Annotated in this window: 52 protein-coding genes (1 of these 52 cut by a window edge); 22 read left to right on the top strand and 30 right to left on the bottom strand. The window is 62.6% G+C overall.

Features of this window, described 5'->3' with window-relative positions; genetic code table 11:
• The first annotated feature begins 262 nt into the window (after nucleotides 1-262).
• The 8 genes from rsmI (at nucleotide 263) to JNB71_RS08530 (ending at nucleotide 8186) form a co-directional block, all read left to right on the top strand.
• Entirely contained in the window at nucleotides 263-1192 is a 930-nt protein-coding gene (gene rsmI / locus JNB71_RS08565) for a 16S rRNA (cytidine(1402)-2'-O)-methyltransferase (RefSeq protein WP_220371414.1), read from the top strand.
• A complete protein-coding gene (locus tag JNB71_RS08560; RefSeq protein ID WP_220371413.1) occupies nucleotides 1182-1550 on the top strand; it encodes a YraN family protein in 369 nt (122 codons plus the stop codon). The genes rsmI and JNB71_RS08560 overlap by 11 nt, the downstream gene beginning before the upstream one ends.
• Before the next feature lie 104 nt (nucleotides 1551-1654).
• The gene (locus tag JNB71_RS08555) at nucleotides 1655-2953 is read left to right on the top strand and encodes an extracellular solute-binding protein (protein WP_220371412.1); all 1299 of its coding nucleotides are present in this window, start codon (nucleotides 1655-1657) and stop codon (nucleotides 2951-2953) included.
• Nucleotides 2954-3681: 728 nt separating this feature from the next.
• A complete protein-coding gene (locus JNB71_RS08550; protein WP_220372219.1) occupies nucleotides 3682-4506 on the top strand; it encodes an ABC transporter permease subunit in 825 nt (274 codons plus the stop codon).
• Between the two features lie 14 nt (nucleotides 4507-4520).
• Nucleotides 4521-5363: a sn-glycerol-3-phosphate ABC transporter permease UgpE gene (gene ugpE / locus JNB71_RS08545; RefSeq protein WP_220371411.1), complete on the top strand. Its 843-nt coding sequence runs from the start codon at nucleotides 4521-4523 to the stop codon at nucleotides 5361-5363.
• 13 nt (nucleotides 5364-5376) lie between these two features.
• Nucleotides 5377-6492, top strand: coding sequence for a sn-glycerol-3-phosphate import ATP-binding protein UgpC (locus tag JNB71_RS08540; protein WP_220371410.1), 1116 nt, complete (start codon nucleotides 5377-5379; stop codon nucleotides 6490-6492).
• 326 nt (nucleotides 6493-6818) lie between these two features.
• Nucleotides 6819-7796 (top strand): sensor histidine kinase, encoded by a 978-nt coding sequence (locus JNB71_RS08535; protein WP_220371409.1) that lies wholly within the window; start codon nucleotides 6819-6821, stop codon nucleotides 7794-7796.
• 6 nt (nucleotides 7797-7802) lie between these two features.
• Entirely contained in the window at nucleotides 7803-8186 is a 384-nt protein-coding gene (locus JNB71_RS08530) for a response regulator (protein ID WP_220371408.1), read from the top strand.
• A gap of 160 nt (nucleotides 8187-8346) precedes the next feature.
• On the opposite strand, the gene JNB71_RS08525 is transcribed toward JNB71_RS08530, so the two are convergent.
• Together JNB71_RS08525 and JNB71_RS08520 are read right to left on the bottom strand one after the other, a co-directional pair.
• Nucleotides 8347-8736, bottom strand: coding sequence for a response regulator (locus tag JNB71_RS08525; protein WP_431028447.1), 390 nt, complete (start codon nucleotides 8734-8736; stop codon nucleotides 8347-8349).
• Between the two features lie 79 nt (nucleotides 8737-8815).
• Nucleotides 8816-10573 (bottom strand): adenylate/guanylate cyclase domain-containing protein, encoded by a 1758-nt coding sequence (locus JNB71_RS08520; protein WP_220372217.1) that lies wholly within the window; start codon nucleotides 10571-10573, stop codon nucleotides 8816-8818.
• Nucleotides 10574-10770: 197 nt separating this feature from the next.
• Here JNB71_RS08520 and JNB71_RS08515 point away from each other — a divergent pair, with 197 nt between their 5' ends.
• The 3 genes from JNB71_RS08515 (at nucleotide 10771) to JNB71_RS08505 (ending at nucleotide 14582) form a co-directional block, all read left to right on the top strand.
• Nucleotides 10771-11037, top strand: a complete 267-nt coding sequence (locus JNB71_RS08515) for a DUF2277 domain-containing protein (protein ID WP_220371407.1) — start codon at nucleotides 10771-10773, stop codon at nucleotides 11035-11037.
• Nucleotides 11038-11856: 819 nt separating this feature from the next.
• Nucleotides 11857-12804, top strand: a complete 948-nt coding sequence (gene gshB / locus JNB71_RS08510; RefSeq protein ID WP_220371406.1) for a glutathione synthase — start codon at nucleotides 11857-11859, stop codon at nucleotides 12802-12804.
• Nucleotides 12805-13049: 245 nt separating this feature from the next.
• Complete coding sequence (locus tag JNB71_RS08505; protein ID WP_220371405.1) at nucleotides 13050-14582, top strand: YifB family Mg chelatase-like AAA ATPase; 1533 nt, start codon at nucleotides 13050-13052, stop codon at nucleotides 14580-14582.
• A gap of 72 nt (nucleotides 14583-14654) precedes the next feature.
• On the opposite strand, the gene cysK is transcribed toward JNB71_RS08505, so the two are convergent.
• Together cysK and JNB71_RS08495 are read right to left on the bottom strand one after the other, a co-directional pair.
• A complete protein-coding gene (gene cysK / locus JNB71_RS08500; protein ID WP_220371404.1) occupies nucleotides 14655-15623 on the bottom strand; it encodes a cysteine synthase A in 969 nt (322 codons plus the stop codon).
• Nucleotides 15624-15756: 133 nt separating this feature from the next.
• Nucleotides 15757-16374, bottom strand: coding sequence for a LysE family translocator (locus JNB71_RS08495; protein ID WP_220371403.1), 618 nt, complete (start codon nucleotides 16372-16374; stop codon nucleotides 15757-15759).
• Nucleotides 16375-16527: 153 nt separating this feature from the next.
• Here JNB71_RS08495 and JNB71_RS08490 point away from each other — a divergent pair, with 153 nt between their 5' ends.
• A complete protein-coding gene (locus tag JNB71_RS08490; RefSeq protein WP_220371402.1) occupies nucleotides 16528-17160 on the top strand; it encodes a LysE family translocator in 633 nt (210 codons plus the stop codon).
• A 38-nt stretch (nucleotides 17161-17198) separates the two neighbouring features.
• Entirely contained in the window at nucleotides 17199-17756 is a 558-nt protein-coding gene (locus JNB71_RS08485; RefSeq protein ID WP_220371401.1) for a cysteine hydrolase family protein, read from the top strand.
• 9 nt (nucleotides 17757-17765) lie between these two features.
• Here JNB71_RS08485 and JNB71_RS08480 read toward each other — a convergent pair whose 3' ends face one another.
• Complete coding sequence (locus JNB71_RS08480; protein ID WP_220371400.1) at nucleotides 17766-18071, bottom strand: NIPSNAP family protein; 306 nt, start codon at nucleotides 18069-18071, stop codon at nucleotides 17766-17768.
• Complete coding sequence (locus tag JNB71_RS08475) at nucleotides 18068-18988, bottom strand: DMT family transporter (protein ID WP_220371399.1); 921 nt, start codon at nucleotides 18986-18988, stop codon at nucleotides 18068-18070. The genes JNB71_RS08480 and JNB71_RS08475 overlap by 4 nt, the downstream gene beginning before the upstream one ends.
• 132 nt (nucleotides 18989-19120) lie before the next feature.
• Between JNB71_RS08475 and JNB71_RS08470 the strand changes: the two genes are divergently transcribed.
• Nucleotides 19121-19567, top strand: a complete 447-nt coding sequence (locus tag JNB71_RS08470; RefSeq protein WP_220371398.1) for an Lrp/AsnC family transcriptional regulator — start codon at nucleotides 19121-19123, stop codon at nucleotides 19565-19567.
• 2 nt (nucleotides 19568-19569) lie between these two features.
• On the opposite strand, the gene JNB71_RS08465 is transcribed toward JNB71_RS08470, so the two are convergent.
• Both JNB71_RS08465 and dut read right to left on the bottom strand, forming a co-directional pair.
• Nucleotides 19570-20469 (bottom strand): GNAT family N-acetyltransferase, encoded by a 900-nt coding sequence (locus JNB71_RS08465; RefSeq protein ID WP_346657249.1) that lies wholly within the window; start codon nucleotides 20467-20469, stop codon nucleotides 19570-19572.
• A 4-nt stretch (nucleotides 20470-20473) separates the two neighbouring features.
• Complete coding sequence (dut, locus tag JNB71_RS08460) at nucleotides 20474-20944, bottom strand: dUTP diphosphatase (RefSeq protein ID WP_220372216.1); 471 nt, start codon at nucleotides 20942-20944, stop codon at nucleotides 20474-20476.
• 93 nt (nucleotides 20945-21037) lie between these two features.
• Between dut and JNB71_RS08455 the strand changes: the two genes are divergently transcribed.
• Nucleotides 21038-22621, top strand: a complete 1584-nt coding sequence (locus JNB71_RS08455) for a peptide chain release factor 3 (RefSeq protein WP_220371396.1) — start codon at nucleotides 21038-21040, stop codon at nucleotides 22619-22621.
• Between the two features lie 25 nt (nucleotides 22622-22646).
• Here JNB71_RS08455 and JNB71_RS08450 read toward each other — a convergent pair whose 3' ends face one another.
• From JNB71_RS08450 to JNB71_RS08405, 10 genes are all read right to left on the bottom strand, one after another.
• Entirely contained in the window at nucleotides 22647-23471 is an 825-nt protein-coding gene (locus JNB71_RS08450) for a DUF2182 domain-containing protein (protein WP_220371395.1), read from the bottom strand.
• A 64-nt stretch (nucleotides 23472-23535) separates the two neighbouring features.
• On the bottom strand, nucleotides 23536-24171 hold the full coding sequence (locus tag JNB71_RS08445) for a DUF1326 domain-containing protein (protein ID WP_220371394.1): 636 nt from the start codon (nucleotides 24169-24171) through the stop codon (nucleotides 23536-23538).
• A 166-nt stretch (nucleotides 24172-24337) separates the two neighbouring features.
• Complete coding sequence (locus JNB71_RS08440; RefSeq protein ID WP_220371393.1) at nucleotides 24338-25009, bottom strand: HAD family hydrolase; 672 nt, start codon at nucleotides 25007-25009, stop codon at nucleotides 24338-24340.
• A gap of 202 nt (nucleotides 25010-25211) precedes the next feature.
• Nucleotides 25212-25616 carry a GFA family protein gene (locus JNB71_RS08435; protein ID WP_220371392.1) on the bottom strand — a complete coding sequence of 135 codons (405 nt, stop codon included), beginning with the start codon at nucleotides 25614-25616 and terminating at the stop codon, nucleotides 25212-25214.
• 35 nt (nucleotides 25617-25651) lie between these two features.
• A complete protein-coding gene (gene iolB / locus JNB71_RS08430) occupies nucleotides 25652-26452 on the bottom strand; it encodes a 5-deoxy-glucuronate isomerase (RefSeq protein WP_220371391.1) in 801 nt (266 codons plus the stop codon).
• A gap of 63 nt (nucleotides 26453-26515) precedes the next feature.
• Nucleotides 26516-27433 carry a myo-inosose-2 dehydratase gene (iolE, locus tag JNB71_RS08425; protein WP_220371390.1) on the bottom strand — a complete coding sequence of 306 codons (918 nt, stop codon included), beginning with the start codon at nucleotides 27431-27433 and terminating at the stop codon, nucleotides 26516-26518.
• Between the two features lie 154 nt (nucleotides 27434-27587).
• Nucleotides 27588-29438, bottom strand: coding sequence for a 3D-(3,5/4)-trihydroxycyclohexane-1,2-dione acylhydrolase (decyclizing) (iolD, locus tag JNB71_RS08420; protein WP_220371389.1), 1851 nt, complete (start codon nucleotides 29436-29438; stop codon nucleotides 27588-27590).
• A gap of 70 nt (nucleotides 29439-29508) precedes the next feature.
• Nucleotides 29509-31446: a bifunctional 5-dehydro-2-deoxygluconokinase/5-dehydro-2-deoxyphosphogluconate aldolase gene (locus JNB71_RS08415; RefSeq protein WP_220371388.1), complete on the bottom strand. Its 1938-nt coding sequence runs from the start codon at nucleotides 31444-31446 to the stop codon at nucleotides 29509-29511.
• Between the two features lie 109 nt (nucleotides 31447-31555).
• Complete coding sequence (locus tag JNB71_RS08410) at nucleotides 31556-32413, bottom strand: MurR/RpiR family transcriptional regulator (RefSeq protein ID WP_220371387.1); 858 nt, start codon at nucleotides 32411-32413, stop codon at nucleotides 31556-31558.
• A gap of 107 nt (nucleotides 32414-32520) precedes the next feature.
• Nucleotides 32521-33657, bottom strand: coding sequence for a Gfo/Idh/MocA family protein (locus JNB71_RS08405; RefSeq protein ID WP_220371386.1), 1137 nt, complete (start codon nucleotides 33655-33657; stop codon nucleotides 32521-32523).
• A gap of 270 nt (nucleotides 33658-33927) precedes the next feature.
• On the opposite strand from JNB71_RS08405, the gene JNB71_RS08400 reads away from it, so the two are divergent.
• Nucleotides 33928-34755 carry a class II glutamine amidotransferase gene (locus tag JNB71_RS08400; RefSeq protein ID WP_220371385.1) on the top strand — a complete coding sequence of 276 codons (828 nt, stop codon included), beginning with the start codon at nucleotides 33928-33930 and terminating at the stop codon, nucleotides 34753-34755.
• On the opposite strand, the gene coaBC is transcribed toward JNB71_RS08400, so the two are convergent.
• Nucleotides 34741-35946 (bottom strand): bifunctional phosphopantothenoylcysteine decarboxylase/phosphopantothenate--cysteine ligase CoaBC, encoded by a 1206-nt coding sequence (gene coaBC / locus JNB71_RS08395; protein ID WP_220371384.1) that lies wholly within the window; start codon nucleotides 35944-35946, stop codon nucleotides 34741-34743. The genes JNB71_RS08400 and coaBC overlap by 15 nt on opposite strands.
• Before the next feature lie 85 nt (nucleotides 35947-36031).
• Complete coding sequence (locus JNB71_RS08390) at nucleotides 36032-36454, bottom strand: MerR family transcriptional regulator (RefSeq protein ID WP_018323762.1); 423 nt, start codon at nucleotides 36452-36454, stop codon at nucleotides 36032-36034.
• 82 nt (nucleotides 36455-36536) lie between these two features.
• Between JNB71_RS08390 and JNB71_RS08385 the strand changes: the two genes are divergently transcribed.
• Nucleotides 36537-38828 (top strand): heavy metal translocating P-type ATPase, encoded by a 2292-nt coding sequence (locus tag JNB71_RS08385; RefSeq protein ID WP_220371383.1) that lies wholly within the window; start codon nucleotides 36537-36539, stop codon nucleotides 38826-38828.
• A 111-nt stretch (nucleotides 38829-38939) separates the two neighbouring features.
• Here JNB71_RS08385 and JNB71_RS08380 read toward each other — a convergent pair whose 3' ends face one another.
• The 5 genes from JNB71_RS08380 to ubiE form a co-directional block, all read right to left on the bottom strand.
• On the bottom strand, nucleotides 38940-40886 hold the full coding sequence (locus JNB71_RS08380; RefSeq protein WP_220371382.1) for a MacB family efflux pump subunit: 1947 nt from the start codon (nucleotides 40884-40886) through the stop codon (nucleotides 38940-38942).
• A 9-nt stretch (nucleotides 40887-40895) separates the two neighbouring features.
• Nucleotides 40896-42155 carry a macrolide transporter subunit MacA gene (gene macA, locus JNB71_RS08375; protein WP_220371381.1) on the bottom strand — a complete coding sequence of 420 codons (1260 nt, stop codon included), beginning with the start codon at nucleotides 42153-42155 and terminating at the stop codon, nucleotides 40896-40898.
• 231 nt (nucleotides 42156-42386) lie between these two features.
• Nucleotides 42387-42629, bottom strand: coding sequence for a hypothetical protein (locus tag JNB71_RS08370; protein ID WP_018323758.1), 243 nt, complete (start codon nucleotides 42627-42629; stop codon nucleotides 42387-42389).
• Nucleotides 42630-42744: 115 nt separating this feature from the next.
• Nucleotides 42745-44319 carry a 2-polyprenylphenol 6-hydroxylase gene (gene ubiB, locus JNB71_RS08365; protein ID WP_220371380.1) on the bottom strand — a complete coding sequence of 525 codons (1575 nt, stop codon included), beginning with the start codon at nucleotides 44317-44319 and terminating at the stop codon, nucleotides 42745-42747.
• 62 nt (nucleotides 44320-44381) lie between these two features.
• Nucleotides 44382-45158, bottom strand: coding sequence for a bifunctional demethylmenaquinone methyltransferase/2-methoxy-6-polyprenyl-1,4-benzoquinol methylase UbiE (gene ubiE, locus JNB71_RS08360; protein ID WP_220371379.1), 777 nt, complete (start codon nucleotides 45156-45158; stop codon nucleotides 44382-44384).
• 178 nt (nucleotides 45159-45336) lie between these two features.
• Between ubiE and mutM the strand changes: the two genes are divergently transcribed.
• The 3 genes from mutM to dnaA all read left to right on the top strand — a co-directional run bounded on the left by mutM (nucleotide 45337) and on the right by dnaA (nucleotide 49225).
• Entirely contained in the window at nucleotides 45337-46227 is an 891-nt protein-coding gene (gene mutM, locus JNB71_RS08355; RefSeq protein ID WP_220371378.1) for a bifunctional DNA-formamidopyrimidine glycosylase/DNA-(apurinic or apyrimidinic site) lyase, read from the top strand.
• A 205-nt stretch (nucleotides 46228-46432) separates the two neighbouring features.
• Nucleotides 46433-46699, top strand: a complete 267-nt coding sequence (gene rpsT, locus JNB71_RS08350; protein ID WP_018323753.1) for a 30S ribosomal protein S20 — start codon at nucleotides 46433-46435, stop codon at nucleotides 46697-46699.
• A gap of 1074 nt (nucleotides 46700-47773) precedes the next feature.
• The gene (gene dnaA / locus JNB71_RS08345) at nucleotides 47774-49225 is read left to right on the top strand and encodes a chromosomal replication initiator protein DnaA (RefSeq protein WP_220372215.1); all 1452 of its coding nucleotides are present in this window, start codon (nucleotides 47774-47776) and stop codon (nucleotides 49223-49225) included.
• Nucleotides 49226-49321: 96 nt separating this feature from the next.
• On the opposite strand, the gene JNB71_RS08340 is transcribed toward dnaA, so the two are convergent.
• Complete coding sequence (locus tag JNB71_RS08340) at nucleotides 49322-50713, bottom strand: leucyl aminopeptidase family protein (RefSeq protein ID WP_220371377.1); 1392 nt, start codon at nucleotides 50711-50713, stop codon at nucleotides 49322-49324.
• A 143-nt stretch (nucleotides 50714-50856) separates the two neighbouring features.
• Between JNB71_RS08340 and JNB71_RS08335 the strand changes: the two genes are divergently transcribed.
• Nucleotides 50857-51681, top strand: coding sequence for a tetratricopeptide repeat protein (locus JNB71_RS08335; RefSeq protein WP_223215805.1), 825 nt, complete (start codon nucleotides 50857-50859; stop codon nucleotides 51679-51681).
• Nucleotides 51682-51690: 9 nt separating this feature from the next.
• Here JNB71_RS08335 and JNB71_RS08330 read toward each other — a convergent pair whose 3' ends face one another.
• Nucleotides 51691-52581: a LysR family transcriptional regulator gene (locus JNB71_RS08330; protein WP_220371376.1), complete on the bottom strand. Its 891-nt coding sequence runs from the start codon at nucleotides 52579-52581 to the stop codon at nucleotides 51691-51693.
• 108 nt (nucleotides 52582-52689) lie between these two features.
• Here JNB71_RS08330 and JNB71_RS08325 point away from each other — a divergent pair, with 108 nt between their 5' ends.
• A complete protein-coding gene (locus tag JNB71_RS08325) occupies nucleotides 52690-53541 on the top strand; it encodes an oxidoreductase (protein WP_220371375.1) in 852 nt (283 codons plus the stop codon).
• A gap of 72 nt (nucleotides 53542-53613) precedes the next feature.
• Here JNB71_RS08325 and JNB71_RS08320 read toward each other — a convergent pair whose 3' ends face one another.
• The 3 genes in view from JNB71_RS08320 to JNB71_RS08310 are tightly spaced (at most 10 nt apart) and all read right to left on the bottom strand, a layout consistent with a single transcriptional unit that may run on beyond the window.
• Nucleotides 53614-54600 carry a type II secretion system F family protein gene (locus JNB71_RS08320; protein WP_220371374.1) on the bottom strand — a complete coding sequence of 329 codons (987 nt, stop codon included), beginning with the start codon at nucleotides 54598-54600 and terminating at the stop codon, nucleotides 53614-53616.
• Between the two features lie 10 nt (nucleotides 54601-54610).
• The gene (locus JNB71_RS08315) at nucleotides 54611-55621 is read right to left on the bottom strand and encodes a type II secretion system F family protein (protein ID WP_220371373.1); all 1011 of its coding nucleotides are present in this window, start codon (nucleotides 55619-55621) and stop codon (nucleotides 54611-54613) included.
• 8 nt (nucleotides 55622-55629) lie between these two features.
• Nucleotides 55630-56961 carry the 3' portion of a CpaF family protein gene (locus tag JNB71_RS08310; RefSeq protein ID WP_220371372.1) on the bottom strand. It continues 147 nt past the right edge of the window, so only the last 1332 of its 1479 coding nucleotides appear in the window; its start codon lies off the right edge, out of view — the gene reads right to left on this strand; its stop codon occupies nucleotides 55630-55632.

Genomic DNA, 56961 nt, shown 5'->3' with positions numbered 1-56961 from the left:
GCCGTGGAGCGCAAGGGTTATTGCCAACCAGAAGAGGATTGTCGGCAGGATTGTCCGCTCGTCCCCAGCATCCCGTTCGTATCCCACTCTTGCTGCCAGCCCAAGCGTCGCCCATAAAGGGGCGCTATAGCCTATGGGCCGAGGCGTCTCGCTGCTTTTCTCTTCTCCCCTGCGGGGAGAAGTGCCGAGCGTAGCCGTCCCCATCTGCTGTGGTCCTGTCCCAAAGGCGGGCGGGAAACGAGAGCGAACGAAAGAAGACATCGTGGAATATCAGGCAGAAGGCAGCAACGGAGCCGGCGAGCGGCAGAAGACCTACCGGCTGCATAATGTCACCGTGCCCGCCCGCCCGCTGGAACCGGCGCTGTATCTCGTTGCCACCCCGATCGGCAATCTCTCGGACATTACCCTGCGCGCGCTTGAAACACTGGCCGGCGCCGACGTGCTTGCCTGCGAGGACACCCGCGTCACCCGCGTGCTGCTCGACCGCTACGGCATCGTCAACCGGCCCTATGCCTATCATGAGCACAATGCCAACGAGGTCGGGCCGAAGCTGCTCGCAGCACTCGACGAGGGCAAATCCGTCGCCCTCGTCTCCGATGCCGGCACGCCGCTGGTCTCCGACCCCGGCTACCGCCTCGGCCAGATCGCCATCGAGGCCGGCCACCGCGTCGTTCCGATCCCGGGCGCGTCAGCCCCGCTCGCCGCCCTGGTCGGCTCCGGACTTCCCAACGATGCCTTCCTCTTCGCCGGCTTCCTGCCCTCCAGGGACAAGGCGCGCCGTGACCGGCTTGCGGAATTCGCAACCGTTCCCGCCACGCTGATCTTCTTCGAATCCCCGCACCGGATCGCCGCCACGATCGTTGCCGCCCATGACGTGCTCGGCGGCGAGCGCCGGGCATCCGTCTGCCGCGAACTGACCAAGACCTTCGAGGAATTCCGCCGCGGCACGCTGGCCGAGCTCAAGGCGTTCTACGGCGAGGGCGCCACCGTCAAGGGCGAGATCGTGCTCGTCATCGGCCCCCCGGATGCACCCGCGGCACCGGAAGCAGACGATGTCGATGCCATTCTCCTGAAACTGGTCAAGGACATGTCGACCGGCAAGGCGGCAACCGAGGCAGCCAGGCAGACCGGCCTCAACCGCAAGGATCTCTACGACCGTCTGCTGGAGCTGAAAGACCGGGATGAACCATGAGCCGCCCGACAGGAACCGCCTGAAGGCGCTCCGGCGCGGCTCGCTCGCCGAGTACCGCGCCGCCCTGTCACTGCTCATCAAGGGCTACCGCATCGTCGCCTTCCGCTACCGCACCAAGCTGGGCGAGATCGACATCATTGCACGCAAGGGCGATCTGATCGCCTGCGTCGAAGTCAAGGCCCGCCGGTCGCTGGACGAGTCCGTCTTTGCGGTGTCCAGTTTTTCGCAACAGCGCATCCGCGCAGCCAGCGATCTGTGGCTGGCCAGACAGCCGGATTTTGCGCGACTTTCGATCCGTTACGACATCGTTTCCGTCATGCCCTGGCGTTGGCCCGTTCATCTTCCCGATGCCTTCTGAGCGGCTGTGGCGCGGTTGTAATCGAATCGACACGAAAGCGTTATCCGCGCGTCATGAAAGGTCGATAGCCGGTTCCTCACCTTAACCCTGGTGAAAGGAACCGCATGATCAGGAAATTCACGATGACCGGCCTCGCGCTGGCCTTCTCCGCCACCTCCTCGCTCGCCGCGACCAACATCACCTGGTGGCACGGCATGGCCGGCCGCAACGGCGAAGTCATCAACGAAGTCGCCCAGAAGTTCAACGCGTCGCAGACGGCCTGCGCGCTCACCCCGGTTTCCAAGGGCACCTACGAGGAAGCGCTCGCTTCCGGCATCGCCGCCTTCCGTTCGGGCGAACAGCCGAACATCCTGCAGGTGTTCGACGCCGGTGCGGCGACGATCATCAACGCCAAGGGCGCCGTCATCCCGGCCGAAGATCTGATCACCAGGGCGGGCTACACGTTCGACCGCGACGCCTTCATCGACGGCGTGCGCTATTTCTACGCCGACAGCGACGGCAAGTTCGTCGGCATGCCGTTCAATTCCTCGGCCCCGATCATGTACATCAACGACGAGGCCCTGAAGAAGGCCGGCGTCGAGGCGCCGAAGACCTGGGAAGAATTCGAAGCCATTGCCCCGAAGCTGAAGGAAGCCGGCTTCATCCCGCTCGTCCAGTCGCAGCTCACCTGGCAGTTCACCGAGAATTTCTTCTCGCGCAACAACATCCAGTTCGCCACCAACAACAATGGCTATGACAGCGTCGTCGACACTCAGCTGAAGGTCACCGACCCGAGCCTCGTCATGATGTTCGAGAAGCTGAAGGCCTGGAAGGACGAAGGCTATTTCGGCTTCTACGGCGCCGGCTGGAACGATAACCAGAAGATGTTCGAGGAAAACAAGGCAGCGCTGTGGATCGGCTCGTCGGGCTCGTTCGGCGGCCTGCAGAAGACGGCGCAGATGCCGTTCTCGGCAGCCTTCCTGCCCTATTGGGGCTCGATCAAGGGCGCCGGCACCTCGTCCTTCATCGGGGGCGCTGCCCTGTTTGCCATGTCCGGCAAGTCGGATGAGGAAAACAAGTGCGTGGCCGACTTCTTCCAGTTCCTGACCTCGCCGGACGTGCAGAAGTTCTACCACCAGGCAACCGGCTACGTCGCCATCACCAAGGCAGCCTACGAGCTTGCCAAGGCTGAAGGCTACTACAACGAGAAGCCGGCCGCCGAAATCGGCATCAAGCAGTTGCTGCTGCCGGCCGGCGAATGGTCGAAGGGCTACCGTCTCGGCTTCTACCCGCAGATCCGCGAAATCATGGAACGCGAATACGGCCGCATCTTCTCGGGCGAAGTCTCCGTCAAGGACGCCTTCGATACGATCGAGAAGGAAGGCAACGAACTTCTCGCCCGCTTCGCCAAGACGGCTGGCTGAGTTAGAGGTTTTCCCCTCCCCCTTGTGGGGAGGGTGGCCTGAAGGGTCGGGAGGGGTTTGAGCTGAACGGCAAACTCCCCTCCCCAACCCTCCCCACAAGGGGGAGGGAGTACCCGCGAGCTTACGGCTAACTCCCTCTTCTCCCCAGCGGGGAGAAGAGGGAGGTCGGATGAGGGGGTTATCGCCGCACATTCCGAATGTGCCGCACGATACCCCCCTCTGCCCTGTCGGGCAGCCCCCTCAAGGGGGGAGATCACAAGCAGCAGCCTCTCGCCTCAACCGCAAAAGCGGTGAGGGAACGAATGATCTCCCCCCTTGAGGGGGAGATGTCACGAAGTGACAGAGGGGGGTGATGCGGCAAACGCCGAGCCGCTTCGGCCCCTCATCCGGCCTGTCGGCCACTTTCTCCCCGTGAACGGGGAGAAGGGATACGCCGCACCTTCACCCGCCTGACGAGGACGGAAGAAGGACCGCGTAACACTCGATCATCCCCTCTCCCCGCCTGCGGGGAGAGGGTTAGGGTGAGGGGCAAAACCCTCCGCACCCAAGACACTCCCCACAGGGCCAGACCCATGACGCACGCACCATCGCTCTCCCCGACGAGCCCCGCGCCCGCAAGCGCCACCGGCTTCTTCCGTCGTTTCCGCTCCACCCCCGCCGAGCCCGCCTCCGCAAAGCGCGTCCAATTCTCCTCGCCCTTTCTGCCTTATCTCTTCCTCGCGCCGCAGATGGCGATCATCTTCATCTTCTTCTATTGCCCCTCGGTGCAGGCAATCCGGTCGTCCTTCTACCTCGAGGATCCCTTCGGCTTCGGCTCCTCCTTCGTCGGGCTCGCCAACTATACCGACGTCTTAAAATCGACCGAGTATCTCGGCATCGCCCGCTTCACCGCCGTCTTCACCGCGCTCGTCACCTTCTTCTCGCTTTCGATCGGCCTGCTGCTTGCCGTCAAGGCCGATGGCGTGATCCGCGGCAATGCCGCCTACAAGACGCTGTTGATCTGGGTCTATGCGATCGCCCCGCCGGTCGCCGGCCTGATGGGCATGATGATGTTCGACCAGCATATCGGCCCGCTGGTGAAATTTGCGGGCCTGTTCGGCTGGGAGATGAAGGTCGGGCTGAACTACAACGATACCGCCTTCGCCATGATCGTCGTTTCCGTCTGGAAACAGATCCCCTACAACTTCATCTTCTTCCTCTCCGGCCTGCAGGGCATCCCCGTCTCCGTGCGCGAGGCCGCACTGATGGACTGCCGATCCGGCTTTCGCCGTTTCCGGACCGTCATCCTGCCGCTGCTTGCCCCGACCGCCTTCTTCCTTTTGATCATCAACACGACCTATGCCCTGTTCGACACCTTCGGCGTCATCGACGTGATGGTGAAGGACAAGGCCGCCAACAACCCGATCACGCTGGTCTACAAGGTCTATATGGACGGCTTCCGCGGCAACGACCTCGGCGGTTCCTCGGCCCAGTCCGTCATCCTGATGATCATCGTCTTCGTGCTCACCATCTTCCAGTTCCGCTTCATCGAGCGGCGCGTCCACTACAATTGAGCGGAGGCGGACCGATGTATCGCACCAAATTCTTCGACCACCTCATCCTGCTCTCCGGCGTCTTCATCATGGTCGGGCCGCTGCTCGTCGCCCTGATGACCTCCAGCCACGAGGCCGCCGACATCCACCGCAACGGCCTGTCGATCCTGCCGGGCGGCCATTTCATCGAGACCTACGAGACGGTGCTGACCAGGGAGGGCGGCTTTACCGGTAAGATCACCGGCTTGAGGATGATGATGAACTCGCTGATCCTCGGGCTCGGCTTTGCCGCCGGCAAGATCCTGCTGTCGATGCTGGCGGCCTATGCGCTGGTCTATTTCCGCTTCCGCTTTGCGACCGTCACCTTCTGGATGATCTTCACCACGCTGCTCCTGCCGCTCGAAGTGCGCATCCTGCCTTCTTACGAGGTGATGAACTCGCTGCACCTCACCAACACCTATACCGGCCTGATCGTGCCGCTTCTGGCGTCCGCCACCGGCACCTTCTATTTCCGCCAGTTCTTCAAGTCGATCCCTGACGAACTCCTTGAGGCCGCGCGCATCGACGGCGCCGGGCCTTTCAAGTTCTTCGTCGACGTGATCGTGCCGCTCTCGAAGACCATGATGGCGGCGATCTTCATCATCATGTTCGTCTATGGCTGGAACCAGTATCTGTGGCCGACGCTGATGACGACGGATGAAGGCTTCTTCACCCTGGTGCGCGGCATCAAGCAGATCCTGCTCGTCTGGGTCGGCTCCAACATTCCCGATTACAACGAGGCCTTTGCCTTGGCGATCCTCGCCATGCTGCCGCCGGTGATGATCGTCATGATCTTCCAGCGCTGGTTCATCAAGGGCCTGACCGAAAGCGACAAGTAGAGGATTGGCCACCATGGCAGCGATCAACATCACCAATGTTTCGAAGATCTACGCCGGCGGCGTCGAGGCGGTGAAGTCCGTCTCCATCGATATAGCCGACGGCGAGTTCATCGTGCTCGGCGGCCCGTCGGGCTGCGGCAAGTCGACGCTTTTGCGCATGGTCGCCGGGCTCGAGGCGATCTCGCAGGGGACGGTCGAAATCGGCGATCGGGTGATCAACGATGTCGAGCCGGCCGAACGCGACATCGCCATGGTGTTCCAGAACTATGCGCTCTATCCGCACATGACCGTCTACAACAATCTCGCCTATGGCCTGAAGAACCGCGGCACGCCGAAGGCGGAGATCGATGCCCGCGTGGCCGAAGCTGCCCGCATGCTGGAAATCGAGCAATATCTCACCCGCAAGCCGCGCGCGCTTTCCGGCGGCCAGCGCCAGCGCGTCGCCATGGGCCGCGCCATCGTCCGCAAGCCCGCCGCCTTCCTGTTCGACGAGCCCCTGTCCAATCTCGACGCCAAGCTGCGCGTCACGATGCGCGGCGAGATCAAGCAGCTGCAGAAGCGCCTCGGCACGACCTCGCTCTACGTCACCCACGACCAGCTCGAAGCGATGACGCTGGCCGACCGGCTGGTGGTTCTCAATGGCGGCCGGATCGAGCAGATCGGCCGTCCGCTCGACGTCTACCACACGCCCGCCTCCACCTTCGTCGCAAGCTTCATCGGCTCGCCGGCGATGAACCTTCTGCGCGCCACGCGTGAGGGCGGCCGCCTGCATTTCGGCAGTCAGGTGCTGGAAAGCGACCGCCTGTCCGCGCTGCCGACCGAGCTTACCATCGGCATCCGCGCCGAAGACCTGCGCGTCGCCCGGGCGGGCGAACAGTCGCTCGCCATGAAGGTCGATTACATCGAGGAACTGGGCGCCCAGCGGCTGGTCCACGGCAGGCTGGACGGCAAGAAACTGACGGCGGCGCTATCGCCGGAAATCGAACTTTCCGACACGATCGCCCTGACCATCGCCCCGTCACGCCTGCATTTCTTCGACGTGACGACCGGCAAGCGGCTGGCAAAAGCCCTCGATGGTCTCGGCGGCAGGCGCGAGGTTGCGAGCACGCTGGAAGCGGCGATAGGGTGAGCATATGCCGAGAGCCGGTGTTCGGCGATCGCGGCATCTATCACTTGAAGCCGTCGTGGCGCGCAGCTGAAAGCAGACGCTTGCGGCCACCTCGCGTCGCCTGTGCACCTTCGTTTCGGTCACCCGGAGTATCAGATTGAGCTTTTGCGAGCCGATGGTCTGCTCGGCAGCGATCACATCCGAAAGCCCCTTCCCCAGCGGATGTTGCCCACCACTCGCTAAAGACCGCGTCGGACCCCAAAGGCTTGCCGGCTGAACGGAAGCTCCTATTTAAGTGGTCTATATTGTCGCCTCAATGAACGCGATGAGAGGACGGGATGTCATCCATGTTGCTGGAAGATTTGTATCGTTTGATGAAGACGGGGCACGTCCAGGCCCAAGGTATTGTCGACACCATGACACAGGCCGTCGTCGTGCTGGATCAGCGCTTCTGTGTAACGACTGCGAACAACGCGTTCATCAAGGCTTTCAAGGTCGAGCGGGACGACATCCTCTCTGAAGACTTCTTCGGGCTGGGGAACGGTCAGTGGGACATTCCCGAGCTGCGGCAGCTCATATCCTCCGTCATCCCACGGTCGGCGGCCGTCATCGGCTTCGAGGTGCAACATGAGTTCCCGTCAATAGGCCAGCGTACATTTCTGGTCGACGCCCGACGCCTCGTTCACCCCGACGACAACAGCCCCAACATCCTCATCATCTTCGAAGACGTTACCGAGCGCCAGCGACACGATGCCGAAATGGATTTCATCGTCGCGGAGACGCGGCATCGGCTGAAAAACCTTTCGGCCGTCGTTCGCTCGGTCGTGAGCAACGCGAGGGCTGACAATCCGGCGGTGGCGGGCTTCAAGGAAGCGCTGCTCGGGAGGCTGGATATCACCTTCCAGGCGCAAGAGGTTGCCGCCCGTGGCGGGACCGCGTCGTTCGAAGCGCTATTGACAGAGGCGGTCAGTTCGACCGTATCGGAGCGGCTTGATTGCTCTGGACCGCCCATAGAACTCGAAAGTTCAAAGATACTTTCGGTCAGCATGATCTTCCACGAACTTGGAACGAACGCGATAAAGCACGGCGCGGCCACGGTACCCGGAGGAAGGATACGCGTTACATGGGAATTGGTAGAGACGCCGGGGAAATGCGCCCTGCTGGCGTGCCAGTGGCGAGAGGAAGGCGGGCCGGTGGTCTCCCCGCCAGAGCGCAACGGCTATGGAACTGAGCTGATCGAAGGCCTCTGCGCTCATATGGGCGGGAGCGCGGAACTTACCTATCCTCCCAGTGGTTTGACTGCGACGATTAAAATCCCCGTGTGAGGTCCTGTGAGTGATGTCTTTTACAAAGGGGCTGAAGGCCAAACCAAGGTCCTTGTCGTAGAAGACGAGTTCTTCATTGCCGATGATCTCCGGCGCAGTCTTACCGCTGCAGGGTTGCGCGTGCTTGGCCCTGTCGCTTCGAACGAGGATGCATTCGGTGTGCTGGAGCAAGAGCTGCCCGATTGTGCCGTTCTCGATGTCCATCTTGGCAGAACAAGAGTGAGCCCCGTTGCCACGAAGCTTCGGCAATTGAATATTCCTTTCGTTCTTACGACAGCAAGTCCCGCTCATGAGCTTGCTTCTGACCCGGCCCTTGCAAGCGCCATCAACCTTGGAAAGCCGACGAATTTGAACCGGCTCATCGAAACCATCCGCCAGCTGGTTACGTGATGTTTCATCGCGTGGCGTGACGGCCGGCACTGCCTCATTTCGCTCGTCGCTGCCGCCGACCTTTGCCATCGACCTCGTCTTCATCCAGGAGGTCAGCTACGACGAAGCTGCCGCGAAATGCGGATGTAAGGCACTGGACCGAGCGCTCGATTCCCACTGTTCAGTGGAACCGATCCGATGGCGGATCAAACAGCGCCTGCGCGATCTTTCCAAGCTCTGCCGGCTTCTCACAAAGCATGAAGCCAGAAAATCTCTGGGGGACGATCGAGGGATCATAAGATGTTGCAAAAACGAATGGAATGTTAAGTTCGTCCAGTCTTTCGGCGACAGGAAAGACCAGTTCTTCTCCGAGATGAATATCCAGAATTGCGGCGTCGATGACTTCGGATTCAATCAAATCGAGCGCCTCCTCGACAGTGGCCACCGGGCCAACAACGAGCGCGTTTAACTGGATCAACTTTCGGCGTGTTTCGTCCGCGAGGAAATATTCGTCTTCGACAATCAGAACCCGTTTGCCCTCGAAGAGGGGCAGGAAATTCTTGGTATCCACGATCTCTTCACCTCTGTCCGGGGACTAGGCCTACACTGTTTTAGGTGCTGCAATCAACTCGATCCCGTCCCTGGACGGGTCACTCCGCCAGGCTTGCTTTGCGCAAGCCGGCGAGGAATTTCTCGGCATCCGCGGGGTCCCGGAATGGCAGGCGGCCAATATGCTCTACCGGGGAGTATCTCGGATTGATTCCTTTGAGCTCCCGCCAAACCTCGCGGGCCTCGTCCAGTTTGCCCAGATGGCCCAAGGCCGAGGCGAGGAATGCGCGCGACAGGTCTGTGGTCGGACTGACGGCGATCCGATCCCTGAACAGGGCTGCCGCTTTTTCGTACTCGCCCATGACGAAATGGGCCGTGCCGAGAAAGTGCACGTACTGGTGCCCCAGGGCCGGATCGAGGCGCATCGCCCGTTCGGTGTACGGAATCGCCTTCGCCGGCGCTCCCGTGTAGAGGTGTACGAGGCCCGCGAGGTTGAGCGCGGGCGCGTAATTGGGGTTGAGCGACAAGGACCGATGGGCCTCATCCGCCCATCGCTCGTAATTTTTCTGACAGAAGGCAACCACAGCAGCGACGTAGTGGCTGAAAGGGTCCTTGTCATCCCTGGCGATCGCCTCGCTGGCGAAGCGCTCGGCCTGGTCGAGCGACGTCTCTGGCGTGTCGGTCCAGCGATTCTGATGATCCAGGACATACACCATGCCCAGCCCCCCGTAGGGGGCGGCGTAGTTCGGATCGAGCTCGATCGCCCGGCGGAAGCACGTGTTCGCCTGATCGAACATCTCGCGATCTTTCTTGACGCCGCGGATGAGTTCACGCCCTCTCAAGAACAGGTCATGAGCGTCCATGTCCTTGGTGCCGCTATCGATGTTGCGCGATTTTTCCGCTTCGCTGAGCGTGACCTTCAAGGCAGCCACGATCTGCTCCGTGATATCGTCCTGGACCGCGAAGATATCGGTGAGTTCGCGGTCGTAGCGCTCTGCCCAGACGTGGCCGCCGCTCGAACCGTCAATCAGCTGGGCCGTGACCCGAACCCGGTTGCCGGCCTTGCGAATGCTGCCTTCGAGAGCGAACTTGACGCCGATCTCGCGGCAAACCTGAGGGACGCTAAACGTCCGGTTCTTGTAGACGAATGCCGAATTGCGCGCGATGACGAAGAGACGGGAGACCTTGCTGAGATCAGTGATGATGTCCTCCGTGATGCCGTCACTGAAATACTCTTGATCGGCGTCACGGCTCATGTTGTTGAAGGGGAGAACTATGATCGACGGTCCCTCCGGCAATGGCCTCCCCGCCTGAGCCGTCTTCGGCGTCGGCGTGATGCCGTCCCGCAGCCAGCGCCAGACGCGCACCGGCCGGTCGATGTTTTTGACCTGCTGATTTCCCAGGTCTTCGAAGCGCGTCTCGAGCCGATCGCGCACCTGGTCATACACCGCCCCCGAAACATAGACCCCGCCCGGTTCAGCCAGCGCCTCCAGGCGGGCGGCGACATTGACACCGTCGCCATGGATGTCCTCGCCATCAATGGCGACATCGCCCAGATTGATCCCGACGCGGAATTCGATGCGTTGCTCTTCCGGCACGGCGGCATTGCGCTCAGCCATCGCCTGCTGCATCTCGGTAGCGGCGCGCACCGCCTCCACGACGCTGGCGAATTCGGCCAGCAATCCGTCTCCCATGAGCTTGACGACGCGACCATGGTGATCCGCAATCCTCGGACCAATCAGGTCAGTCCGCAGCGCCTTGAGAGCCGCGAGTGTGCCGTCCTCATCAGCCCGGATCAGACGTGAGTAGCCAACTACGTCAGCGGTCATAATGGCGGCGAGGCGGCGTTCCAAACTGATTTCCTCCCGACTGACAGAGTAGTGGATCGCCAGCCGAGAATCCATGAAAGTGTTGGGTTGGGACGTTTCAGACCCGAAGCGGCGCTTCTCGGCGAAGCGCTGCTGGCTGGCCAGGCGCGTTGCAAGTGGCCCTCCCGCGACTATTCTATATGCTTCGCCACCCTCTGTGGCAGAGAAAAACGCCCGGGAGCAAGCCCATGTGCCGAAACATTAAGCCGCTGTTCAATTTTGATCCGCCGGCGACGGATGAGGAGATTCATGATGCCGCGCTTCAGTTCGTGCGCAAGGTGAGCGGAACAACCAGACCATCGAAACGCAATGAGGCTGCATTCGAGCGTGCGGTCGTTTCGATCGCCGCCTGCGCCCGAGAGCTGCTCGATTCGCTGGAGACGTCACACCCCCCTCGCGATCGCGAGGAAGTCGCCGCAAGGGCGCGGGCGAGAACAGCCGCCCGGTTCGCGTAAGTAAGTGGTCCCGTTCGTCGCAAGCGCTTTCACTCCATATGCGATAGCCCCCCGCAAGGGGGAGATGCCCGGCAGGGCAGAGGGGGTGAAACGGCCACTGTCCATGTTTGTGCTGTCTGGACCTTTAAGACCGCAGCACTTTGAAAACGCTTCATAATTTCCTCCTTAAATCGATTCCGATTGAAGCAATCATGCCACGGCCGTCACCTGAAAGTCATCCCCGTTCATCCCCGCCCTTGGCGCCTGTGCCATACTCCTCCCGTCCCGCCATCGGATACACCGGATAGCGTTGCCGGCGAGGCGGGGCCGGTGCCCGGGTGATTTGGCGAAACGCACGCGAAATCTCCGGGGCTGCGTGAAAGGCGGTTCTCCTCCGGTCCGCAAATGGGCTGGGCGTGCCGGGCATGTCACACCACGGGCGGTTCACCCCGCCGGGCGGCTTTGCCACCCAAGGGTCAAGGGCATGCCCCACCATATTGAAAGGCCTGGCGGATAAGAGGCCGGGCCGGGGCATTGGAGGCTTCTCGCTGGAGAAGCGCAGAAGAACCTGAGAAGCGCGGCAAAAGACACCGAAACGGGGCACATCGCGTGTCACCTACTACTACTTACCTGAGGCACCCGATGTGCCCCGGCCGATCCCGCTGGCTCCTTGAGGCCGGCGAACCGAAATGATCTGAAGCACGGGCGAAAATCCGCCGCGTGAACGCCTCGCCGTGCCAAGTGCGAAGTCGGATGAAATCTGTAGGTTTCCGCAGACGCGATTTGATATAGACAGACCTGGCTTTTGCAACGACGTCCACGATCAACAGGAAACGCCCCATGGCAAAGATCACCAATGTCGCAGTCCAGATGGACCACGTCTCCAGCATCAACATCGCGGGCGACAGCACCTTCGCCATGAGCCTCGAAGCGCAGGCGCGCGGCTACAAGCTGTTCCATTATACGCCCAACCAGCTGTCGCTGCGCGACGGCAAGGTCTTCGCCACAGTGCAGCCGATGCTGCTGCGCGACGTCAAGGGCGATCACTACACGCTGGGCGAGGCCGAGCGCGTCGACCTCTCCACCATGGACGTCGTGCTCTTGCGCCAGGACCCGCCCTTCGACATGGCCTATATCACCTCGACGCACCTGCTCGAGCGTATCCACCCGAAGACGCTCGTCGTCAATGATCCCGCCTGGGTTCGCAATTCGCCGGAAAAGATCTTCGTCACCGAATTTCCCGACCTGATGCCGAAGACGCTGATCACCCGCGATCCCGCTGAAATCGCCAGCTTCCGCGCCGAAATGGGCGACATCATCCTGAAGCCCCTTTACGGCAACGGCGGTGCGGGCGTCTTCCATTCGACCCGCGACGACCGCAACCTGTCGTCGCTGCTTGAAATGTTCGGCCAGATGTTTCGCGAACCGTTCATCGCCCAGGAATACCTGCCGGCCGTGCGCAAGGGCGACAAGCGCATCATCCTGGTCGACGGCGAGCCGGTCGGCGCGATCAACCGCGTTCCGGCCGAACACGACGCGCGTTCCAACATGCATGCCGGCGGCAAGCCGGAGGCGACCGAGCTGACCACGCGGGAAAAGGAAATCTGCGCCCGCATCGGGCCTGCGCTGCGCGAGCGCGGTTTCCTGCTCGTCGGCATCGATGTGATCGGCGACGTCATGACCGAGATCAACGTCACCTCGCCTACCGGCATCCGCGAAGTGAAGAAGTTCGGCGGCGCCGATATCGCAGCACTTCTCTGGGACGCCATCGAACGAAAGCGTGCCTGACGAGAGAGCCGGCCGGATCGCCCTCGTGACCGGCCGGCGCGACCCGATGCACCTATAGGATGTTCGCGGTTGTTCCGCGCTTCGTTCGCAAAATACAACCTGTTTCAACCTCTGCGATTATCGCTGCCGAACCGTTCGATAATTGTTCTTGTTTTATTCCGCTATTCGTGCAAGATTTCCCCACACAACCGATGGAGGTTGTGGTGGCAGGGATGTGAGCCTGCCTCGCGGCAAGAGGGGCAGTCATGGTCGCGCGTGTCGGTACGGTTGCATTCCAGGGCATAGAAGGCGTGCCGGTGGACGTCCAGGTGATGGTCGCGCCCGGGAAAGTCGGCATGCAGATCGTCGGCCTTCCGGACAAGGCGGTGGCCGAGAGCCGGGAGCGCGTCCAGGCAGCACTGCATGCCTCTGGCCTGTCGCTGCCTGCCAAGAAAGTCACCGTCAACCTCGCGCCGGCGGATCTGCCGAAGGAAGGCAGCCATTTCGACCTTCCCATTGCGCTCGGCCTGATGGCAGCGCTCGGCGCCATCCCGGCAGATGCGCTCGGCGGCTATGTGGTCATCGGCGAACTCAATCTCGACGGGACGATCGCTGCCGTCGCCGGCGCGCTGCCTGCGGCGATCGGCGCCAACGGGCTCGGCAAGGGGCTGATCTGCCCTTCGGAAAGCGGGCCCGAGGCCGCCTGGGCGGGCGCCGAGATCGATATTCTTGCGCCGCGCAGCCTGATCGCGCTTGCCAATCATTTTCGCGGAACCCAGGTCTTGTCGCGGCCGGAGCCGGCGGTCCGCGCCAGTGCCGCCAACATGCCCGATCTCGCCGATATCAAGGGCCAGGAAAGCGCCAAGCGGGCGCTGGAGGTGGCTGCGGCCGGAAACCACAATCTGCTGATGGTCGGCCCGCCCGGCTCCGGCAAGTCGATGCTTGCCGCCCGCCTGCCCTCCATCCTGCCGCCGCTCTCGCCCGCCGAGCTGCTTGAAGTCTCGATGATCCATTCGATCGCCGGACAACTGCCGGGCGGCAAGCTGTCGGACCGGCGGCCCTTCCGCACGCCGCATCATTCGGCAACGATGGCCGCGATGATCGGCGGCGGACTGCGCGCCAAGCCGGGCGAGGCCTCGCTTGCCCATAACGGCGTGTTGTTCCTCGACGAGTTTCCGGAGTTCACGCCGCAGGTGCTCGATGCGCTGCGCCAGCCGCTCGAGACATCCGAATGCATCATCGCCCGCGCCAATCACCGCGTCACCTACCCGGCCGCGATCCAGCTGGTGGCGGCGATGAACCCCTGCCGCTGCGGCATGGCGGGCGAACCGGGGCATAGCTGCGTAAGGGGACCGCGGTGCGTCGCCGACTATCAGGGACGCATTTCCGGGCCTCTGATGGACCGCATCGATATCCGCATCGATGTCCCCTGCGTCACCGCCGCCGACCTGATCCGCCCGGCACCGGCCGAACCGAGTGCCGTGGTCGCAAGACGCGTCGCCCGCGCCCGCGAAATCCAGGCGGATCGCTTCATCGCCTTCGGCATGCCGGAAATCCTGTCGAACGCGCGCTGTTCAACGGCAATGATCGAAAGGATGGCCGAGCCGGATGCCGGCGGCCTGCAATTGCTGCGCGATGCAGCCGAAAAGATGAAATTTTCGGCGCGCGGCTACCATCGCGTCCTGAAGGTCGCCCGCACGCTCGCCGATCTTGACGAGAAGGCAACGGTCGGGCGTATCCATCTGGCCGAAGCGATCTCCTACCGGATCGCCGGCGAACGGCTGACGGCGGCGGCATGAGAAAGGTCTGCAAAAGACCACCCTCACGCCGAGATGAGGGCGGTCTTGATCTTCAACGCGCCGATCGTGCGATCAGCCGACGAGGTGTTCGAAGAGCACCGTCGACAGGTAGCGTTCGGCGAAGGACGGAATGATGACGACGATGTTCTTGCCTTCGTTCTCCGGACGCTGGCCAATCTTGATCGCAGCCGCCAGCGCGGCACCGGAGGAGATACCGACCGGCACGCCTTCGAGCTTGGCGACCTGGCGCGCCGTTTCCACGGCCTTTGCGCTGTTGACCGTGACGATCTCGTCATAGATTTTCGTATCCAGGATGGCGGGCGCGAAGCCGGCGCCGATGCCCTGGATCTTGTGCGGGCCGGGGGTGCCACCGGACAGGATCGGCGATTCCTCCGGCTCGACGGCGATAACCTTGATCGACGGCTTGCGGCTCTTGAGCACCTGACCGGCGCCCGTGATCGTCCCGCCGGTGCCGATGCCGGAAACCAGGATATCGACGCTGCCGTCGGTATCGTTCCAGATTTCCTCGGCCGTCGTCCTGCGGTGGATTTCCGGATTGGCCGGGTTTTCGAACTGCTGCGGGATGATCGCGTCCGGCAGGGTCGCTGCCAGCTCTTCCGCCTTGGCGATGGCGCCCTTCATGCCCTTCGGGCCTTCCGTCAGCACCAGTTCGGCGCCGAGCAGCGCCAGCATCTTGCGACGTTCGACCGACATGGTTTCCGGCATGGTGAGGATCAGCTTGTATCCCTTGGCTGCGGCGGCAAAGGCGAGCGCAATGCCGGTATTGCCAGACGTCGGCTCGACCAGCGTCGTCTTGCCGGGCGTGATCTTGCCCTGCGCTTCCAGCGATTCGATCATCGCAACGCCGATACGATCCTTGACGGAGGCGATCGGATTGAAGAACTCCAGCTTCGCCAGAAGATTGGCCTTCACCCCGGTTTCCTTCGCCAGCTTGTCGAGGCGAACGATCGGCGTATCGCCGATCGTCTCGGTGATCGAGGAATAGATGCGGCCGCGGCCGGGCTTGCGCTGCTCTGACATGGTGTTCTCCCTTTTGCCAAGTTGTGAGGGACAATAGGATCAAACCACCGCGCTTGCCAGATGGCTATTCTCCAACCGCTGGATGCCCATTGGAAAAAACTGTTGCGAAACCGTGCCTTGCCGAACGAATTTTTCAGCCAGCGCGGGTCGCGATATAGGCGGCGGTGGTTCCCAGAATACCCGCAGCGATCCGGTTCAGCGACTTCAGCGCACGCGGCTGTTTCAGAAGCAGGCGGGCACGGGATGCAAGCAGGATATAGGGGATCAGGACCGCCATCAGGACCATGAAGGTCGAGCCGACGAGAACGGCATATTCATTAGGGCCGATCGCGCGCAGATCGATCAGCGTCGGCACAAGGGCCACGTAGAACAGCATGGTCTTCGGGTTGCCGAGCGTCACCAGCAATCCGGACAGGAAGGACAGGCCGATGCTGGCGCTTTTCTTCGCCTGGATATCCCGCGGCAAAAGGCCGGCGGTCCAGAGCTTATAGGCGACATGGACGAGATAGAGCGCACCGAGGATCTTGATGACCATGAAGGCGGTGGTGAAGGTCTGGGCAACAAAGGCAAGACCAAGGATGACCGCCGTCAGATAGACCAGGTCACCGAGAACAAGGCCGAGCCCCATGAGGAAGGTCTCGCGGAAACCGGAGCCGAGCGCCCGCGCGACGATCGCCGTCATGCCCGGTCCGGGAATCGCGGCGGCAATGAAAAGCGCGCTGCAATAGGCAAGAAGGCTGGCAAGACTCATCATCGGCTCCGCGGATTGGCGAGCGGGCTATTTAGCCGTTTTTCTTGCTCAAGGCAATTTGGCTGCATTGATCGAAACCTTCGTTGCGGCTAAGGCATTGCCGAAGCATGACGAAAATTTCGTCCTTGCGCCGCCCCGAACTGGAGGCCGTCCATGCCTGGAACCGCAAGTCTTGCCGCCTTTGCCATCGTCGCACTTGGCATGGTGCTGACGCCCGGGCCAAACATGATCTATCTGATCTCCCGCGCCCTCTGTCAGGGGCGTGTGGCGGGACTGGTTTCGCTCGCCGGCGTCGGCCTTGGCTTCCTGGTCTGCATGCTCTCGGCCGCCTTCGGTATCACCGCGCTGCTTTTGGCCGTGCCCTTTGCCTATGATGCGCTGCGGTGCGCCGGCGCGCTCTATCTCCTTTATCTCGCCTGGCAGGCCCTGCGTCCCGGCGGCCGCGCGGCCTTCGAGGTGCGCAACCTGCCGGCCGACAGTCCGCGGCGTCTTTTCCTGATGGGCTTTGCTACCAGCCTGCTGAACCCGAAGATAGCGGTTCTCTATCTGTCCCTGCTGCCGCAGTTCATCGATCCCGCAAAGGGCGAGGTGTTTTCCCAATCCGTCGTGCTTGGCACGGTCCAGATCTTCACCAGCCTTTCGGTCAATGCGCTGATCGTGTTGACGGCCGGCTCCATCGCCACATTCTTCGCCGGTCGCCCGGCGTGGCTTTCCGTGCAGCGCTGGCTGATGGGCGGCGTGCTCGGCGCCCTTGCCATTCGCATGGCGATCGAAAGCCGCCGCTAAGACGGCATTCTTCATCCCAACCAAGACTTGAGCATAGCATGACAACAGCACTTCTGATCATCGACGTCCAGAACGCCATTCTTGAAGGCGAAGGCACGCCCGAACGCCAGCCGGTCATCGACGCGGCGCTGAACGAGACCGTGGGCCGCCTGCAGTCGGTCCAGGCACGCGCCCGCGCCGCCCATATCCCGGTCATCCTCGTGCAGCATGACGGCGGCCCGGGCGACCCGCTCGCCCGCTCATCGAAGGGCTGGGCCTTGCGCCACGAGATTGCGCCGGTCCTCGGCGAGACGGTGGTTCACAAGACCAGTTGCGACAGCTTCTTCCAGACCGACCTGCAGGAACAGCTGGCAAAGCGGTCCATTACCCACCTGGTCATCGGCGGCTGTCAGACGCAGTTCTGTGTCGATACGACCGCGCGCCGCGCCGTATCGCTCGGCTATGATGTAACGCTTTTGTCCGATGGGCATTCGACCGGCGACATGGGTGAACTGACCTTCCCGCAGATCATCGCCCACCACAACGCCCTGCTCCGCGGCTTCAATGCCGGCGGTCACGCGATTGAATTGCGCCGGTCCGACGAGATCACCTTCTGACGATCGAACCTATTCGAAAACCGGCCGCATGAAGCTGCGTTCGTAGCTGACGATGCAACGGGTCTTTTCGGCAAGGGCAAAGGCCGCCTGGCATTCGGCGTCCTTTGCCATGCGCTCGCGATAGTCCTCGTATGCGGCAAGGCTCGGGAAGCTGAAGAGGGCGAGCGCGATGTTGTTTGCCCCTTCATGCGGCATGAAATAGCCGTGATGCTTGCCGCCCAGCCGGTTGACCAGAGGAATCCAGAGTTTCGCGTATTCCTCGAATTCGGCGAGCTTGTACGGGTCTATCGTGTAACGCAAAGTGCAGGTGATCACGCATTTCTCCTTTGGACGGCTTCATCTGTTTGATGCCCTGAAGGCTTGGGCAATGTCCAGCCGAATGTCATGCCGGCGGCCGCGATCAGGATCGCCGCGGAGCCGAGCAGCTGCGCCGGCTGCAGCTGATGGCCAAAGGCGATGCGGTCCACGGCGAGGGCCGCGACCGGATAGATGAACGACAGCGCGCCGGTGAGATGCGTCGGCAGCTTCTGGATGGCGCCGTAGAGCAGCACATACATCAGCCCCGTATGCACCGCCCCCATGGTCAACAGCAACGCCCATTGATAGGCCTGCGTGGGCAGCCCGGAGGCGCCGGCGAAAGGTGCGAGCATCAAGAGGCCGGTGATGACCTGGATCAGCGCGATCAGATGCGGCGGCGTTCCCTTCAGCCTTTTTGCGACAAGCGCGGCCAGTGCGTAGAAAAACGCTGCCCCCAGCGCGAGAGCTATCCCCATCAGATAGTTGCTGCCGGTGAAGTCGCCTGCGGGCTTGGCTTCGACGATCGCGATCATGCCGGCAAAGGCGACGCCCAGCCAGAAAAGCTTCGTCATCGTGATCTTTTCCTTGAAGAACAGCGCGCCGATGGCCAGCAGCATGAAAGGCTGCGTGTTGTAGACCATCGTGGCAATCGAGATCGAGGCGCGGGAATAGGCGGCGAACAGCAGCAGCCAGTTGACGACGATCGCTACCCCGCCGAGAACGGCGAGCATGAACAGCCGCCGGGTCAGGATGCCGGCGCGGAAATGGCCGAGGGCGGCGCAGATGGCGACGAGCGTCAGCGCCCCGAACAGGCAGCGCCACAGCACCACATCGATCACCGGCTGACCGGACGCCAGGACGAACCAGCCGATCGTGCCCGAAATCAGCATGGCAGCCGTCATTTCGATGCTGCCGGTCTTGATATCCTTTTCCATCACGCCGCTCCTTTGAACATGTCGACAGGATAAGCGGAGAAAAGTCACCGATATATAGATTTTGGAAGGCAATCGTGCGATACTACCTAATAATGGAAGACAAATCTCGAATTTTACCTTACGGAGATTTCCATGCTCGATGAGCTCGACCGCCGCCTTCTCGACATCCTGTCGGTCAATGCGCGCATCTCTTTGAAGGAGCTGGCGCAGGAGGCGGGCCTGTCCTCGCCCAGCACGGCCGACCGGCTGCGGCGGCTGGAGGATCGCGGCGTGATCACCGGCTTCACCGTCGGCGTCAATCCGGCGGCGCTCGGCTATGCCCTGCAGGCCGTCGTGCGCGTGCGGCCGATGCCGGGCATGCTGCATATCGTCGAGAAACTGATCCAGGAGACACCGGAATTCGTCGAATGCGACAAGGTGACGGGCGACGACTGCTTCATCGCCAAGCTGCTGGTGCGTGACATGGAGCAACTCGACACGATCCTCGACAAAGTCGCCGAACGTGCCCAGACCAATACGTCGATCGTCAAGTCGACGCCGGTGAAACGCCGGCTGCCGCCGCTCCATGGCGAGAAATAGTTTCAGAACTCGGCCATCGGCGAAAGCATCACGGGCTGGCGCAGACGATCCGCAGCGTCGCCCCGGACCATCAGGCTGGTATGAGAAGGAAATGGCTCCGGCATCCCTTGCCAATCAAGCCTATCGGGCGGCAGACAGACTTCGACCCGCCTCGGGCGCTGATCGAGGGCGGCAAGAATGAAGGGGAGCGGCGGGATCGTCTTGCCGACAACGTCGAGAAGCCGAAAGCAATCCGCCTCGCCGGATTTCCACGCAACGACACTCTCCGGCTGGTCCAGATAGCTAAGCCGGATGCCGGGATCGAAGCAGCCGTTCAGCAGAAACATTTCCACCTGTGCCGCCACGGCAAAAATCGAGGAAACCGGCGTCCTTTCGCGCAACAGCCGCTTGACCAGCGCAAGGTCGCCGGCGTTGTCGAGGAAAACCGGGCGCGACGCGCCCACCGGCTTTGCAGCCACTGGTGCCGGCCCAGAAACCTGATGCTGCGGCAAGACCTTGAACCCATAGGGCTGATAGATTGCCGGCTTGTCGGTCAGCAGCAGACCGAGCTCGAAACCCTGCGCGTCGCACCAGTTGAGCGCACGCCTCATCAGCTCGCGGTAAAGTCCCCGACCCCGCCACTGAGGCCGCACCGCACCGGACTGGAAACCGGCCGCCTTCACCAGACGGGCGTCAACCCTCATCGGCATGGAAAAGGCGCTGAGATTGGCGACGCAGGTGCCGTTCTCGTCAAAATAGGCGAAGGGCATGCTGGTCGGATCGGGGCCGCCGAACCGGTCCTGAAGGCTGACATCGATGCCGAACGTATCGGAGAGCAACGCCACAAGCGCGGCGAAGGCCGCGGGATCTGCGAAATAATCCTGCCGGAAGGTCAGGCGGCCGCCGTCGGTCGTGGCTGGCACGTGGCTAGACGCCCGTCGAACCGAACCCGCCTGCCCCACGGGCTGTCTCGCTGGCATCCGATGCCTCGCGAACGGAAACCTGGGTCACCGGCGCGATCACCATCTGGGCAATGCGCATGCCGCGCTCGATGACGAAATCCTCGTCGCCGAGATTGATCAGCAGCACCTTCACCTCGCCACGATAATCGCTGTCGATCGTGCCGGGCGTATTGAGGCAGGTGATGCCGTGCTTGAAGGCAAGACCGGAGCGCGGGCGGATCTGCGCCTCGTAGCCGGCCGGGACTTCGAAGACGAATCCGGTCGGCACCAGCGCCCGCTTGCCTGGCGACAACACCAGCGGCTGATCGGCACCGACGGCGGCACGAAGGTCCACGCCGGCAGCGCCGGCAGTCTCGTAGGACGGCAGATCGATGCCTGCGCCATTCGGCAGGCGAACAAGATTCAAGGTCGGGCGGGTGCGTGCGTGCAGGGTCATGGGTTGCATTAGTTTTCCGTCTGCGTCGGCGGGTCAATTGCAAAGTCGGGCCGAAATCGGTAGATAGCCCGCAACTCACAGGAATCTAGACATATGGCCGAAAGTCTCGCCGAGGCGGTTTCCCGCCGCCGCACCTTTGCTATTATCGCACACCCGGACGCGGGCAAGACCACGCTCACCGAAAAGCTGCTGCTATTCGGCGGTGCGATCCAGCTTGCCGGTGAGGTCAAGGCGAAGAAGGATCGCATCCAGACGCGGTCCGACTGGATGAAGATCGAGCGCGAACGCGGCATCTCGGTCGTCACCTCGGTGATGACCTTCGAGTATGGCGGCAATGTCTTCAACATTCTCGATACGCCGGGCCACGAGGACTTCGCCGACGACACCTATCGCACGCTGACGGCCGTCGACGCCGCCGTGATGGTCATCGACGCCGCCAAGGGTATCGAGCCGCGGACGCTGAAGCTGTTCGAAGTCTGCCGCATGCGCGACATCCCGATCATCACCTTCGTCAACAAGATGGACCGCGAAAGCCGCGACCCCTTCGAAATTCTGGATGAGGTCGAGGAAAAGCTGGCGCTCGACTGCGCCCCCGTCACCTGGCCGATCGGCCGTTCGAAGACGTTCTGCGGCTCCTATCATCTCGCCGACAACACCGTGCGCGGAGCCGATACGCAGGAAATCCTCACCAAGGTCAACGGCCCGGAAATGGCCGCCCATCGCCTGCCGGAAAATGAGCGCGACGCCTTCATCGATGAAACCACGCTCGCGATCGAGGCCTGCAAACCGTTCAACAAGAAGGCTTTCCTCGAAGGCCATCTGACGCCGGTGTTCTTCGGCTCGGCGCTCAGGAATTTTGGCGTGCGCGACCTCATCAATGCGCTCGGAGACTTCGCCCCGCCGCCACGCGATCAGGTTGCCGACGTCCGGACTGTGCAGGCGACCGACGACAAGATGACCGCCTTCGTCTTCAAGATCCAGGCGAACATGGACCCGAACCATCGCGACCGCATCGCCTTTGCCCGCATCTGCTCCGGCAAGCTGGAACGCGGCATGAAGGCGCGTCTGTCGCGCACCGGCAAGCAGCTCGGCCTGACGGCACCACAGTTCTTCTTCGCCTCGCAGCGTCAGCTTGCGGATACCGCCTATGCGGGCGATGTGGTCGGCATTCCGAACCACGGCACCCTCAGGATCGGCGACACGCTGACCGAAGGCGAACAGCTCGTGTTCCAGGGCGTGCCGAACTTCTCGCCGGAAATCCTGCGCCGCGTGCGCCTGGAAGATGCGATGAAGGCCAAGAAGCTCAAGGAAGCACTGCAGCAGATGGCCGAGGAAGGCGTCGTGCAGCTGTTTTCCCCGGAGGACGGCTCTCCGGCCATTGTCGGCGTTGTCGGCGCGCTGCAGCTCGACGTCCTCAAGGAGCGTCTGCAGTCGGAATACGGCCTGCCGGTTTCCTTCGACGTCGCGCGCTTCTCCGTCTGCCGCTGGATTTCGGCCGATCAGCCGGCGGACCTGGATAAATTCATCACCGCCCGTCGCGGCGACATCGCCCGCGACCTCGACGGCGATCCGGTGTTCCTGGCACAGGATTCGTTTTCGCTGCGGTACGAAGCCGAACGTTTTCCGGCAATCAAGATGGTCGCCATCAAGGAATATCACGTCGCCAAGGCGGCGTGATATCGACTGCCCGCCGAGCCTTCCGTCATGAGAGGCCGCGGCTCATCAGCCACACGCCGGCAGCCACGAGGATGGCGCCGGCTACCTGCGACAGCCGCTTTCCGCTGGGCATGACTTTTTCGGCCAGCACGAAGATCGCAAGAGCGGCGATCCAGAGAATGTTCATCACCCCGCCGACGAACAGAAGCGCCATCAGCGGCCAGCAGCAGCCGACGCAATAAAGGCCGTGGCGCAACCCCATCTGGAATGCCCCCCAGGGCTCGCGGCGAAAGCCGCCCTCGCTCTGGATGAAGGCGACGGGCGCGCGGCATTTGCTGAGGCAGGCATTCTTCAGCGGCGTCCACTGATAGAGGCCGGCGAACAGCAGCAGCATGCCGCTGAACAGGCCGCTGGCGCTTTCCATCATCGGCGTCAGCAGCAGGGCGCGTTCAAGCAACCACTGCCCGAAGGTTGCGACGAGCGCAAACAGGAGCCAGGCTGCGACATAGCCGCCGCCGAAGATGCCCGTGGCGGCGAAGGGCGCGCCCTGGCTGGCGGCGTGCCGACCGACCCGCGCATAGAGCAGGATCATCGGAGCGGCCGACGGAAGCATCATGCCGACCATCATCACGGACCACATGGCAAAGACGAGGAATGCCTCGCCCGGGCGCCATGCACGCGGCGTCAGCATTGCCTCGGCCATGCCGGGCATATCCGCCATGCCGTCCATCGGTTCCATCGGCATTTCGCTCGTGGCCATGTCGGCGAGCGAAAGCAGATAGAGCCAGGCAAGCAGCGTGATCGCCGCCAGACTGAGCGCTATGATGATCCGGTCCCGCTTGAGCACTGCGTCGAGCGTGATGCCGGGCATGGACTGGCTCCTAAGCAGATTTCGGAAAAGTGTCTTGCGGTTTCCGATCTACGGCAAAACAAAGTTAATGGACGACACCGCTCTCGGTCATGTGCAGGCGGGCAAAATGGGCGTGCGAATCCTTGGTGGACAGCGTCAGCGGCCCCTTCGTCTCAGCCCAGCCGCGGCCGGCCTCGCATATATCGTATTCGAAGCCGCCTGGCAGGTTGATGCGTGCCCGGTGTTCCTCGCCGGTGACGGGATTGCGGATCGGCTCGCCGCGCGCTTCGATCCAGCCTGGAATATCGATCTTGGCCATGCGCCCATCGATGTCCAGGTCGAAATCGATCCGCGTGAAGACCGGGTCATGGACGGTATCATATGTCGTGGCAAACACGGCGAAGAAGGTGGCCCCTGGCTCGGTGTCGAGCCCGCTCATGATCCGCAGCAAGGCATCGCGCTGCGCCGGCGAGGCCCGTTCGTCGACAATCGGGACACACTCACCGTGACCTTCGTGAATGGCCCCCGGCCATGAGACGATCATGCCGATGCGCAACCCGTCGAGCCGCGTCTCCCCATGGAAACCGTCCTCGATCTCGATGACGCCGATGGCGTGGCAGTGTCCCTGGGTGGGAAGGGCGTTGAATTGGCAGGGGCAACCATAGGCGCAGTTGCAATGTATGAATTCACGTCCCTGAAGCTTCCATTTGACGCTGGTCATTCCATCCTCCATTGAACGGGGAATGCGTAGGCCGTAGGAATTTCATCTGTCGCTAATTAAATACCCGCGCCTCCGGGTTGTCCAGTAAGCTGCGCGGTCGTCAAGGCAGGAAAGGCGAAGCATCTGCGCTCCGCCTCCGGCAAACCTGGGTACACGGCGCCTCGCCTTACCGGCGGTCCGTCAGCGTGAGATCGCCGTTTTCATCGACCGAAACCTCGATGCCGATGTAGCCGGGGATTTTCGGATGCGAGGTCTCGAGGGGATGCGTATGCGTTGCGGTGATGACCATCACGTCCGCACCCGCCGATTCGCCCGCGATGACTCCGGCCGCGACATCCTCGAAGACCAGACAATCCCTGGCATCGAAGCCGACGCGTTCTGCTCCGAGCAGGTAGCATTCCGGGCTCGGCTTGCCGCGCGAGACGTCCTCGGCGATGACGATGTACTTTGGTTGCGGCAGGCCGGCGGCGGCGATGCGGACCTTGGCAAGTTCGCGCGGTGAGGAGGTGACGATCGCCCAGCGCTCCGGCGGCAGGCTTTTCAGGAACTCGATCGCGCCCGGAAGCGGTCTGACGCCCTCGACGTCCTCGATCTCGCCTTGGCAGATGATCGCCGCTTCCGCCTCCGGATCGACCCCGGGCAGGCCCAATTGGCGAATGGTGTCGACGCCGCGCTTGCCGTGCATGGTCGGCAGGAAGGTCGCGACATCGAGGCCGTGGCCTTCGGCCCACCTGCCCCAGACGCGCTCCGCCGCTTCGATGGACGTCAAGAGCGTTCCATCCATGTCGAACAGGAAGGCGGAATATTTCTTGCCGAACACCGGCGACGCGGAAGACAAGGGGCGGACTCCTTATGTGATCTGGCTGCCCGCCTCTTTGCGAGCGAACCCGTTCGATACGGGGATTCCAGCGGCAGATCAAACCGATATCGGCGTCGCAACACCAGCTTGCAACTTTTCTTACGTCATTGGGCGAAGAAGGCGAGCCGCAATCCCTATCACCCCGAAGGCTGGAACCGATTGGTCTCATCGCCTGCGCGCCTCAATCCCGCTCGCGCCCCGGCAGGGCATCGCGCTCACCGAACCAGTTCGCCGCCGAAGAACACCAGATCTGATGCCTGGGTGCAAGTTCGCGCCGCTGGCGGATGTTGCCCCAGCGGATGCCAATCTCCTCGGCGTCCTCGTCCGTGCCCGTCGTATAGATCGGCGAGCCGCAATTGCCGCAGAACATCTGGAAGCGCGTCCGGCCGCTATCGGCAATCTTGACGTAGGTCTTCGGCTCGCCCGCCGTGATGCGGAAATTGTCTTTCGGCACGGAGACCGTGACGCGATAGACGGAGCCGGTCAGATGCTGGCAGTCCGTGCAGTGGCAGATGCAGACCTCGTCGGGATCGATCTCGGCCTCAAACCTGATCGCGCCGCAATGGCAGTTTCCGTCGATATGCATGTCCGGTCCTCCGTGTTCAGGAGGAACCTAGCGCATCAGACGCCCGTGAACAGCCAGGCATGCTCCTTGGCGTTGTTGAATTTCCAGATGCGCGACGGGCCGGCCATGACGTTGAGGTAATAGAGATCATAGCCGTGGATTGCCGCGACGGGATGATAGCCTTTCGGCACCAGCGTTACGTCGCCATCCTCGACGGCCATCGTTTCGTCCAGCGAGCGATCGTCGGTATAGACGCGCTGCATGGCGAAACCCTGAGCCGGATTCAGGCGGTGATAGTAGGTTTCCTCGAGGAGGCTTTCGGCCGGCAGGTTGTCCTCGTCATGCTTGTGCGGCGGATAGGACGAGGTGTGGCCGCCGGGCGTGATGACCTCGACGACGAGCAGCGAATGGGCCGCATTGTCGTCTTCGGGCATGATGTTGGTGACATAGCGCGTATTGGTCGCCTTGCCGCGCGTCATCTGCGGATGCGTGCCCGGACGAATCACCTTCGTCTTGTAGTCGCCTCCACCCGGCGCCGAGCAGACAGCCAGATCGAGCGCCGTCGTCGCCGTCGCCTGCCACCGGCTACCCTCCGGTACGTAGACCGCATAGGGCTGCCCCTCGAACGGCGTCATGCGCTCGCCGAGTTCGCCGAAATCCTGGCCATCGACGGAGATTCTCGCCTTGCCGGCGACGAGCACGAGGCAAGTTTCCCTGTCTGCGCTTTCGCCAGTTGCCACCTCGCCCGCCTTCAGCCGGTTGAGCCCGAAGCCGACATAGGTCCAGCCGGCGGATTCAGGCGTGATGTCGTGGACGAGGCCGGAGGTACCTTTCGGCTTGACGAGAAGATTTGGCATGAGCTTGGTCCTTTTATCGAACATCCACGTGTTTGCGGGCCTCGCCTTGGGCGCCCGCCGACATCAACCCTTGGGGAAGCCTTCCGTTTCCACTGTATAGCCCGCAGCGGTCATGACGCGCATCAGTTCGGCATAGCCGATCTCCGCCATCTTCTGCGGCGGGGCTTTCCGCGGATCCTGCTCGGCCTCGACCACGAACCAGCCTTCATAGCCATAGTCGGCAAAACGCTTGACGATGGCGCCGAAATCGAGCGAGCCGTCGCCCGGCACGGTAAAGGCTCCGAGCGCCACGGCGTCAAGGAAGGATTGCTTGCTGCGATCCAGGCCGTCGACGACCGCCTGGCGAATGTCCTTCACATGCACATGGTTGATGCGCGCATGGTGATTGTCGATGGCACGCAGCACGTCACCGCCGGCAAAAGCCAGATGGCCGGCATCCAGCAGCAGCGGAATGCCTTCGCCCGAATTCTTCATGAAAGCGTCGAGCTCCGGCTCGGTCTCGACGACGGCTGCCATGTGGTGATGGTAGGAAAGGGGCATGCCCTGTTCGGCGCACCATTCGCCGAATGCCGTGACCCGGCGGGCATAGGCCTTCATCTCGTCATCGCCAAGGCGCGGCTTGGTGGCGAGCGGCCTGGAGCGGTCGCCCTGGATCGAACGGCCGACTTCCCCATAGACGATGCAGGGGGCATTGACGGCCTTGAACAGTTCGATCATCGGCGCAATGCGGTCCTTGTTGACCGACAAATCCTCATCGACCAGCGTGCCGGAGAACCAGCCGCCGCAGAGCGTCACGTCGGCGGCGCGCAGGATCGGCAGCATTTCGTCCGGATTGTTGGGAAAGCGGCGACCCTGTTCCATGCCGGTGAAACCCGCGCTGCGCGACTGGCGCAGGCATTCTTCGAGCGATACGTCATCGCTGAGTTCGGGAAGGTCGTCGTTCCACCAAGCGATGGGCGACATGCCGAGTTTGGCTTTCATGAAAATTCTCCTTGGAGGAAGGCGATCGGCCTTCCTTGTGATCCAGTGTTCCCGTCATCCTCTGGCTTGACGCGAGGATCCATATTCGTCGGCCGCGCCTCACGGTTAGATCCTCGGGTCACGCTCGAGGATGACGGAGTTTGTGATTGCTGCCTCAACCGATGCGCTGGGTGGCGAGCGCCTTTTCATAGCCCCGCCGGGCTTCGTTGACGCTGGAGCGTTCGGAGACTTCCGGGACCGCCACATCCCACCAATGGCCACCTTCGTCCGTCGTGATCAGCGGATCGGTATCGATGACGATAACCGTGGTGCGGTCTTCGCCGGCAGTTTCCTTCAGCGCGATTTCCAGCTCGGCGATCGAGGCCACTTTGCGGGTTACCGCGCCCATGGCCGCGGCGTGGGCTGCGAAATCGATGGCCGGCAGCGCGACATGGTGGGTGTCCCGCAGCAGATTGTTGAAGTTCGCGCCACCGGTCGCCATCTGCAGCCGGTTGATGCAGCCGTAGCCGGCATTGTCGAGCAGCACTATGGTGATCTTGGCGCCGAGCATGATCGACGAGGCGATCTCCGAATTCAGCATCATGTAGCTGCCGTCGCCGACCATGACGATCACGTCGCTGCCGGGCTTTGCAAGCTTGACGCCGACGCCCCCGGCGACCTCATAGCCCATGGTCGAGAAGCCGTATTCCATATGATAGCTGCCCGGTTGATCCGCCTGCCAGAGCTTGTGCAGTTCGCCCGGCAGACCGCCGGCGGCGCAGACCAGCGTGGTATTCTCCGTACGGGTGCGCTGGACGGCGCCGATCACCTGCGCGTCAGACGGCAGCGCGGCGTTGGTGGTCGCGGTCGCCTTCTGTGCCGCCTTCAGCCATTCGGCCTTGCCGGAGGTTGCCTTCTTCGTCCAGGCCTCGTCCGTCCTGTGCGAACCAAGTCCGGCGCTCAGCGCCTCCAAGCCGACTCTGGCGTCACACACCAGCGGCAGGCCCTCGTGCTTGGCGGCGTCGAATGCCTGCACGTTGAGCCCGATGATCTTCAGATCGTCATTCTTGAACAGCGCCCAGGATCCGGTGGTGAAATCCTGGAGACGCGAACCGACCGCGACAACGACATCGGCCTCTTCGACGAGTTGATTGGAGGCCGAAGTGCCGGTGACGCCAACCGAGCCCATATTGAGCGGATGGCTGTGCGGCAGCGACGACTTGCCGGCCTGGGTTTCAACAACCGGAATGCCGTGGCGCTCGGCAAAGGCGGCAAGCGTCTTGCTGGCCTCGGAGTAGAGCACGCCGCCACCGGCGATGATGACCGGCTTCTGCGCACCCTTGAGCGTTGTGATGGCATGGGCCAGTTCATCGGCGTCGGGGTGGAGGCGGCGGGTGGTCCAGACTTTCTCGTCGAAGAAATTCTCTGGATAGTCATAGGCTTGCGCCTGCACATCCTGGCAGAGCGACAGGGTCACCGGGCCGCAATCGGCAGGGTCGGTCAGCACCTGCATGGCGCGGCGCAGCGCCGGAATGATCTGCTCCGGACGGGTGATGCGGTCGAAATAGCGCGAGACCGGACGGAAGCAGTCATTGGCGGTCATCGCGCCGTCGCCGAAATCCTCGATCTGCTGCAGCACCGGATCCGGGCGGCGATTGGCAAAGACATCACCGGGAAGGAGAAGAACGGGCAGGCGGTTGACATGCGCAAGCGCCGCCGACGTCACCATGTTCAGCGCGCCGGGGCCGATCGATGTCGTGCAGGCCATGAAGCGGCGGCGAAAGCTTGCCTTAGCAAAGGCGATAGCGGCATTCGCCATCCCCTGCTCGTTCTGAGCGCGATAGGTCGGCAGCGTCTCCTTGACGCCGTACAGCGCCTCGCCGACACCGGCGACATTGCCGTGACCGAAAATGGCAAAGACGCCGCCGAAGATCGGCAGTTTCTCGCCATCGATCACCGTCATCTGCCGCGTCAGGAACCGCGCCACGGCTTGCGCCATGGTCAGGCGGACGGTCTTCTGGCTCATCGTTTCCTCCTCGAACGAGGACATTGCCTCGCTTATTGATGTCTTTCGGACTAGCGCCCGCTCTGCAGCCTCAGGCCGCCTTGGTTTCAGCAAGACCGAGCCAGAGATCGACCAAGGCCCCGAACTTGCCCGCCATGTCGGCGATCGCCTGCTCGTCGGTCATTTCGCCGGCGAGCCAGGCCTTGCTGGCATCGGCGAAGATCGTGCGGCCGACGGCGAAGCCCTTGACGGTCTTGGACGTGCGGGCGGCGGCAAAACCTTCCTTGAGCACGTCATACGGTGCCTCCAGGCCAAGCAGGACGACACCGCGGCAGAGCGGATCGCGCTGTTCGATGACGGCATCAATGGCGGCCCAGGCCGTGCGGCTTGCCTGCGGCTCCAGCTTCCACCAGTCGGGCTTCAGGCCGGCATCATAAAGCTCATTGAGGGCGCGCGGAATGGTCTGGTCGTCGAGCGCACCGTGCTTGCCGGCGATGATCTCGATCAGGATTTCGCGACCGACTTTCCGTGCGGCTTCGAAGGCGCAGCGCAGCTTGGCAATCTGGGCGGCCTTCATCTCTGCCGGATCGTCCGGGTGATAGAAGCTCAAGACCTTGATGCAGTGATCGACCGGCCAGTCGATGAGCCGGCTACCGAGATCCTGGCTGAACTCGAACTGCAGCGGCCGCGAACCCGGAAGCTCGATCGGCTTGGCGATCCAGAAGTCCTTGTTCCTGGCGGCGGCAAACAGGGCCTCGCGGCCATATTTGTCGTCGATGAGCATGCCGAAGCCGGGGCGGCCGTTGGCGATACGCTCGGCTGCCTTGACGGCCAGCACCTTGAAGGCCGGAATCCGGGCCAAAAGGTCGGGATTGCCGCCGGCCAGATCCTCCAGCTGGCTGCGATGATCGATGGCGAGCGCCATCAGCTGCGGGATGTCGCGGCGACGGGTCGTTGCCCAATGGACGTGGTTGATCGCCTCGTCCTTGCGCAATGCCTTTTCCTTGCTGCCGTTTTCGAGGAAGAACTGCAACTCGGTCCAGGTCGGGATTTCCGGGGCGCAAAGCAATCGCGAGACGGCAAAGGCGCCGCAGGCATTGGCCCAGGTGGCGGATGTGGCGTGCGGCTCGCCGGTCAGCCAGCCGCGCAGGAAGCCGGACATGAAGGCGTCGCCGGCACCGAGAACGTTGTAGACCTCGATCGGGAAGCCCTTGCCGACAATGCCGTCTTCGAGATTGTCCGAAATCGGGCCGTCATAGACGATGCAGCCCATCGGTCCGCGCTTCAGGACGATCGTCGCCGTGGAATTGGCCCGGATCGTCTTCAGCGCTGCAAGCAGGTCGCTGTCACCGGAGGCGATCAGCACTTCCTCCTCGGTGCCGACGATCAGGTCGCAATCGGCCAGAACCGTCTTCAGATGCGCCGAGACCTTTTCCGAGGCGATATAGCGGTTGTCGCCCGCATCATGGCCTGCAAGGCCCCAGAGGTTCGGGCGATAATCGATATCGAAGACGACCTTGGCGCCGCTTTCCTTGGCGATGCGGATCGCCTTGCGCTGCGCGGCATCGGTGTGCGGCTTGGAGAAATGCGTGCCGGTAACCAGGATGGCACGGGCCGAGCGGATGAAATCTTCCGAGACATCATCCTCGCACAAGGCATTGTCGGCGCAATTGTCGCGGTAGAACAAGAGCGGGAAGGAATGGTCGCTTTCGACGGAAAGAATGGCAAGCGCGGTCAGCCGTTCGGGATCGGTCACGACGCCCCTGGTTTCGACGCCTTCGCGCTCAAGCTGCTCGCGGATGAAGCGGCCCATCTGCTCCTTGCCGACGCGCGTCAAGAGCGCCGATTTCAGGCCAAGACGCGCCGTTCCGACCGATATGTTGGTGGGGCAGCCGCCGACGGATTTGGCGAAACTGGCCACGTCCTCAAGCCGCGTGCCAATCTGCTGGCCGTATAGATCGACCGAGGCCCGGCCGATGGTGATGAGGTCGAGCGGCTTGTCTGCCTGCGTCCTGTTGGTCTGGCTCACTGCTTCCTCCCGGCGGGGCGCTGGCGTCGCGCCGACATTCCTATTGTCACTTGGATGATGACTTTATGAAACATAAATTCTGGAGGTTAGTCAATATGGAATTTTCATTCTATTCATACTCCCGGGCATTCCGCCGCCGCTTCTCGGCAACCGCCACCGTCAGCGCCATGGCAAAGGCCATGCTGGCCGAAAGCGAACGGAACCCGGCATGGTCGGCCTCCACCAGTTCGAACCAGACCCTGGAGGATTCCGCCAGCGGCGAAAACGCAGAGTCGGTCAGCGAGACGACCGGAACCTTGCGGCTGGCAAGCAATTTTGCCTGATTGACGCTTTCCGACGCATAAGGCGAGAAACTGACGGCAAAGGCGGCATCCTTCGGCCCGGCCATCGCCAGAATATCGTCATCGATGCCGGCCGCCGTGCCGACCATCTGATACCTGACCCTCAGCTTGCCGAACGCATAGGCCATGTAGCCGGAGATCGGATAGGAGCGGCGCTTGGCGACCAGATAGATCGTTTCGGCACCGGCTAGGATATTGACGGCGCGCTCGAAAGCCTCCGGCTCGACGGAGCTGGCAATATTGTCGAGCGATCGATGGGCAGCGGCGACGAAGCCGTTGAAGATCGAGCCGCTTTCGAGCTTGCTGTGATCGTTGCCGCTCAACGCCCGCAACCGCTCGTCATAACCCGGCGTCCGTTCACGCAGCCTCGCACGGAAAATCAGCTGCAGGCTGGAGAAGCCCTCGAAGCCGAAATGCTGGGCGAAGCGAACGAGCGTCGAGGGCTGGACATCGGCCGCTGTGGCGATACTCGCCGCCGTGCCGAAGGCGATCTCGTCCGGATGGTCCAGCGCATAGGCAGCGACCTGGCGCAGCCGTTTGGGCAGCTGCGCCTTGCGTTCGAGGATCGTCGCCTTCAGGCTGTCGAAATCCTGCGGAATCTCGATGCTGTTATCCGTTTCGGCCATATGGTCGGGGTCGCTTTCCTGCGCACGCGTTGTTTTCGACACCTTACGCAAAGAATGAGATTGAGAATAGAATATTTATTCCGTCCAGTCGATTTTTCCTGCAACGATCAACCGTTTGCGATCTGCACCCACGTGTTGGTCTTTGCCGACTGATAAGCCGCAGAGACGACCTTCTGGACCTCGAAACCTTCGCGGAAATCGGTTCCCGGCCGGCTGCCGGTTGCAATGGCCTGCAGGAACTCATTGGCCTCGATGGCCTTCAGGTCGTTAAAGCCGATCTGGTGGCCGGGGGCGACGCAGAAAGCGCCGTAGGGCGGATGCTCGGGGCCGGCCCAGATGGTGCGGTAGCCGCGGCTGCGGATGTCGTCGCCGGCGAACCAGACCTTGAGTTCGTTCAGACGCTCCTGCGTGAAGACGATGCTGCCCTTCGTTCCGTAGATTTCGAAATCATGCTGCATCTTGCGGCCCGTGGCGCTCCAGTTGGCCTCGAAGCTGCCGGTCGCTCCACTCTCGAAGCGCACGAAGGCGCGGGTGATGTCGTCCACCTCGACGGCGCGCATTTCGCTCGAACCGCGGCTAACGGGACGTGCGGGCACCTGAATGATCGTTTCGGCCAGCACCGAGGAGATGGGGCCGACGAGATGGCGAAGCGACGCGATAATGTGGCTGCCGATGTCCGCAAGCGCTCCGCCGCCGCTCTTCGGATCAAGCCGCCAACTCCAGGGCGCGGACGCGTCCATCATGAAGTCCTCGGCATGGATGCCGCGCACCGAGCGGATTTCGCCGATCTCCCCGCTTTCGATCAGGTCCTTGGCAAGGAAGATCATCGGATTCTTCAGATAGTTGAATCCGACCTGCGTGACGACGCCGGCCTTTTCCGCCGCGGCGACCATTTCCGCGCATTCGGCAACGGTCGGCGCCAGCGGCTTTTCGCAGTAGACATGCTTGCCGTGGGCGATGGCGGCCAGCGCCATCTCCCCGTGCAGCAGATTGGGGGTGGTGATGTCGATGATGTCGATGTCGGGATCCGTCAGCAGTTCTCGCCAGTCCGCGGTCGCCTTGCGGAAGCCGAGGCTGCGGCGGGCCTTTTCCGCGCCATCGAGCGAGATGTCGGCGACCGAAACCAGGTCAAGCTCGAACGGCAGGTCGAACACCCTCGCCGCGATCGTGAAGCCCAGCGCATGCGCCTTGCCCATGAAACCCGTGCCAATCAGGCCGACGCCGATCCTGCGTTTGCCACCCATATGTCAATTCCTCCCGGCACCGCGTTGCGCATCGCCGTCAGATGAAATGATTTTTGCATTGCATGTCAATATGGAATGTTTGTTCGAATACGATCAGAGCCGTTCCGGCGGGAACAGAAACAACGGGGGAAAAACCGGTAAATTGTCCGGGAAGATGTGGAAATGATCCCGTTCGTTAACGCATTTTTACCATGTTCGGCCGGATGATCGACGGCGTCGTGGTTAACGAACCATCAAAGCGGGCCATCCCCGCGATCTGGAGTATCCTGCATGTGCCGCTGGGCAGCCTATCGCGGAGAGCCGCTTTATCTTGAAGAACTCGTATCGTCCCCGGCCCACTCGCTGATCGAGCAATCGCACTGCGCTACCCGCGCCAAGACGGCGACCAACGGCGACGGCTTCGGCATCGCCTGGTATGGTGATCATCCCGAGCCTGGTCGCTACCGCGATATTCTGCCCGCCTGGTCCGACTGCAACCTGAAAAGCATCGCCCGGCAGATTCGCTCGCCGCTGTTCCTCGCCCATGTGCGGGCCGCGACCGGCGGCGGCACGCGGCGCGACAATTGCCATCCTTTCGTGCATGGTCGCTGGTCCTTCATGCACAATGGCCAGATCGGCGATTTCGAGCATCTGCGCCGGCCGATGGAGGCCATGCTCGACAACGATCTCTACTCCGCCCGCACCGGCTCCACCGACAGCGAGCTTCTCTTCCTCCTGGCGTTGCAGTTCGGTCTCGATAGCGATCCGCTCGGTGCCATCGCCGAGACGCTGGCCTTCGTCGAGCGCCTGGCCGAGCATCTCGAGCGCAAGATCCTCGTCCGCTTCACCGCGGCCCTTTCCGATGGCCATGATCTCTATGCCGTGCGCTACGCCTCCGACTGGAAGGCGCCGACGCTTTACGCCGCCCCGATGGGGCCGAGCGGCGGCTATTGCCTCGTGTCCGAGCCGCTCAACGACGATGACAACGCCTGGGTGGAAATTCCCGACGGCACGGCGGTCGTCGTTGGCGAAAACGGTGTCGACGTACGCCTGTTCGGCACGCAGGATGCCGCGCCGAGCGCGGAACGGATCGGCCGGGTTGCGTCAGGAAAAATGTGAGGCGATCAGCCGGCCGAGCCTTTCGGCGACCGCCTGCTTGTCCATGTCCGGCCAGTCCTCGTCGCCGGTCTTGCCGATGACCTTCACGGTGTTGCGGTCACCGCCCATGATGCCGGTGTGAGGCGAAACGTCATTGGCGAGGATGTAGTCGGCGCCTTTTCGCTCGAGCTTGGAGCGGCCGTTCTCGGCAACATTCTGCGTTTCAGCGGCAAAGCCGACGACCAGTTTCGGGCGTTTGGCATGGTGTCCGACGGTCTTCAGGATATCCGGGTTTTCGGTGAGCTGCAGCGGCGGCGGCGCTTCGCCGGGCCTTTTCTTGATCTTGTTGCCCGCCGCACTCGCGACGCGCCAGTCGGCGACGGCGGCGACCATCACCGCAATGTCGGCGGGCAGCGCTGCGATCACGGCGTCGCGCATTTCTTCCGCCCGTTCCACATGGATGACCGACACGCCCTTCGGATCGGCGATCGTCACCGGGCCGGAGACCAGCGTCACATCGGCACCGAGCCGGGCAAGTTCCGCGGCAATCGCGTGCCCCTGCTTTCCCGAGGAGCGGTTGGCGATGTAGCGCACCGGGTCGATCGGCTCATGTGTCGGGCCGGAGGTGACGATGGCCTTGCGGCCCGCCAGCGGCTTCGGGCCGGCGGCGAGCAACGCTTCGGCGGCGGCCACGATCTCCAGCGGTTCGGCCATGCGGCCCTCGCCCTTTTCGCCGCTTTCGGCCATTTCGCCGGACGACGGGCCAATGAAGCCAATGCCGTCCGCAACAAGTGTCGCATGGTTGCGGCGGGTGGCCGGATGCGACCACATCTTCGGGTTCATGGCGGGGGCAACAAGCACCGGCCGGTCCGTTGCCAGAAGAATGGTGGAGGCGAGATCGTCGGCAAGGCCGTGCGCCATCTTGGCCATCAGATCGGCGGTGGCGGGCGCGATCAGGACGAGATCACAATCGCGGGCAAGCCGGATATGGCCGACATCCTGCTCGTCCTCGCGCGAAAACAGATCGACAAACACCTTGTCGGCGGCAAGCGCGCCCACCGCAAGCGGCGTCACGAAGGCCTGCGCACCGGCCGTCATCACCGGGCGGACCGCAGCGCCGCGCTCGCGCAGGCGGCGGATGAGATCGAGGCTCTTATACGCCGCGATACCGCCGGAGATGATGAGCAGGATGCGTTTTCCCTGAAGCGTCATGACGATCCGTCTTTTTCTGCCTTGTCATCAAGGACCGTAGCCGAGAGGCATGCCCGGCGCAATCGGCCGTGACCGGCCCCGCCGATCAGTGGCCGTGATGCGCACACTGGCCGTGGTCGGCAAGCACCTCGATCACCCGGCACTGATCGACACGCCCATGGACGCAACCTTCCACCATCATTTCCAGTTCCGCCTTCAACGCAGTCAGGCTGCGGATGCGCTGCTCGACTTCCACAAGGCGCGCCTTGGCGATGGCATCGGCGGAGGCACATGGCTGCAAGGGGTTGTCCTGCAGGCTCAGAAGCGTGCGGATCGCCTCGACCTCGAAGCCGAGTTCTCGCGCATGGCGGATGAAGATGAGGCGCTTGAGATCGGATGGCTCATAGGAACGCTGGTTGCCGTCGCTGCGGCTGGGCGCACGAAGCAGGCCAATGCCTTCGTAGTAGCGGATCGTCGGCACCTTGACGCCACTCTGGCGGGCCGCCTCGCCGATGGTGATCTTTTTCATGATTTTCCTCTTGCACCTCTAGTCGCTAGAGGATGTAGGGAAGATGCCACGGTTTGACAAGCAAGCAAGCAGGAAGCGGATCATGGCAGAGGCGACACAGACACGGTACCGGATTGAGGGCATGGACTGCGCCAGCTGCGCGGCCAAGATCGACACCGCCGTCAGGCGTATGCCGGGCGTCGAGGACGTATCCGTGTCGGTGACCGCAGGCACGATGACCGTGCGGCATAACGGGGAGAGCGACCTGTCGGCCATCGCGAGGAAGGTGAAGGGTCTCGGCTATTCGGCGTCGCAACTCGCGGGAAAGCAGGCGGCACCGGCCCTGGAGCCGGAGGCTGCGTGCTGCGGACATGATCATCACACGCACGACCATCGCGTAGATCATCATCGCCATGCCGACCCGGCGAACCACACCCATTCTGCCCACGGCCACGGAGGCCATCAGCATATCGCGTCGGGCGAAGGCGGCGCTTCACAGAGAGCGCTTCACCATGATGGTTCGGCGACCAGTGCCTGGTGGTCGAGCAGGAAGGGCAAGCTGACGATCGTCTCCGGCGCGGCGCTCGTCGCCGCCTATGGGATCGGCCATCTCGTTCCGTCGATCGCACCTTACGCATTTGTCGTTGCGCTGCTGGTCGGGCTCGTGCCTATCGCCCGGCGCGCCATCATGGCTGCCATGGCCGGCACGCCTTTTTCCATCGAGATGCTGATGACGATTGCCGCCGTTGGCGCAGTCATCATCGATGCCGGTGAAGAGGCGGCGGCCGTCGTGTTCCTCTTCCTGGTCGGCGAATTGCTGGAAGGGGTAGCGGCCGGCAAGGCGCGCCAGAGCATCCAGTCTTTGGCGGCGCTGGTGCCCAAGGAGGCGCTGCTCGAAGAGAACGGGCAGACGCGTGCGGTCGCGGCCGAAAGCCTTGCGGTTGGCGCGACCATCCTCGTTCGTCCGGGCGACCGCATCTCCGCCGACGGGGTCATCCTTTCGGGCGACAGCGCCATCGACGAGGCGCCGGTGACTGGCGAAAGCACGCCGGTGCGCAAGGGCGTCGACGACAATGTTTTCGCCGGCACGATCAACGGCGATGCCGCCTTGCGCGTCCGGGTCACGGCGGCGGCTGCCGACAACACCATTGCCCGCGTCGTCAAGCTGGTCGAGGAGGCGCAGGAATCCAAGGCGCCGACGGAGCGCTTCATCGACCGTTTCTCCCGCTACTATACGCCAGGCGTCGTGGTGGTTGGCGCCCTGGTCGCAATCATCCCGCCGCTGCTGCTTGGCGGTGCCTGGGGCGAATGGGTCTACAAGGGACTTGCAATCCTGCTCATCGGCTGCCCCTGCGCGCTGGTCATCTCGACGCCGGCGGCGATCGCCGCATCGCTTTCCGCCGGTGCACGGCGCGGCCTGCTGATGAAGGGCGGCGCCGTGCTGGAGGCGCTGGGCACGGTCAATGCGGTAGCGCTCGACAAGACCGGGACGCTGACGGAAGGTAAGCCGAAGGTGACCGATATCATCGGCTTTGGCCATTCGCAAACCGATGTCCTCACCTATGCGGCGGCGCTGGAGACCGGCTCGAACCATCCGCTCGCCAGGGCGATCCTTAGCGGGGCGGCCGCGGACAAACTGCCGATTCCCGCGGCATCCGACGCCAGGGCGACGGGCGGCAAGGGCGTGACGGCGACTGTTGGTGGCAAAGCTGCGTTTCTCGGCTCGCCCCAGGCGGCGCAAGAACGCTTGATGCTTTCAGCCGAGCAGACCGCCCGCATCACCGCGCTCAATGACGAGGGCAAGACAGTCTCCGTGCTGATCATCGGCGAGACGCTGGCAGGCGCGATTGCCATGCGTGACGAGCCGCGGGCGGACGCGAAATCGGGGCTGACGGCACTGACGAACGCCGGCGTCCGGATCATCATGCTGACCGGAGACAACAGGCGTACGGCGACGGCGATCGGAAGTGCGCTCGGCATCGAGGTCCACGCGGAACTGATGCCACACGACAAGCAGCGGATCGTCGGAAATCTCAAACGCGAGGGTCTTATCGTGGCGAAGGTCGGCGACGGCATCAATGACGCGCCAGCGCTGGCGGCGGCCGACATCGGCATCGCCATGGGCGGTGGCACCGATGTGGCGCTCGAAACCGCCGATGCCGCCGTGCTTCACGGCAGGGTTGGCGATGTCGCCGAGATGATCAAGCTGTCGAAACGGACCATGGGCAATATCCGCCAGAACATCGCCATCGCGCTGGGCTTGAAGGCGGTGTTCCTGGTGACGACGATTGCCGGCATCACCGGCCTCTGGCCGGCGATCCTTGCCGATACGGGTGCGACGGTGCTGGTGACGCTCAACGCGCTGAGGCTGCTTGCGCCTGCGCGGGAGGCCTGACGGGGTGGGCGGCATCCGCCTTTGCGCATGCCCTCCCCGTTCATCAATATCCTCGTCGCCCTTTGGCCTCGTGGCCACCCGTGAGGACCGCGAAAGAGGGGTGCCGGCCGGTCACACCGACGCCAGCGCTACGGCCGGCTGCAGGCGGGAGGCGTTGTAGGCGGGCAGGTAGCCGAAGACGAGGCCGGTCAGGAAGGCGCTGGCGAAGGCGAGGACGACCGGGCCAGGCGCGAAGCTGACGGCGATGCCGAAAGCCTGCGCGACGGCGCCGATTGAGAGCCCGAGAGCGACGCCGATCAAACCGCCGAGCGCGGAGACCACCAGCGCCTCGACGATGAACTGGGTGAGGATATCGCGAGCCCGCGCCCCGGTTGCCATGCGGATGCCGATCTCGCGGGTGCGCTCGGTGACGGAGACGAGCATGATGTTCATGACGCCAATGCCGCCGACGAGCAGCGAGATCGCGGCGATCGAGCCGAGGAAGACCTTGAGGATGTTCGAGGTCTCGGTAAAGGTCTCGCGGATCGCCGCCATGTTGATAATTTGCGTATCCTGCCGCTTGTGGCGCTCGTCGAGCAGCGCCTGGATCTGATCCTGCGTCACGTTGATGCCACTGTCGTCCTTCACCTCCACGGTAATCGAGCGGACGTTCCTTGCGCCGAACAGGCGCAGGTTGCCGGTGGAAAGCGGTACCAGAACCGTGTCGTCCTGGTCGTTGCCGCCAGCGCTGGCGCCCTTCTTCGACATGACGCCGATCACCTGGAACGGAATGTTCTTGATGAGGATATACTGGCCGAGCGGATCGGTGCCGTCCGGAAACAGGGCATCGGCAACCGTGCGGCCGAGAACGGCAACGGTCGCATAGGCATCCATATCGGATTGTTCGAGGAAGGCGCCGCCCTCGACCGTCCAGGATTTTGCCTGCGGGAACTGCGGCACCGTGCCGTTGACGGTCGTCTGGGTATCGAGATTGCCGGCGCGCACCGTCAGCGTGCTCGACATTTCCGGCACGGCGAAGCTGATATTCGGCAATTCCAGAATGGCATCGGCATCCGATGGAACCAGCGAGACGATGCTGCCCCCTTCCCCGCCGCGGAAATTGGCCATATTGGGCCGGACCACCAGGAGATTGGACCCCATGGCCGCGATGCGGCTCAGCACCGAGTCCTGCGCGCCGGTGCCGATGGCAAGCATGGCAACAACCGAACTGACACCGATGACGATACCGAGCAAGGTGAGGATGGTGCGGAACAGATTGGCCCTGAGGGCGCGGAACGACATGCGCACTGCCTCGGCCACATCGGTGATGATGGCGGCCTTGCCCCCTGATTTTGCGGCCAATACCGGCTTGCTGCGGCCGATCCGGCGGACATTGCCGGGAACGCGATCGGCAACGATCAGGCCGTCGCTGATCTCGATGATTCGGTCGGCGGATTCGGCAAGCTCCGGCGCATGGGTGATGATGATGACGGTATGGCCCTCATCGTTCATCTGACGGAGCGTCGCCATCACTTCCTTGCCGCTCTGGCTGTCCAGGGCGCCGGTCGGCTCGTCTGCAAGGATGATCTGGCCGCCGTTCATCAGCGCGCGAGCAATCGAGACGCGCTGCTGCTGGCCGCCGGACAGCTGGTTGGGCAGATGGTCGAGACGATCGCCAAGCCGCAGCGACGTCAGCAGCATCTCGGCCCGGTCGCGCCGGTCGCGTGACGGCATGCCGGCATAGATCGCCGGAATCTCGACATTCTCCTGGGCGGTCGCCGTCGGCACCAGATTGTAACTCTGGAACACGAAGCCGAACATCTGGCGGCGGCGCGCGGCCAGCTGGTCGGCGTCAAAATCCGAGACATCCTCGCCTTCCAGCAGGTATTGGCCGCCCGTCGGCGTGTCGAGACAGCCGAGGATGTTCATCAGCGTCGACTTGCCCGAGCCCGAGGCGCCGACGATGGCGACGAACTCGCCCGGCTGGATATCGAGAGAGATGCCGCGAAGCACCTCGACGGAAACGTCGCCGTTGACGAAGGTCTTGCGAATATCCTTGAGCGAAATGAGCGCGGTCATGACGGCGCCTCAGAACATCGGCGGCATGCCGCCCATGCCGCGCCGGGAACTGGAGCGACTGGAGGCTGCCGGCTTGTCGGCCGACCCCGTGCCAACCACGACGGCGTCGTTTTCGGAAAGACCCTGCTTGATCTCGACACGCACCCGGTTGCGGATGCCGGTCTCGACCTTGCGCGTTTCGCGGGTGCCGGAGGCGGTGACCACGGTGACTTCGCCGGACTTGCCATCGGCATCGGAGCGGACCGCCGCGGCAGGGACCGTCAGCACGTTGCTGGCCGATGACTGCACGAAGAAAACTTGCGCCGTCATGTTCATCATCAGCGCACCTTCGGGGTTCGGCACGTCGAACAGGGCGTAGTAGAGCACGACGTTGTTTTCCGTCGACGGCGTCGGCTTGATCTGCCGCAGCTTGCCGGGGTAGCGCTTGCCGGGCTGGCCAAGCAGCGTGAAATAGGCATCCATGCCGGTCTTCAGCTTGCCGACGTCCGCCTCCGACACCTCCGCCTCGACCGTCATCGTCGAGAGATCGCCAACCGTGACGATCGTCGGCGCCGTCTGGTTGGCGTTCAGCGTCTGGCCTTCCGTGGCCGAGGTATTGACCACCGTGCCGCTCATCGGCGCATAGATCTTGGTGTAGCCGAGGCTGATGCGCGCGTCCTTCAGCGTCGCCTGCTGCTTACGGATCTGAGCCTTGAGTGCATCGACATTGGCCTCGGCCGTCGCCAGAGCGGCAATCGCCTCGTCGAGCGCCGACTGGGCGGCACTGTTGCCTGCGACAAGCGCGCGCTGGCGCTTCAGATTTGCGGCGGACAGGACGACCTGCGCCTGCTTGTCGATCATCTGGGCCTGCAGGTTGGCAAGTTCTGCCTCGGCGATCTCGATCTGCGTTTCGATCGAGGCACTGTCGATCTCGGCGATCAGCTGCCCCTGGCTGACGCGGTCGCCGATCTCGACCTTGAGGCTTTTCAACTGGCCGGAGACCTGGGCACCGACATCGACGTCCTTGATCGGGCTCAACAGCCCTGTCGCCGTGACGCTGTTTTCGATATCGCCGCGCAACGGCGTCTCGGTGACGATGGTGTCGGTCGCACTCTGCTTGCCGTAGGTCGACCAGCCGTACCAGCCGGCGCCGGCGGCAGCGATCAGGACCGGCAGGATCAGCCACCACCGCCGCGATCGGGCGCGTTTCTTCCGCACCGGCGCGGGCCTGGCAACGGGTTCCTCATCCTCGACGACCGCGGGGGCAATTTTCCGGGTGGCATCCGCCATTCAAGCAACTTTCAGACTATTTGACGTCGGGGCAAACAATTCCCGAAATAACTAGGCAGCAACTACGCCTTATTGAAGTCGGACGGGATGAAATCTTTGTAATGTTTTCCATTTTTCGTTTCACAATGTTTCTGCGGGCCTCGACGCTCGTCTCGGGGGCCAGCCATGCATGAAAAACCGGCGGTTGGAACCGCCGGTTTTTCAAAGGTGCCGTTCTGCGGGGAGGCCGGATCAGTTGCAGACCCTGATGCGCTTGACGACAAGATTGCCGTAGTAGTCGTACTCGCGGACCTTCTTGGTCCAGCAACGGGGCTCGTAATAGCTCTTGTAGTAGTGGCGCTTGTGACCGTAGTGGTGGCCGCCGTGATAGCCATCATAATAACCGCCGCCATAGTAACCGCCGGCCTGGGACGGTGCGGCGAAAGAAAGGGCCGCGCCAGCGGCAACGATGGAAGCGATGATCAGGTTACGCATGATTGTCTCTCCTGGATTGGCTGGATGAGCCCGCCTCATCCTTGAGAAAGACAATCTCACGCCTGCGCCCGCCGCACAGTTCCCAATGGAACAGGGCTGCGGCAGTGTCGGAAAATCAGAATGCGGCCCAGGCGATATAAAGCAGCGTCAGCGCGATGATCCAGAGCGCCAGGCGGCCGGATCGACTGTGGCGCGCTTCCGAACGGCCGATCGCCTCGGCGGTCGCCTCGTCGAAGCGCAGGCCGTTTTCGGCCATGCCCGTCAGATCGCGGGAGAACTTTTCGGTTTTCGCCGCTATCTCCGGTGCCGCCTCGGCAAGCCTGAGGGCCGCATGAAGCCCATCCCTGACGTCGGAGACGATCCGTTTCGGGCCGAGATTGTCCCGGATCCAGGCGCCGACCACCGGCTCGGAGGCCTTCCACATGTTGAAGCGCGGATTGAGCGTGCGGGCGACACCTTCGACAACGACCATGGTCTTCTGCAGCATGACCAGTTCCGGGCGCGTCTGCATGTCGAAGAGTTCGGTGACCTCGAACAGCAGCGTCAGGAGCTTGGCCATGGAGATCGTCTCGGCCGGCTGGCCGTGAATCGGCTCGCCGATGGCGCGGATCGCCTGGGCAAAGCTTGCGACGTTGTGATGGCCGGGCACATAGCCGGCCTCGAAGTGCACATCGGCGACGCGGCGATAGTCGCGGGTGATGAAACCATAGAGGATCTCGGCGAGGAACCGGCGCTCCTTCTTGCCGAGACGGCCGACGATGCCGAAATCGACGGCAACGACCATGCCCTTCTGATCGACGAAGAGATTGCCCTGGTGCATGTCGGCATGAAAGAAGCCGTCGCGCAGCGTGTGACGCAGGAAGGACTGGATCAGCGTATCGGCAAGCCCGTTGAGATCATGCCCCGCGCGGCGCAGGCCCTCGACATCCGAGAGCTTGATGCCGTCGATCCATTCCATCGTCACGACGTCGCGGCCGGTGCGCTCCCAGTCGACTTTCGGCACGCGGAAACCCGGATCATCGGCGGCGTTCTCGCCCAGCTCCGACAGGGCCGCAGCCTCAAGCCGCAGGTCCATCTCGACCTTGGTGGTCTGCTCCAGCGTTTTCGTCACCTCGACCGGGCGAAGCCGGCGCGTGTTCGGCAGGAAGCGCTCCTGCAGGTGCGACACAAGGAACATCGCCTCCAGGTCATGGGCAAAACGCTGGCGCACGCCGGGGCGGATCACCTTGACGGCGACTTTCTGCTCGACGCCCTCGCGCAGCACCGTGGCAGGGTGAACCTGGGCAATCGAGGCGGCGGCGATCGGATCGCCGAAGTGCGCGTAAAGCTCGGCGACCGGCCGGCCGAGCGAACCTTCGACGACGGCGCGCGCCTCCTCCACCGGGAAGGTCGCCATGCGATCCTGCAGGAAGGAAAGATCTTCGGCGAAATCGGCGCCGACGACGTCGGGGCGGGTGGCCAGGAACTGGCCGATCTTCACATAGGATGGCCCCAGTCGCTCGATGGCGCGCGCCAGCCTGTCGCTGCGGACCTCGTGTCTGGCACGACGGCGGGCAAAGAGACCGGCAAAGGCTTGCCCCACGCCGATCAGCGGCGGCAGGTTTTCCGACGGCAAGGCGGAGATAACCCCCTCGCGCACGAGCACCCAGCCGATACGGACCAGGCGTAGATAGGCTCCGGGCGTACTCATGATGCCTTGCCGCCGCGCAGGACGAGGCACTCAGCGCGCTTCACGAAAATGGACATCATGCGTCAGATCTTCCAGGCGGAATGCAGCGCGGCAATACCGCCGGTGTAATTGGTGAAATTGACGCGGGAGAAGCCCGCCCTCGCGATCATCGCGGCGAAATCGCGCTGGTTTGGAAACTTGCGGATCGATTCGACCAGATACTGGTAGGGCTCGGCGTCGCCGGTGACCATTCTCCCGAATTTCGGGATCGCGTTGAAAGACCAGCTGTCATAGACCTTGTCGAGCAGCGGCATGTCGACCTCGGAGAATTCCAGGACGAGAAGCCGGCCGCCACGCTTCAGCACGCGATAGGCTTCCGACAGGGCGACATCGATGCGCGGCACATTGCGGATGCCAAACGCGATCGTATAGGCATCGAAGGTGTTCGCCTCGAAGGGCAGTTCCTCGGCATTGGCCTCTACGAAGGTGAGATTGGGCGTCAGCCCCTTCTTTTCGGCACGCTCGGCGCCGACGGCGAGCATCGAGCCGTTGATGTCGAGCACAGTTGCGTGCGCCTTGCGGTCGGAGGCCTCGACGATACGGAAGGCGATATCGCCGGTGCCGCCGGCCACGTCGAGAACCTTGTAGTCCTCGGAGCGGCGCGGATTGAGCGCCGAAATCATCGCATCCTTCCACGCGCGGTGCAGGCCCATGGACATGACGTCGTTCATGATGTCGTAGCGCTTGGCCACCTTGTGGAAGACATCGTTGACGAGCGCCTGCTTCTCGCCCTGGCCAACCTGGCGAAAACCGTAGGAGGTCTCCATGCCGCCATCGGCAGACGTGCGCTCACCTGTCATTCCGAAATACTCCGTTCATCGCCATTCAAGCCGACCATAGCGAATTCGCTTGATCCACGCTATCTCTCCAAGAGGCACTTGCCTGCGGCATTCCAGTCCTTGTTGGCCTGCTATAGGATATGTGCGCGGCGATTGGAATTGCCAAATAAGTTCACTCATTTGGCGCGAGGAGATGTTGATGCCGGAACTTCCCGAGGTGGAAACCGTCAGGCGGGGGCTGACGCCAGCCATGGAAGGCGCGCTGCTGGTGCAAGCGGAACTGCGCCGGCCGGACCTGCGCTTTCCCTTCCCGGCCGATTTTTCCACACTCGTTTCCGGCCGGCGCATCCTGTCGCTCGGGCGGCGGGCGAAATATCTCCTGATCGACCTCGAAGGCGGCGACGTGATCATCGCCCATCTCGGCATGTCCGGCTCCTTTCGCGTAGAGGAAGGCGCGGTATCCGGGACTGCGGGCGATTTTCATCATCCGCGCGGCAAGGACGAGAAACACGATCATGTCGTTTTCCATCTTAACGGGACCAAGGGGCCGGCGCGTGTCATCTATAACGATCCGCGCCGTTTTGGCTTCATGGACATTGCCAGGCGCGACACGCTCGCAAGCCACGCCTTCTTCCGCAATCTGGGCGAGGAGCCGACCGGCAATGTGCTGGACGCGGCCTATCTCGCCGCGCGCTTTGCCGGCAAGGCGCAGCCGCTCAAATCCGCACTGCTCGACCAGAGGAATATTGCCGGGCTCGGCAATATCTATGTCTGCGAGGCGCTCTGGCGCGCCGGCCTGTCGCCGCAAAGGGCGGCCGGTTCGCTGGTCGATGCCAGGGGCAAGCCGAAGAAGACGCTGACGCTGCTGACCGGGGCGATCCGCGCCGTGATTACCGATGCGATCGCAGCCGGCGGCTCGTCGTTGCGCGACCATATCCAGACCGATGGTACGCTCGGTTACTTCCAGCACTCGTTCTCCGTTTATGACCGCGAGGGGCAACCTTGCCGGACAGCAGGTTGCAGCGGCAGCATCGCGCGCGTCGTCCAGGCGGGACGCTCGACATTCCATTGCCCGAAATGCCAGAAGTAGCGGTACCGGCACGCACGACCCCGGCGGGCCTGTTTTCAAAAATAGCGCGTTGACTGAGGCGGGGTTTAGGGTTATATGCCGCCCTCAGTTTGGAAAGCCGCTCCAAGGTTTTCCGATATTGCTCCCGAATTGCTTGGATGACAGGTCGCAGTGACCCGGCACGGCGAATTGGGAGTTTTTGTCAGATTTCGAAGAGAGACACCAAATGGCCAATACAACTTCGGCGAAAAAAGCGACCCGCAAGATCGCCCGCCGCACGGAAGTCAACAAGTCCCGTCGTTCGCGCGTTCGCGGTTTCATTCGCAAGGTTGAAGAAGCCATCGCTTCCGGCGACCAGGCCCTTGCCCAGGCAGCCCTGAAGGCAGCCCAGCCGGAACTGATGCGCGCCGCCACGAAGGGCGTGCTGCATGCTAACACGGCATCGCGCAAGGTCTCCCGTCTCGCCAGCCGCGTAAAGTCGCTTTCGGCCTAAGCCGGCTTACGAAAATTGCATCAATGATTTAGCCCGGTCCTGCGACCGGGCTTTTCCGATTCGCGCTGCTCACCTGCCAATGCCTAATCCTTGTGCAGGACGACATGTCAGCTCGATGACATATTTTTTTCAGCAAAATCAATTGTTTGCGAGAGGATGCTGTCGCATGCGCCCGTCCCGTCGGGGGTCATTGGGGTGCGCGGCGAGTCAAGAAATTTTTTATTTTTTTTGTTTTTCGCCAGCTAACTTCCGAGCCAAAAATCAAAGCCCTTGATTCAAAAGCGATTCTCTTTGACGGGCGTCGAGCCCATGCAGGACACGCTATGAGAGTCAACGGCCAGCTCTTGCCGAAGCGTAAAAAACACGATTGATCTTGCATCACGATCCTGCCTAAATGCCTCCACGGAAGGCGCGGGGGATACCTGTAGACAAGATGAAAAGGCGGCTCTTTCAAGGGGCCGCGCAGTTTCACTTGAACCTTCTGTAACGGGGTGGTTCCACAACGTTCCATCAATCAGTAACAGGTGTTTTCAACCGCGCAACATGCTTGCTCGGAATGATGGTTTGCGACTTTTGGTTGCGCTCTATGGAAACATTCTCGGGATACCCGATGCTGTGCCGGCGTTTGCCGTGCTAAACAGGGCGGGTGGCCGTGGTGCGAAGGAAACTGGCCTGCCCGTTGTAACGAGGGTCGGGAAGGGCCGGAATGGCAGACTGGGCGGAGCCGGGTTCACGAGGTCCGGGTCCGGACAGGGATTAAAACCGTGCAAGCGGGACATGCGTTTTGCCTTCAGGCTGAACGGATTTGCACGGAAACCGGGTCACGAGAGGAAATGAGGATTCCTCTCGTGGCACGGCGAGCGTCTGAATTGGGCGGCATGCCTTTGAACGAGGGCCGCGCATGAAAGACATAAAGGCGGATGCTGTCAGCAATGACGGCATCGCGGAATAATATTGGAAGGCGGCAATATGCTAAGCAATTCGGTTACGGCGGCGATTGTATTCGAAAATGGGGAGAATGTACGTCAGATCGGGACAACCCCGGCAGACGGCGCGGCGGGGGACAAAGGCGAAATCGCGCATAATGCGCTCTTCGAACGCGTCAGTGCGCGTTTGAAAGCCCAGGTCGGCGCCGATGTTTTTGCCAGCTGGTTCGGCCGGCTGAAGCTGCACTCCGTTTCGAAGAGTGTGGTGCGGCTCTCGGTGCCGACGACGTTTCTGAAATCCTGGATCAACAATCGCTATCTCGAACTGATCACCGGCCTCTTCCAGCAGGAGGACGCCGAGATCCTGAAGGTGGAAATCCTGGTTCGCAGTGCCACGCGCGGCGCGCGGCCCGGCCTTCACGAGGATGCCCCCCAGGCACACCAGCCCGACACAACTGCGCCGGCCGCCACGCGCCGGACATCGCCGCAGTCGCTCGCCCATCATGCAACCGCCACGGTCAGCACGCTTCAGAAGTCGCAGCCGGTCGCAGGACCGCTGTTCGGTTCGCCGCTCGATCCGCGCTATACCTTCGAGAGCTTCGTCGAGGGCTCCTCGAACCGCGTGGCCCTTGCGGCGGCAAAGACGATTGCCGAGGCCGGCGCGGGTGCGGTGCGCTTCAACCCGCTGTTCATCCATTCGACGGTCGGTCTTGGCAAGACGCATCTGTTGCAGGCGATCGCCGCCGCGGCGATCCAGAGCCCGCGCGTACCGCGCGTCGTCTATCTGACCGCCGAATATTTCATGTGGCGCTTTGCAACCGCGATCCGAGACAATGATGCGCTGTCGCTCAAGGAAACGCTGCGCAACATCGATCTCCTGGTGATCGACGACATGCAGTTCCTGCAGGGCAAGTCGATCCAGCATGAATTCTGCCATCTTCTCAACATGCTGCTCGACAGCGCCAAGCAGGTCGTCGTTGCTGCCGACCGGGCGCCGTGGGAGCTGGAATCGCTCGATCCGCGCGTTCGCTCGCGTCTGCAGGGCGGCGTCGCCATCGAGATGGAGGGGCCGGATTACGAAATGCGCCTCGAAATCCTCAAGCGCCGCCTCGAAGTCGCCCGTCAGGACGATGCCTCGCTGGATATCCCGGCCGAAATCCTGAGCCACGTCGCCCGCAACATCACGGCGAGCGGCCGCGAGCTGGAAGGGGCCTTCAACCAGCTTCTCTTCCGCCGTAGCTTCGAGCCGCAACTGTCGATCGAGCGCGTCGACGAGCTGCTTGGCCATCTTGTCAATGCCGGCGAGCCGCGCCGCGTTCGCATCGAGGACATACAGCGCGTCGTCGCCAAGCACTACAACGTGTCGCGGCAGGAACTGGTCTCCAACCGCCGCACCCGGGTGATCGTCAAGCCGCGCCAGATCGCCATGTATCTGGCCAAGACGCTCACCCCCCGCTCCTTCCCCGAAATCGGCCGCCGGTTCGGCGGACGCGATCACACGACCGTGCTGCATGCGGTGCGCAAGATCGAAGACCTGATTTCCGGCGACACCAAGCTCAGCCACGAGATCGAACTTTTGAAGCGGCTGATCAACGAGTAGCACTGGTTCCCTCTTCTCCCGCCGGGGAGAAGAGGGAGCTATCGGCGCCCCCTTCCCGCACCCGCGAATCGAGATGGGACTTTCCCCACCGGCGCCCTATTTCTTCCCCTTCTCAATCAAATGATACAACGCGCGGATCGCCTGCGCCTCGCCGCCGAGCGGCGAGTGCGGACGTTCGGCCGGTGCCCAGCCGAAGATGTCGAAATGCGCCCAGCTCCTGGCGTTGGTGACGAAGCGCTTGAGGAAGAGCGCCGCCGTGATCGACCCGGCCATGCCGCCTGAAGGCGCATTGGTGAGGTCGGCGATGCGGGCCGAGACGTCCTTCTCGTAGCCCTTGTAGAGCGGCATGCGCCAGAGCGGATCGTCGACCGTGAGGCTTGCTTCGGTCAGGTCATGGGCCAGATCCTCGTCGTCGGTGTAGAACGGCGGCAGGTCGGGGCCAAGGGCAACGCGGGCCGCGCCGGTCAGCGTCGCCATGTCGATGAGGAGATCGGTTTCCTCCTCGTCGGCATAAGCAAGCGCATCGGCAAGGATCAGCCGGCCTTCGGCATCGGTGTTGTCGATCTGCACCGTCAGCCCCTTGCGACTGCGATAGATATCGCCCGGGCGGAAGGCATTGGCGGAGATCGAGTTTTCGACCACGGGCACCAGCACCCGGAGGTCGACCTTGAGCTTTGCATCCATGATCATCAACGCGAGACCCATGACATTGGCCGCGCCGCCCATATCCTTCTTCATCAGAAGCATCGAGGCGGCCGGCTTGATGTCGAGGCCACCGGTGTCAAAGCAGACGCCCTTGCCGACCAGCGTCACCTTGCGGTGGCCCTTCTTGCCCCAACGCATTTCCAGCAGGCGCGGCGCCTCGGCGCTGGCGCGGCCGACGGTATGGATCAGAGGGAAATTGTTCTTCAGGAGATCGTCGCCGGAGACGACGGAAACCTTGGCCTTGTAGTGTTCGCCGAGCGCCCGGAAGGCCTCCTCCAGCGCGTTCGGCCCCATGTCGTTGGTCGGCATGTTGATGAGATCGCGGGCGAGAAAGACGCCGGCAAGCTGGCGCTTGATGTCGGCTGCATCGGCATCGGCCGGGATCATCAGGGTCGGCGCTTCGCTCGCCGCGAGCTTGTAGCGGTCGAAGCGGTATGAGCCGAGGCCGTAGCCGAGCGCCAGGCGGTTGGCCGTCAGCGGCGCGGTCTCGATATGCCATTTTCCGGCCGGCAGCGCGCGCGCCAGCTTGCCGGTCAGGAACGGTGCTTCCGACGGATTGGCGCCCAGCCCGAACAGCGCACCGCCGAGATGGCCGTCCTGCGAGGGGATCAGCAGCACCGCGCCGGACTCGGCCTTGAAGCCCGCCTTGCGCGCCCAGTCGAGCGCGATCGGATCGATGGCGCCAAGCTCGATATGGGCCGGCGTCACCGCGAAGATCGGCAGGGTCTTGCCGGCGCTGGTGTTGAACGGCGATGGACGGTCGATGAATTGATAGGAGGCCATGGAAATCCCTAAAGAAGGCGCGACGCAGAATCACCCGATTAACGCTCCGTTAGGGTTAACAGACTATTGCTGGAGTGAAGATTGCGCCGATTTGTTGGGGATTGCGTCCGGTGCTCTAACGAACTGCTTCAGGGGCATTGGTAATGACGTCACGCGGACACTCGTCTCTTTCCCATCACCGATTTCTGAAAGCCGCCTCACTGGCGGCCTTGGTTGCCTTGGCGCTGTCCGGCTGTGCGTCGCAGAAGAAGGAACTGACGACCGGCTCCGTTCCGGCGGCCAGTTTCTCCAAGCCGGTTCAATCGATGAACGCGACCGAACTGGCGGCAGCGGCCGAAAGCATCGGCAAGGCCTATGAACGCAACCCGAAGGACCGCAATGCGGGCCTCAACTATGCGAACATGCTCAGAATGACCGGCCGCAACGAACAGGCGCTCGCGGTGATGCAGCAGGTAGCCATCGCCTACCCGACAGACCGCGAAGTGCTCGCCGCCTATGGCAAATCGCAAGCGGCTGCAGGCCAGCTGGAACAGGCGCTGAACACGATTTCCCGCGCCCAGACGCCCGACCGTCCGGACTGGAAGCTGAAATCGGCAGAAGGCGCGATCCTCGACCAGCTCGGCCGCGCGCCCGAGGCGCGTCAGCGCTATCGCGAGGCGCTCGACATCCAGCCGAACGAGCCAACGGTCCTTTCCAATCTCGGCATGTCCTACCTTCTGAACAAGGACCTGAGGACGGCGGAAACCTACCTGAAATCCGCGGTCAGTCAGCCCGGCGCCGACAGCAGCGTAAGGCAGAACCTGGCGCTTGCCGTCGGATTGCAGGGGCGCTTTGCCGAAGCCGAGCAGATTGCCCGGCAGGAGCTTTCGCCCGACCAGGCGGAAGCCAACGTCAAATATCTGCGCTCGATCATGTCGCAGCAGAACGCCTGGCAGAAGCTGTCCAAGGAAGACAAGGGAACGAACTGAGCCGTCCGTTCAGCGCCTTGCCTTGACGAAATCAAGGAAAGCGCGCAACGGCCCCGGCAATTGCCGCCGGCTGGGATAATAGAGGAAAAAGCCCGGATAGTAGGGGCACCAGTCCTCAAGGACACGGGTCAGCCGCCCATCCGCCACCGCTTCGCTCGCCTGGCTCTCGAAGACATAGGCCAATCCGGCGCCGTCCAGCGCCGCCTGCAGCATCGTATCCTGGTCACCCAGCGTCAGCGGCCCCTGGACATCCATGTCGACTTCGACGCCACCCCGCTCAAACTCCCAGCGGTAGAATGCACCGCTGGCAAACCGGTAGCGGATGCAGGGATGATCTTTCAGATCATGGGGTGTGACGGGTCTTGCATGCCGCTCGAAATGATCCGCTGACCCCACGACCGCAAACCGATGGCGCGGGCCGATGGGAAGCGCGATCATATCGGCGGCGATCGTCTCGCCGAACCGGACGCCTGCATCGAACCCGCCAGACACCATGTCGACGAGCGCGTCATCGACGACGATCTCGGCCTCGATGGCAGGATGCGCTCTCAGGAAGCGGGCGATGATCGGCAGCAGCACGAGCTTTGCGGCGGCGCGGGGCGCATTGATCCTGAGTTTGCCGAAGGGTTGGTCGCGAAACGTGTTGAGTTCCTCCAAAGCCGCGTCGATATCTAGAAAGGCGGGGCGAACCCGCTCGAAAAGCCGCTCACCGGCTTCCGTCAGGCCGACACCGCGCGTGGTCCGGTTCACCAGCCGAACACCCAGCCGTTCCTCGATTGCACGTAATGAATGGGAAAGCGCCGATGCCGTTACACCGAGGTCAACCGCGGCCTTGCGGAAACTGCGATGCTGGGCAATCGCCAGAAAGACGGACAAGTCCTGCGGCCGGATTCGACGCATTGATGAAATTTCCTCACTGACCTGCGGAAGAGAGATCGGATTATCTCATCTATCATGCTGAGTTACCTTGTTCCTGCAAGCAAATTCCAACGACGAAAGGAAAACGTCATGCGTGTATGGTTCATCACTGGCGCCTCCCGCGGCTTCGGCGCCCTCATCACCCAGGAAGCTCTCAATGCCGGCGACGCCGTCGTCGCAACGGCCCGCAATCCTCAGACCGTCATCGAGCGTTTTGGCAATCATCCCAACCTTCTTGCTGTCGCTCTCGACGTCACCAACGAGAAGCAGGCCTTTGCCGCCGCAGAACAGGCCATCAAGCGTTTCGGCAGGATCGACGTTCTGCTCAACAATGCCGGCTACGGCCTGCTCGGTGCCGTCGAAGAGGCAACTGCGGAGGAAATCGAGAAGCTCTACGCCACGAATGTCTTCGGCCTTCTCAAGGTCACCCGCGCTGTGTTGCCGCATATGCGCCGCCAGCGCTCAGGCCACGTCATGAATATCTCGTCGATCGGCGGTTACACCGGCTTTCCCGGCTGGGGCGTCTACGGATCGACCAAATTCGCCATCGAGGGGCTTTCGGAATCGCTGGCGATGGAGGTCGAGCCGCTTGGAATCAACGTTACCGTCGTCGAGCCGGGCTTCTTCCGTACCGACTTCCTGGATGAAACCTCACTCGCGATCAGCCCGAGCTCGATTGCCGACTACGAGCAGACGCCAGCAGGTGCGATGCGCGATTTCGCAGCCGGCAAGAACCACCGCCAGCCTGGTGACCCTGCCCGGCTCGCCAAGGCCATGATCACGCTCGCCAACGCGGATAACCCGCCGCTTCGCATGCCCTTCGGCACGGATACGCTGGCTGCGATCAGCGAGAAAAACGCCAGCGTAGCCCGCGAAGTCGAAACATGGCGCAAGCTTTCTGAATCGACGGACTTTCCGGCCGAGGCCGTTGCCGCCAACTGACCGAAAGACAAAGCGCCGCCCCTCAAGCGGCGCCTTGTCGTGTGCGCCGGCTTTTCAGCCCGCGTCGGTCGCTCAGAATTTGTCGGAAACCTGTATGCCTGCCGGGCCGAGAATAACCGCGATCAAGACGGGCAGGAAGAACAGGATCATCGGCACGGTGAGCTTCGGCGGCAGGGCAGCCGCCTTCTTCTCGGCCTCGTTCATACGCCGGTCGCGGCTTTCCTGGGCCAAAACGCGTAGCGCCTGGGCGATCGGTGTGCCATAGCGGTCAGCCTGGATCAGCGCCTGCATGACGGCCTTCACCTCCTCAAGCCCGGTTCTGGTGCCCAGATTTTCGAGCGCCATGCGCCGGTCTGGCAGGAAGGAGAGCTCCGCAACTGTCAGGACCAGTTCCTCGGCAAGAGGCGCTGACTGCGTGGCGATTTCGTCGGCCACGCGCCGCATGGCCAGTTCCATGGAGATGCCCGATTCCACGCAGATCAGCAAAAGGTCGAGCGCATCCGGCCAGGCCCGGCGGATGGACTGCTGACGCTTCGAAACGGCGTTCGAGATGAAGATATTGGGCGCATAGAAGCCGAGATAGCCGGTGCCGATAACGGCAAGGATCCGCATCGGCAACGGCTTTTCACCGAGATAGCCAAGACCAAAGATGTAGAAGGCGCCCACGCCCAGAAAGAGGAAAGGGAGACTGACGCGGGCGACGAGAAACACGTTCAGCGCGTTCTGCGAGCGATAGCCGGCCGATTTCAGCCGGTTGACGGTCTTGTCGTCGACCAGTGCCTTGCGCAGGTTGAGCCGCTCGACGATCTGGCGCACCGAAGTGTTGTTCTGGGCGCGCAGCGACGTCTTGCCGCCGGATATCTCGGCATTCAGGCGGGCACGTTCGCGCGCCCGGATCAGTTCGCGTTCGGTGGCAACCGACTTCATCCGCTTATCGAGGTTGCCTTTCTCGAAGAAGGGGACGGCCAGGGAATAGAACGTCGCCAGCACGGCCACCGCAACCAGGAAGGCGACGATGAGGTTCGGATCGGTCAGAGTGTTGATCATGCCCTCGCTCATGCCGGATTTCCTAGATGTCGAAGTTGATCATGTTGCGCATCACCCAGATGCCGATGCTCATCCACACCGCCGAGCAGCCCATGATGATATGGCCGCGCGGGTCGGTGAAGAGGATCATCATGTATTGCGGAGACGTCATGTAGACCAGGAGGGCGACGATGAACGGCAGGGCGCCGATGATGCAGGCCGAGGCCTTGGCTTCCATGGAAAGCGCCTGGACCTTGGCTTTCATCTTCTTGCGCTCGCGCAGCACCTTGCCGAGATTGCCGAGCGCCTCGGAAAGGTTGCCGCCGGCCTGCGCCTGGATGGCGATGACGATGGCGAAAAAATTGACCTCCGGCAGGGGGATGCTGTTGATCATGCGGGCGCAGGCTTCCGGGATGTTGAGGCCGACCTGTTGCGCCTCGATAATGCGCCTGAACTCGGCTTTCACCGGCTCCTGCCCGTCGCTGGCGATCAGCCGGACGGCATCGTTGAGCGGCAGGCCGGACTTGATCGACCGGACCATGACGTCAAGCGCATTGGGAAATTCGTCCAGGAATGCCTTGCAACGGCGCTTGATCAGGAAATTGACGAACCAGCGTGGAACGCCGGCCGAACCGATGAGCAGAATGCCGCCAACGATCGGCAGCATTGCCCCGGCGATCAACGCCATCAAGGCGGCGACAAATCCGAAGACGACGCTGCCGATATAGAATTGCGTAACCGAGATCTTCAGGCCGGCCTGCACCAGCCTGACCTTCATCGAAGGCTTGGCCTTCGCTGATTTTTCCTGCTGCTTCTTTTCGAGATCCTTCAGCGAATCCTGCACCGACTTTCGCCGCTTCGACATCTCGGCCATGCGGTCTCGCGCCGCCTTGACCTTGACCCGGTCGGTCTCGGCGGCCTTGACCTTGCGGACGCGACTTTCCGCCTTCTTCTCGGTTTCGATGCGCGTGAAGAGAATGCCATAGGCAAGGCCGGCCGTTGCAAGGGCGACGAGACCGACGATGGCCAGAACGGTGATGTCTATTCCGAGCATGAAGGCGGTCAGTCCTTTTCCATCGCGTCGAGGGTCGCGGCCAGCCGCTTGTCTTCGTTGAAATAGCGGGCGCGGTCCCAGAAATGCGGGCGGCCGATACCGGTCGACTTGTGGCGGCCGATGATCCTGCCGTTGGCGTCTTCGCCCTCGATCTCGTAGCGCAGCAGGTCCTGGGTGATGATGACGTCACCCTCCATGCCGATGACTTCGGAGATATGGGTGATGCGGCGCGAACCGTCGCGCAGACGTGCTGCCTGGATGATGATATCGATCGAACCGGCGATGATTTCGCGCACGGTCTTCGCCGGCAACGTATAGCCACCCATTGCGATCATCGATTCCATACGGGCAAGGCATTCGCGCGGCGTGTTGGCGTGGATGGTGCCCATCGAGCCGTCGTGACCAGTGTTCATCGCCTGAAGCAAGTCGAAGACTTCCGGTCCGCGCACTTCGCCGACGATGATCCGCTCGGGCCGCATACGCAGGCAGTTCTTGATGAGATCACGCATGGTGACCTCGCCCTCGCCTTCAATGTTCGGCGGACGGGTTTCAAGGCGCACGACATGCGGCTGTTGCAACTGCAGTTCGGCCGTATCCTCGCAGGTGATGACCCGCTCATCCAGGTCGATATAGCCGGTCAGGCAGTTGAGAAGCGTCGTCTTGCCGGAGCCGGTACCGCCGGAGATGACGACGTTGCAGCGAACGCGGCCAATGATCTGCAAGAGCACCGCGCCTTCCGGCGTGATGGCGCCGAATTTGACGAGCTGGTCCAGCTTCAGCTTGTCCTTCTTGAACTTACGAATGGTCAGCGCCGTGCCGTCGATGGCAAGCGGCGGGGCGATGACGTTGACACGCGAGCCATCGGGAAGACGGGCATCGCAGATCGGCGAGGATTCGTCGACGCGACGGCCGACCTGCGAGACGATACGCTGGCAGATGGACAGCAGTTGTGCGTTGTCGCGGAAACGCACCTCGGACTCGATCGTCTTGCCGCCCACTTCGATGAAGGTCTGGCCAGCGCCGTTGACCATGATGTCGGCGATGTCGTCACGCGCGAGCAGTGGCTCCAGCGGGCCGTAGCCGAGAACGTCGTTGCAGATGTCCTCGAGCAATTCCTCCTGCTCGGAGATCGACATCGCAAAATTCTTGATCGTGATGATGTCGTTGACGATATCGCGGATTTCTTCGCGTGCGCTCTCGTTGTCGAGCTTGGCCAACTGCGACAGGTCAATCGTGTCTATCAGTGCCGAGAAAACCTGCGACTTGGTGTCGTAATAATCCTCGGTGCGAGCCGGCTTTTTCCGGACCGGCGGCGGGGATGGCGGGGCGCGGGTCACCGG

It is taken from the genome of Rhizobium herbae (assembly GCF_019511375.1).
GTDB lineage: Bacteria > Pseudomonadota > Alphaproteobacteria > Rhizobiales > Rhizobiaceae > Pararhizobium > Pararhizobium herbae_A.
The sequence above is the reverse complement of the archived record's forward strand: the minus strand, read 5'-3'. Positions and strand labels throughout refer to the sequence as shown.

Excerpts from the sequence above, each read along its gene's own strand:
- JNB71_RS08455 (WP_220371396.1), top strand. The coding sequence starts at position 21,038 with ATGGCCGAAAGTCTCGCCGAGGCGGTTTCCCGCCGCCGCACCTTTGCT.
- JNB71_RS08405 (WP_220371386.1), bottom strand. The coding sequence starts at position 33,657 with ATGGGTGGCAAACGCAGGATCGGCGTCGGCCTGATTGGCACGGGTTTC.
- ugpE (WP_220371411.1), top strand. The coding sequence starts at position 4,521 with ATGTATCGCACCAAATTCTTCGACCACCTCATCCTGCTCTCCGGCGTC.
- JNB71_RS08450 (WP_220371395.1), bottom strand. The coding sequence starts at position 23,471 with ATGCCCGGCATCACGCTCGACGCAGTGCTCAAGCGGGACCGGATCATC.
- gshB (WP_220371406.1), top strand. The coding sequence starts at position 11,857 with ATGGCAAAGATCACCAATGTCGCAGTCCAGATGGACCACGTCTCCAGC.
- JNB71_RS08550 (WP_220372219.1), top strand. The coding sequence starts at position 3,682 with ATGGCGATCATCTTCATCTTCTTCTATTGCCCCTCGGTGCAGGCAATC.
- JNB71_RS08475 (WP_220371399.1), bottom strand. The coding sequence starts at position 18,988 with ATGGAAAAGGATATCAAGACCGGCAGCATCGAAATGACGGCTGCCATG.
- JNB71_RS08435 (WP_220371392.1), bottom strand. The coding sequence starts at position 25,616 with ATGCATATCGACGGAAACTGCCATTGCGGCGCGATCAGGTTTGAGGCC.
- JNB71_RS08540 (WP_220371410.1), top strand. The coding sequence starts at position 5,377 with ATGGCAGCGATCAACATCACCAATGTTTCGAAGATCTACGCCGGCGGC.
- JNB71_RS08485 (WP_220371401.1), top strand. The coding sequence starts at position 17,199 with ATGACAACAGCACTTCTGATCATCGACGTCCAGAACGCCATTCTTGAA.
- JNB71_RS08410 (WP_220371387.1), bottom strand. The coding sequence starts at position 32,413 with ATGGCCGAAACGGATAACAGCATCGAGATTCCGCAGGATTTCGACAGC.
- JNB71_RS08320 (WP_220371374.1), bottom strand. The coding sequence starts at position 54,600 with ATGAGCGAGGGCATGATCAACACTCTGACCGATCCGAACCTCATCGTC.
- iolB (WP_220371391.1), bottom strand. The coding sequence starts at position 26,452 with ATGCCAAATCTTCTCGTCAAGCCGAAAGGTACCTCCGGCCTCGTCCAC.
- iolE (WP_220371390.1), bottom strand. The coding sequence starts at position 27,433 with ATGAAAGCCAAACTCGGCATGTCGCCCATCGCTTGGTGGAACGACGAC.
- JNB71_RS08385 (WP_220371383.1), top strand. The coding sequence starts at position 36,537 with ATGGCAGAGGCGACACAGACACGGTACCGGATTGAGGGCATGGACTGC.
- JNB71_RS08380 (WP_220371382.1), bottom strand. The coding sequence starts at position 40,886 with ATGACCGCGCTCATTTCGCTCAAGGATATTCGCAAGACCTTCGTCAAC.
- JNB71_RS08370 (WP_018323758.1), bottom strand. The coding sequence starts at position 42,629 with ATGCGTAACCTGATCATCGCTTCCATCGTTGCCGCTGGCGCGGCCCTT.
- ubiE (WP_220371379.1), bottom strand. The coding sequence starts at position 45,158 with ATGACAGGTGAGCGCACGTCTGCCGATGGCGGCATGGAGACCTCCTAC.
- iolD (WP_220371389.1), bottom strand. The coding sequence starts at position 29,438 with ATGAGCCAGAAGACCGTCCGCCTGACCATGGCGCAAGCCGTGGCGCGG.
- JNB71_RS08315 (WP_220371373.1), bottom strand. The coding sequence starts at position 55,621 with ATGCTCGGAATAGACATCACCGTTCTGGCCATCGTCGGTCTCGTCGCC.
- JNB71_RS08560 (WP_220371413.1), top strand. The coding sequence starts at position 1,182 with ATGAACCATGAGCCGCCCGACAGGAACCGCCTGAAGGCGCTCCGGCGC.
- JNB71_RS08505 (WP_220371405.1), top strand. The coding sequence starts at position 13,050 with ATGGTCGCGCGTGTCGGTACGGTTGCATTCCAGGGCATAGAAGGCGTG.
- JNB71_RS08515 (WP_220371407.1), top strand. The coding sequence starts at position 10,771 with ATGTGCCGAAACATTAAGCCGCTGTTCAATTTTGATCCGCCGGCGACG.
- JNB71_RS08400 (WP_220371385.1), top strand. The coding sequence starts at position 33,928 with ATGTGCCGCTGGGCAGCCTATCGCGGAGAGCCGCTTTATCTTGAAGAA.
- ubiB (WP_220371380.1), bottom strand. The coding sequence starts at position 44,319 with ATGAGTACGCCCGGAGCCTATCTACGCCTGGTCCGTATCGGCTGGGTG.
- JNB71_RS08340 (WP_220371377.1), bottom strand. The coding sequence starts at position 50,713 with ATGGCCTCCTATCAATTCATCGACCGTCCATCGCCGTTCAACACCAGC.
- JNB71_RS08535 (WP_220371409.1), top strand. The coding sequence starts at position 6,819 with ATGTTGCTGGAAGATTTGTATCGTTTGATGAAGACGGGGCACGTCCAG.
- JNB71_RS08555 (WP_220371412.1), top strand. The coding sequence starts at position 1,655 with ATGATCAGGAAATTCACGATGACCGGCCTCGCGCTGGCCTTCTCCGCC.
- JNB71_RS08390 (WP_018323762.1), bottom strand. The coding sequence starts at position 36,454 with ATGAAAAAGATCACCATCGGCGAGGCGGCCCGCCAGAGTGGCGTCAAG.
- JNB71_RS08490 (WP_220371402.1), top strand. The coding sequence starts at position 16,528 with ATGCCTGGAACCGCAAGTCTTGCCGCCTTTGCCATCGTCGCACTTGGC.
- cysK (WP_220371404.1), bottom strand. The coding sequence starts at position 15,623 with ATGTCAGAGCAGCGCAAGCCCGGCCGCGGCCGCATCTATTCCTCGATC.
- JNB71_RS08325 (WP_220371375.1), top strand. The coding sequence starts at position 52,690 with ATGCGTGTATGGTTCATCACTGGCGCCTCCCGCGGCTTCGGCGCCCTC.
- macA (WP_220371381.1), bottom strand. The coding sequence starts at position 42,155 with ATGGCGGATGCCACCCGGAAAATTGCCCCCGCGGTCGTCGAGGATGAG.
- rpsT (WP_018323753.1), top strand. The coding sequence starts at position 46,433 with ATGGCCAATACAACTTCGGCGAAAAAAGCGACCCGCAAGATCGCCCGC.
- JNB71_RS08445 (WP_220371394.1), bottom strand. The coding sequence starts at position 24,171 with ATGACCAGCGTCAAATGGAAGCTTCAGGGACGTGAATTCATACATTGC.
- dut (WP_220372216.1), bottom strand. The coding sequence starts at position 20,944 with ATGACCCTGCACGCACGCACCCGCCCGACCTTGAATCTTGTTCGCCTG.
- mutM (WP_220371378.1), top strand. The coding sequence starts at position 45,337 with ATGCCGGAACTTCCCGAGGTGGAAACCGTCAGGCGGGGGCTGACGCCA.
- JNB71_RS08330 (WP_220371376.1), bottom strand. The coding sequence starts at position 52,581 with ATGCGTCGAATCCGGCCGCAGGACTTGTCCGTCTTTCTGGCGATTGCC.
- JNB71_RS08335 (WP_223215805.1), top strand. The coding sequence starts at position 50,857 with ATGACGTCACGCGGACACTCGTCTCTTTCCCATCACCGATTTCTGAAA.
- coaBC (WP_220371384.1), bottom strand. The coding sequence starts at position 35,946 with ATGACGCTTCAGGGAAAACGCATCCTGCTCATCATCTCCGGCGGTATC.
- JNB71_RS08495 (WP_220371403.1), bottom strand. The coding sequence starts at position 16,374 with ATGAGTCTTGCCAGCCTTCTTGCCTATTGCAGCGCGCTTTTCATTGCC.
- JNB71_RS08470 (WP_220371398.1), top strand. The coding sequence starts at position 19,121 with ATGCTCGATGAGCTCGACCGCCGCCTTCTCGACATCCTGTCGGTCAAT.